Source organism: Pseudomonas caricapapayae, from assembly GCF_001400735.1.
Taxonomy (GTDB): Bacteria; Pseudomonadota; Gammaproteobacteria; order Pseudomonadales; family Pseudomonadaceae; genus Aquipseudomonas; species Aquipseudomonas caricapapayae.
The window spans coordinates 57,672-109,794 of the sequence record NZ_LJPW01000147.1; the positions used below are offsets into that span (position 1 = coordinate 57,672).

Here is a 52,123-nt window from a genome sequence, read left to right on the forward strand (position 1 = left end):
CCCAGCCACAGTGCAGCCACGCCACTGGAACAGGCCAGGGTCAACTGTTGTTCGCCGCTGTGGGTGATGACTTGCGCCGTGGCCTCGGCACACAGCGTCAGCACCCGCTGGATCTGCTCGGCGTAAATCTGCCCGGCGACGGTCAGGTGAATGCGCTTGTGCTCACGGCGAAACAGCGCCCGGCCGAGAAACTCCTCCAATTGCGCCACCTGACGACTGATCGCACTTTGTGTCAGGTTCAGTTCGATGGCGGCACGGGTAAAGCTGCCATGCCGTACGGCGGCTTCGAAGGCGATCAGGTTCTGCAAGGGCGGAAGGGGTTCGATGCGCACGGTCGCTCCTGTTGCGGGCAGGTTTTACAAGGGGTCGGGAAACGGCGTCGACAGCAGCCAGTCCCTGAATACGCACAGCGCTGGCAGGTTCTGAAAACGTGTCGCGTACGCCAGATAATAATTACGTCCGCTGTCCATAGGCTCGAACAGCGTGACCAGCTCGTCGCTGTTGAGTTCGTCCTGCACCAGAATCCGCGGCACCAGCGCGATACCGATGCCGGCCGCTACGGCCTGGATCAAATGCGAGGTCAACTCGAAGCTCGGCCCGAGGCGCATGATCTGATGGGCAAGACGGTTACTGTCAAACCAGTCCGACCAGGCATTGGGCCGCGATACCACACTCAGCAGCGAATGCTGGGCAACCTGCGCCGGGGTCATCGACCGGTATCCGGCAAGCGCAGCAGGACTGGCAATGACGACCAGTTTCTCGCTGACCAGCGGATGGGAAACATATCCGGGCCAGTTGCCATCGCCCGCACAGATAATCGCGTTCATCTCGCTGGCCGCCGGCGTCAGGTCGGCATGCACGATGCGTGAGTGGAGATGCACCACATAGCCCGGATGCCGGGTGTAAAAGTCATTCATCCGCGGCAGCAGCCATTTGGAGCCGAAAGTCGGCAGCACGGCCAGATGCAGCGTACCGCCCTCGGTCTTGTGCGCGATGGTTTGCAGGGTTGCACTGCGAATACGACCCAGTGCGGCGGCCAGCTCATGCTGGTACAGCGCCCCGGCAGGGGTCAATTCGATACGCCTGCCATCGCGCTTGAACAGCTCGACTTCCAGTTGCGCCTCCAGCGCCTGCACCTGACGGCTGATGGCGCTCTGGGTCAAGGCCAGTTCGTCTGCGGCCTTGGTAAAGCTGCCATGCCGGGCAGCGGCCTCGAAGGCAAGCAACAGTGACATGGAGGGCGTCAGTCTTCTGGTGTTCATTCATAAAACTCATGGAAAAACGACATCTTTTACGTTTGCACTGAAGTACGACACACCGGAGAATCGCGATAACCGTTGATAACGCCATGCATACGAGCGTTTCGAAGCATACGTGCTTTGCATATAAAACGCCTAGCCAGCCAGGAAGACCACCATGATTGCGCAGTTGAAACCGACCTCCGTGCAGGCCGGTCACTATGACCGTTTCCTCAATGCCCTGGTGGAGGGCGGCTTTCGCGGCGAAATAGCCAGGGACCACGGATCGCGTACGGTGCTGGCCACCGACAACTCGATCTACCAGCGCCTGCCACAGGCGGCGGTGTTCCCGATGGACAGCCATGATGTCGCAATCGTCGCCCGGCTGGCTGCGCGACCCGAGCATAGACAGGTAGTGCTTACCCCGCGTGGTGGCGGTACCGGGACCAACGGACAGTCATTGACCGACGGCGTGGTGGTCGATTTGTCGCGGCACATGAATCACATTCTTGAAATCAACGTCGAAGAACGCTGGGTACGGGTGCAGACCGGGGTGGTCAAAGACCAGCTTAACGCCGCGCTCAAGCCTCACGGGCTGTTTTTTGCGCCCGAACTGTCCACCTCCAACCGCGCCACCGTCGGTGGCATGATCAACACCGATGCCAGCGGGCAGGGCAGTTGCACCTACGGCAAGACCCGCGATCACGTGCTTGAACTGTCAACAGTGTTATTGGGCGGTTCGTACGTCAACACACAGGCATTGAGTGCAGAGCAACTAGCCAGCGAACAGACACGCGTCGACCGGGCTGGCGATGTGTATCGCTGCGCTCGACAGATTGCCGATACTCAGGCGCAATTGATCAAGGACGTTTTCCCGCCCCTCAACCGCTGCCTGACCGGTTACGATCTGGCGCACCTGCGCGAGGAGGACGGGCGCTTCAATCTCAACAGCGTGCTGTGCGGTTCTGAGGGGTCATTGGGTTTTATCGTCGAAGCCCGGCTCAACGTATTGCCGATCCCCAAGCACTCGATTCTGGTCAACGTTCGCTACGCTGGCTTCATGGACGCCCTGCGGGACGCCAAGGCATTGATGGCGCACAAGCCGCTGTCCATCGAGACTGTAGACTCCAAGGTGTTGATGCTGGCCATGCAGGATATCGTCTGGCACGGCGTAGCCGAGTATTTCCCGCAAGACCCCGCCACGCCCACCCTTGGCATCAACCTGATCGAATTCAGCGGCGATGAACCGGGCGAAGTGGAGCAGCGTGTCCATGCATTCGTCGCCCACTTGCAAAAAGATACGTCGGTGGTTCGTCTTGGCCATACGCTTGCAACCGGCAGCGCTGCAGTCAACCGCGTCTACGCCATGCGCAAGCGTTCGGTGGGGCTACTCGGCAACGTCAAGGGCGAAGCTAGACCGCAGCCATTTGTCGAAGACACAGCGGTGCCGCCGGAGAATCTCGCTGACTATATTCAGGAGTTTCGTGCGCTGCTGGACAGCTACGGTCTGCAATACGGCATGTTCGGCCATGTTGATGCAGGCGTGCTGCATGTGCGGCCGATACTGGACATGAAAGACCCCGCGCAGGCGGCTCTGATCCGCCCGATCTCCGACGCCGTTGCCGCGCTGACCAGACGCTATGGCGGTCTGCTGTGGGGTGAACATGGCAAGGGCCTGCGCTCGCAATACGTGCCTGAGTATTTCGGCGAGTTGTATCCTGCGTTGCAGGCGCTCAAGGCCGCGTGCGACCCGTTCAATCAGCTCAACCCCGGCAAGATCGCCACGCCTGCGACCTTGCCCGAAGCACGCCTGACGCTGGTGGACGAAGTGATGCTGCGCGGCGATCTGGACCGCAAGATCGACGAACGTGTCTGGCAAAGCTACGACAGCGCGCTGCATTGCAATGGCAATGGTGCCTGTTACAACTACGACACTGACGATGCCATGTGCCCGTCCTGGAAGGCCACGCGTGATCGTATTCATTCACCCAAGGGCCGCGCTTCGCTGGTCAGGGAGTGGCTGCGTCTGCAAGGCGAGCAGGACGTGAACGTCCTGACGGCCAGTGCCAGGGCACGTAATGCCAGTGTGCTGAAGAGCCTTGCCGAGCGGACCGTCAACAGCGTAGCCAGAGTGGCGGGGCAGCAGGACTTCTCCCACCAGGTCTACGATGCGATGGCTGGTTGCCTGGCGTGCAAGTCCTGCGCGGGGCAGTGCCCGGTCAAGGTCAACGTACCCGAGTTCAGATCGCGCTTTCTGGAGCTGTACCACAGCCGTTACCTGCGCCCGATCAAGGACTATCTGATTGGCTCGCTGGAGTTCAGCATTCCCTATCTAGCGCGCTTCCCCAAGCTGTATAACGCGGTCATGGGCGCAAAACCGGTGCGTTACCTCTTCGAACATGTTGCCGGTATGGTTGATAGCCCATTGCTCAGCCTGATGGACTTTCGCGCAGCCTGCGCGCGCTGGAATGTCGGCATTGCCACCCCGCAGCGTCTGGCCGCGTTGAGCGAGCAGGAGCGCAAGCGTACGGTAGTGCTGGTTCAGGATGCGTTCACCCGATACTTTGAAACCCCGCTGGCGGCAGACTGGCTGGAACTGATCTCGCGCATGGGTTATCAGGTTTATCTCGCACCGTTCGCTCCCAATGGCAAGCCGCTGCACGTGCAGGGTTTTCTGGCCGCGTTCGAAAAGGCTGCCAGTTTCAACAGCCGGTCGCTTGGCAAGCTGGCTGGGTACGGCATTCCGCTGATCGGTCTGGACCCGGCCATGACCCTGGTGTATCGCCAGGAGTACAGCAAGACGCTGGGCAGCGATAATGTGCCGTCGGTCATGCTCCCGCAGGAGTGGCTTGCGTCTGCGCTTGAGGAAAAACACGACGCTCCGTCAGGTGAGACTTACTACTTTCTGCCGCATTGCACCGAAAAGACCAACGAGCCTGCCAGTGTCGGCCTTTGGCAGCAAGCCTTCGCTCGCGCCGGGCTCAGGCTTGATGTGCTGGCCAGCGGTTGCTGTGGCATGTCCGGCACTTATGGGCATGAAACCCGAAACGCAAAAACCAGCGACACGATCTACAGCCAGTCCTGGCAGCCACTGGTTGCGCGCCATGGTGATGAAGGCCGACTGGTCGCCGATGGGTATTCATGTCGCAGCCAGGTCAAACGCCAGGATGGCAAGACGGTGCAGCATCCGCTGCAGATTCTGCTGGAGCGAGTGCGGGCGCTGTGACAGTTCAGGTTATCGTTGTGCACGCCCCAGCGTGGAGATGCGGTGGGGGAAGCTCCGCGTCTTAAAGAGGACGCGGAGCGTCCAGAACGGCATGACGACGCGGAGCGTCGCACGACAGTGTTATTTTCCAGCGCGGGAATGCCTTGCGTGATCCTCTGCGTCACAGATCTGTACCGCGCCGTTAAACCAGGTACTTGTTAAACCACCCCAGCGTTCGCTCCCACGCCAGTTTGGCCGCTGCTTCGTCATAACGCGGGGTCGAGTCATTGTGGAAACCGTGGTTGGCTCCCGGATAGATGAACGTTTCGTACGTCGTGCCCGCAGCTTTCAAGGCTTTTTCATAAACGGGCCAGCCTTCATTGATGCGGGTGTCCAGTTCGCCATAGTGAATCATGACGGGCGCCTTGATCTTCACCACGTCTTCGGCGCTGGGCTGGCGGCCATAAAACGATACGGCAGCGCCCAGTTCGGGGTAAGCCACGGCGGCGGCATTGGCCACGCCACCGCCATAACAGAAACCGGTGATGCCGACCTTGCCGGTAGTCGCGTCATGCTTCATCAGCCACTCGATAGCGGCGAAGAAATCGTTCATGAGCTTTTCCGGATCGACTGTCTGCTGAAGTTCTCGGCCCTTGTCGTCATTACCCGGATAACCGCCGACCGAGGACAGGCCGTCGGGTGCGAGCGCGATGAAACCGGCTTTCGCTACACGGCGGGCAACGTCTTCGATATAGGGATTCAAACCGCGATTCTCGTGCGCCACAACCACTGCCGCTACTTTGCCGGCAGCTTTTGCCGGACGTACCAGATAGCCGCGAACCTGACCATGGCCCTTGGGCGAAGGGTAGGACACATACTCGGCAACAATGTCCGGATCGGTAAACTCCACCTGTTCGGCCAGCGCGTAATTGGGGCTCAACGAGGCGAGCAGCGCACTGGCAGTCAGGCCACCCAATGTGAACAGCGCTGCTCGATCGAGAAACTCGCGTCGATTGATCCTGCCATGTGCGTAGAAGTCATAAAGCTCAAGCAGTTCAGGCGCAAAGTCTTTTGCGGTGAGACGTTCCATCGGTACGCTTCCTTCTGAATCATTCAGGGCTGCCTGCAGTTCGCCGGCTGTCGAGCACTGCGCGATCAACACAATGTACGGCCTCGATAGTATTTCCAGAAAATCGGGATCGCTACCGCAAAGTGACGAAAAACCCTCGTCGGCCCTCCATCAGCTTTACCGTGCGTCGTATCGCAGCGTCTGCCGACTGGCGGCGGACGGAAAAAATCAGGCCTCCGATCGCACTACTTATCATGACTGATGTCCATTTGACTCCTTCAGTCATGCCACACATCCGGGCCGGGCAGGCAAAAGATATTATCGGGTCGCTGTATCAAGCGGCGTCGGTTCAGGCCGACAACACATCATGATCTCAACCCTACGCTGATGGTCATATTCCACCTGCATTTCGAGATAACGTGATGATGACCCTTCCGACGGAAGACCGCACCCAGCTGTTCAAGGACACGGCTATCCAGTTCTGGAAACACATCACGCCGATCGTGTACGTCGCTCTGGGCATTCACTGTGTGTTGCTGGCAGTGTTTCTGGAGCTGGGGATGAAGGTCCTGTGGGTGGCGAACATTGTCAGCACACTGATCTATATCAACTGTCTCTACCTGATCCGCAGGCAGCGCTATCGGCAGGCCGGGCAACTGATGTGTCTGGAGATCATCGGCCATGCTTTGCTTGCCACATGGGAACTGGGCTGGGAAAGCAACTTCAGTTTTTACCTGTTCTGCGTGATTCCCATCATTGCCTTCACCTTTCAACTGATCGCCATCAGGCGCATTGCCTACAGCCTGGCAATCCTTCTGTCACTGGTAGGATGCTTCGCCTTTCGCCGGTACATGGGGCAGGGATCGGGCCTTAGCCAGAACGTGCTTGATGCATTCGGTATCGTCAATGCACTGACGGCGACCGTTCTGTCGATCTATGCCACTGCACTCTCGGTACGCTTCACGTCGTCGATGCAATTGAGCCTGTTTCATATTGCCAACCGCGACAGCCTGACCAATCTCTATACCCGCAGAAGAGTGCTGCATCGCATACGCGAGCTGGAGGCCCGAAGACAGGGGCTGTCAGCTTCGCTGATCCTGCTCGACATCGATCATTTCAAACAGATCAATGACCTCCACGGCCATGAAACCGGCGACGCCGTTCTGCAACGAGTGGCGGAAATCATCAGCTCAAGTGTGCGCAACAGCGATATGGCTGCTCGCTGGGGCGGCGAGGAGTTTCTGGTACTCATGTCGGACACCACGCCCGAGGATGCGCTGCGAGTCGCAGAGCGGATCTGGAAACGTATAGCCGAGGAGGCCGGCCAGATCGATGAGCGCATTATTTCGGTCACCGCGACTCTTGCCGTGGCGACCATCGTAGCGGGCGAGACTTTTCAGATAACCCTCAACCGTGCTGACACTTCGCTTTATCTGGGCAAACAGCAAGGCCGGAACCGGGTAATGATCGCCGGGTGAGCCAGACATTCACCCAATGCTCGGGCAACGTGTAGACTTTCGCGCTTTGAACGGAGGAGGCATTGCGTCGCGCTTTCTCATTGGCGGTGTATCGATCAAGGCATGCTTATGGATTTGCGTCAGCTCGAAGCCTTCGCGGCAGTCATGTCGGCAGGCAGTGTCACTGCAGCCGGGAAAATGCTCGGCCGTTCTCAGCCATCGGTCACACGGGCGATTCAGGAGCTTGAGCAGGAGCTGGGTTTTGCGTTGTTCGAGCGCAGCGGGCCGAAGGTCACGCCCACCCACAAGGCATTCATGATGTATGGCGAAGTGGAGAGCGCGCTGCTGGGCGTTCGTAACATCCGTCAGCGTGCGCAACATATTGCGCACGAAGAAAACCACCAGATCAAGCTGGTGGCGATCTCGGCCCTGGCGGCGGGCCTGCTGCCGACGGCCCTGTCACGCTTGCCCGAGCACCTGAGACCCCAGCAAATCCAGTTGCAGAGCATGTCTCCGGAGCATGTGGTTCAAGCCGTGCTGTCGAAAACCATGGATCTGGGTGCCGTAAGCCTGCCGCTGGAACATCGCGGCCTGGATATTCACTGGATCGGGGAGGCGGCTTGCGTGGCGGTCTTGCCCGCCGACTCGGAGCTGGCCACTCATGACGTGTTGTCAATGGAGCTGCTGCGTCAGCAGACCCTGATCACCATGGCCAATCCTTATCGCTTTCGTCGGCGCATAGACAAGGCTTTTCAGGATGCCGGGGGGCCGCCGCCGCGCATGCTCGATACCAATACGTCGCTGATTGCCATGCAGATGGCCAGGGTCGGGCTGGGCATTGCGCTGGTCGATCCTTTCACGGCCATCGGCGTATCGCTGCAGGGCGTGGTGGTCAGGCCGATTGCCTGCAACATTCCTTTTTTCTTCGGTCTGATTTCAGCCTTCGCCCACCCATTGTCCGATGTAGCAGCGGCGCTCGTCGATGAGATCGCTACCTGCGCGAAGGTCCTGCTGCCGGAGATGATCATGCACGAAGCCAGCGCTCACGATGCACTGTTGCAGAGCATTTACGCTGAGTAAGCGAGCAGCGGGCCTGGACTAGGCCCCTCCGTATGGCGCCAGCGCGCACGGCTGGAGCAGACACTGCCTTGCCTGCTGATGCTTATACGGCCCGGCTTGTGTGACGTTCCCCGTCAACGGGCTACGCCATCATGCGCACTCAGAATGCTTCCATAAATTTCTTTTGGAATATCAATATGCTTTTTTGCGCGTTGCGGGAATAAAGAACGCCTTTTACTATTCGTATTAAGCATTCAAGGCCTTTGAGAATTCATTTAATGCGACATTGGAATGATTCTTGAAGCAATTTGAATCAAGGCTTGGGCTTGAGGCCCGAACATTTTCCGAGTGACGCACAATGTCTCATGTAAATGCACCCGCGGGCCTGGCGGCCCTGGAAGCTCGTTTGCAGCAGGATCTGGCCTGGCTGGATCTGCCTGCCAAGCCCTGGGTCAAGGCCAGGACGAGTGCGGGACAGGCGGTGCTCGATGTGGCGATCATCGGCGGCGGGATGGCGGGTCTTGCTCTGGCTGCAGAACTGCGCAACCTGGGCGTCGCGGCGGTGATTTTCGATCGGTCACCGGCCGGTTTCGAAGGCCCTTGGGCAACCACGGCACGAATGGAAACCCTGCGTTCGCCAAAACAGTTGACCGGGCCGGCGCTGGGGCTGCCTGCGCTGACGTTTCGCGCCTGGTACGAAGCGCAATTTGGTGCCGATGGCTGGGCATTGCTGGACAAGATTCCGCGCCTGCAATGGGCCGACTACCTGCGCTGGTACCGCAAGGTGCTGGCGCTTGACGTGCGCAACGAACACCGGGTCAGCCGTGTCGCGCCCAGAGCGGACGGCCTGATTGAGCTGGATGTCGTGACACCTGTACAAACGCAGTTCCTGCTGGCCCGGCATGTGGTGCTCGCCACCGGCCGTGACGGTCTGGGCGGCCCTTGGGTACCGGACATTGCCCGGCAGCTACCGGAGCATCTCTGGGCGCACTCGGCGGCAGGTTTGCAGGATGGCTGGTTCAGCGGCAAACGTGTGGCTGTCATCGGCGGCGGCGCGTCGGCCATGGACAGTGCTGCCACTGCGTTAGAGGCTGGCGCAACACGGGTCGACCTGCTGATCAGACGTGCCGTACTGCCGCGCATCAACAAGGGCAAAGGCGTCGGCAATCCGGGTATGGTCCACGGATACTGGCGTTTGCCGGATATCTGGAAATGGCGCATTCGTCACTACCTGAACACCCAGCAAGTACCGCCGCCGCGCGGCAGCACGCTCAGAGTGTCCGGTTCGGGCAAGGCGCGGTTCATGCTCGACAGTCCGCTGCTTTCTGTCGAAGAAAACCCTGCCGGCGGCGTCTGGCTGAACACCCCGAAGGCGCGTTTCGAAGCGGACTTTGTGGTATTCGCCACGGGGTTTCGAACTGACTTCCGACAGCGGCCGGAATTTGCACCGTTTTCGTCGCAGATTCGCGTCTGGCAAGATCGCTTCGAAGCGCCAGAGGGCGAAACCGATAGCGAACTGGCCGTGCTGCCGGATCTGGGCAATTGCTTCGAGTTTCAGGAAAAGACCCCGGGTGCCTGTCCGGGACTGAATCATATTCACTGTTTCAGTTACCCGGCGGCGCTGAGTTACGGTGCCGTATCCGGAGACATACCCGCCATCAGCGAGGGCTCCAAGCGTTTGGCTCATGCCTTGGTCGGGCAGTTGTTCAATGAAGACATCGAGCTGCATTTCGACACCATGCTCGACTACGCCGAGCCAGAGCTGTTGGGCAATGAGTGGGTGGTCAGCCAGCCGACCACTGGGGAGCGGCGCCAATGATCGGCTGGGCGCTGCGCAGGCTCACCCAGTCACTGCTGGTCATTCTGTTGATGACGGTGGTGGTATTCGTCGGCCTCAACGCTATCGGCAATCCGATGGATATCCTCGTGGGTGAAGACCTCAATCAGGCCGAACGCCTGCAGGCCATCGCACACCTGGGGCTGGATCGGCCGCTGTGGCAGCAGTACCTGATTTTCCTCAAGGGAGCGGTTCACGGCAATCTGGGGCAAAGCTTCGTGTATCACGAAGACGCCATGCGCCTGATCCTGCAGCGCTTGCCTGCAACGTTCGAGCTGGCGTTCAGCGCCCTGTTTCTGGCCGTGGTCATCGGCGTGCCGCTGGGCATGTTCGCCGGTATGTACCCCGAGCATCCGCTCTCCCGGCTGATGATGGCCGCCAGCATTGTCGGTTTTTCGCTGCCGGCGTTCTGGGTGGCGCTGATGATGATTATGCTGTTTTCCATCACACTGGGCTGGCTTCCCGCCAGCGGCAGGGGCGAAACCCGAGAATGGCTGGGCGTGGAATGGTCATGGTTGACGCTGGACGGTTTGCAGCACCTGCTGCTGCCTGCTCTGAACCTGGCACTGTTCAAGATTTCGCTGGTGCTGCGCCTGACCCGAGCGGGCGTGCGCGAAGTGCTGCCTCAGGAATTCGTCAAGTTCGCCAGGGCCAAAGGCCTTTCGCCGATGCGTGTGATGTGCATGCATGTCATGCGCAACACCATGATCCCGGTGGTGACCGTGCTGGCGATGGAATTGGGCTCGACCATCGCCTACGCCGTGGTCACCGAAAGCATTTTCGCCTGGCCCGGTGCCGGCAAGTTGATCCTCGACAGCATCAACATGCTTGATCGCCCGGTGGTGGTCGCTTACTTGATGGTAGTGGTGGTGATTTTCGTGGTGCTCAACCTGATCGTGGACGGTTTGTATTACCTGCTCGACCCACGCGTACGCAGCGAGGCATCCCGATGAATGTCATTGCAAAAGCTCCGGCCAGCACGCTGTTGCAGGCCCAGTCGCCGTGGCGGCGAGTGCTGACCGAGTTCTTCAGTTCACCCACTGCAGTGACAGGCCTGGCGGTCTTGCTGATCATTGTCCTGGTTGCAGCTTTTGCCCCCTGGATCGTGGTGCAGAATCCCTACGATCTGATGCAGCTCAACGTCATGGACGCGCGTATGCCACCCGGCAGTCTGAACATGGACAGTGGCTACACCTATTGGCTGGGCACCGACGGACAGGGTCGCGATCTGGTCTCGGCGATCATCTACGGTCTGCGCATCAGCCTGTGGGTCGGCATTGGCTCGGCGCTGATTGCGGCAGTGATCGGCACGCTGCTGGGGCTTGTTTCTGCCTATGTCGGCGGCTGGGTCGACGCGTTGCTGATGCGTCTGGTCGACTTGTTGCTGTCATTTCCGGTGATTCTCATGGCGCTGATGATTCTCGCCTGGCTGGGCAAGGGGGTTGGCAATGTGATGCTCACCCTCATTTTGCTCGAATGGGCCTATTACGCCCGCACAGCGCGCGGTCAGGCGCTGACTGAAAGCCGCCGTGAGTATGTCGATGCGGCGCGCGGCCAGGGCGTTGGTCCGCTGCGCATTGTGATCGGCCATATTCTGCCCAATTGCCTGCCCCCTCTGATCGTGATCGGCGCATTGCAGATTGCCCGTGCCATCACCCTGGAGGCGACCCTTTCGTTCCTCGGTCTGGGCGTCCCGGTGACAGAGCCTTCGCTGGGGCTGCTGATTGCCAATGGCTTTCAGTACATGCTCAGCAATGAATACTGGATCAGCCTGTTTCCGGGACTGGCGCTGTTGATCACCATCGTAGCGATCAATCTGGTCGGCGACCGCTTGCGTGACGTTCTCAACCCGAGGTTGCAGCGATGAGCCTGTCTGAAGTGTCACGCGCGTCAACGTCGATGCAACAGCCAACCCTTGATGTACGAGGCCTGTGCACCTCGTTTCATACACGCGCAGGGGTGCTGCCCGCGGTGCGCGATGTGTCCCTTCAGGTGCAGCCAGGGCGCATTCTCGGTCTGGTCGGCGAGTCGGGATCGGGTAAATCAGTCACCGGGTTTTCTATTCTCGGCCTGGTCGACGAGCCAGGACGGATCAGTGGCGGTGAGGTGCTGTTCAAAGGGCGTGACCTGACCAAACTGTCTGCCTCGCAATTGCGCGACATTCAGGGTAACCGGGTAGCAATGATTTTTCAGGACCCGATGATGACCCTCAATCCGGTGTTGCGGGTCGACACGCAAATGATCGAGGCGGTGCGCGCGCACAGTCCGCTCGGCAGGCGCGAGGCCCGCGCGCATGCGAGCCGGACCCTGGCGCTGATGGGCATTGCCAGCCCTGAAGAACGCCTGCGTGTCTATCCGCATCAATTGTCTGGCGGCATGCGTCAACGCGTGGCGATCGCCATCGCGTTGCTGCATGCCCCTGACCTGATCATTGCCGATGAGCCGACCACCGCGCTGGACGTGACCATTCAGGCGCAGATTCTCAGTGAAGTGCAGAAGCTGGTGCGCGAACAGGGTACTTCGTTGATCTGGATCACCCATGACCTCTCCGTGATTGCAGGGCTGGCAGACGACGTGGCGGTGATGTACGCCGGCCGTATTGTCGAGCAGGGGCCGGTCGCCGGTGTGCTGGACCACCCGCAACATCCTTACACCCAAGGGCTGATCGACAGCCTGCCAAGTCGCAACAAGCGTGGTCAACGTCTGCGCCAGATACCCGGCATGGCCCCGGACCTGCTGTCGATGCCAGCGGGCTGTGCCTTCGCGGCACGCTGTTCCAGAGCCTCGCAGATGTGCACGCAGGACCCCCTGTCTCACGAGACGAGACCAGGCCAGACAGTTCGCTGTTTTCACCCGGGAGCCGCCGATGCACAGTAATCAGATTCCCCTTATCGAGCTGAGTCAGGTCAGCAAGACCTTCGGTAAACCGGTGGATGGGCACTCCCTTCAAGGGCTGTTGCAGCGATTGCATCTGACCCGTCCGAAACCCGTGACCCATGCAGTGGATCGCGTCGATCTGCGCATCATGCGCGGCGAAGTGGTCGGCCTGGTGGGTGAATCAGGCTGCGGTAAATCGACATTGGGACGCATGGTTGCCGGGCTGCTGCCAGTCTCGTCGGGCAACGCATGGGTGGACGGTAAACCGCTTGACAGCCTGACACCGCAGGAGCGCAAGGCGCTGCGCCTGAAGGTGCAGATGATTTTCCAGGACCCATCATCGAGTCTCAACCCGCGCCTGCGGGTCGACCGTATTGTTGGCGAAGGCGCGCTGCTGCACGGCCTGACCGACCGCAAAGGCGCGGACGACTACGTCAGTGCCCAGTTGCAACGGGCCGGGCTCAGCCCGCAGATGCGTCAGCGCTATCCCCATCAGTTCAGCGGCGGACAACGCCAGCGCATCGGTATTGCCCGTGCGCTGGCAGTGCAGCCGGAACTGCTGGTGTGCGATGAATCGGTGGCGGCGCTGGATGTGTCGATTCAGGCACAGATTCTCAACCTGTTCATGGACCTGCGTGACGAGCTGGGGCTGACCTACCTGTTTATCAGCCACGATCTGGGCGTGGTCGAGCACCTCTGCGACCGTGTCGTCGTGATGTACCTGGGTCGTGTGGTCGAGACAGCATCGGTGGATGACCTGTTTGCGCGTGCCAATCATCCCTATACCCAGGCTTTGCTGGCGCAGATCCCGCGCTTCGATATTCGCAGTACCCGCTATGACGCGATCAAAGGGGAAATCCCCAGCCCGCTGAACCCGCCTGCCGGGTGTCATTTCCACCCTCGCTGCCCGCACGCCATGGCGCGCTGCCGCGAGGAAGCTCCAGCGCTGAGGGAGGTTTCGCCGAACCACCGGAGCGCGTGTCATCTGAACGACCAAAACTGAACGAGCGCCTGAAGCTCGTCACCCTCTGCCATTGCGTACAAGGAATCACCCATGAAACCACTCGTTCGTTCGTTGCTGGCGTCGGCCCTCGTTCTGGCCGCCGGCAGTGTCTCGGCGCAAGACCTGCGTATCGGTTACGCCGATCCGGTCTCGTCGCTCGATCCTCAGCTCAACAACTACGCCGGCGACCGCTCGGTAGCGCTGCATGCCTTTGAGTCGCTGGTCAGCCGCCGCGATGACAAGACCCTGCCGGGTCTGGCAAAAAGCTGGAAAGTGATGGACGACACCACGTGGGAATTTGCCTTGCGCGATGATGTGAAATGGCAAGACGGCACGCCGCTGACGGCTGACGATCTGGTGTTCTCCTTCGAACGCGCCCGCAACGTGCCCGGCAGCGTCGCGTCTTACGCAGGCGCCATGCGCACCGTCGAATCGGTCAAGGCCAAGGATGATCACACTTTGATTATCAAGACCCGTCTGCCCAATGCCAACCTGCTGCCGGATGTCGACTCGATCTACATCGTCAGTCGCCATGCAGGGGCGACTGCCAGCAGCGCCGATTACAATTCGGGCAAGGCCATGATCGGCACCGGGCCTTATCGGTTCGTCTCGTTCGTACCGGGCGATCGCACGATCTTCGCCCGCAACGACAATTACTGGGGCGGCAAACCGACCTGGGACAAGGTTGATTTTCGCTTCATCGCCAACGCTGCCAACCGCACTGCAGCCTTGCTGGCGGGTGATGTGGACGTGATCGACAAGGTATCTCCTACCGATGTGGAGCGCTTGCGCAAGACGCCAGGCGTCAATGTTTTCGCCTATCAAGGCCTGCGGGCGCTGATCATTCAGCCAAGTTTCCGCGCCGGGCCGAACGAGTTCATTCGCGACAATTCGGGCAAGCCGCTGGCCGAAAATCCGCTGTTGGATGTGCGAGTGCGCAAGGCGTTATCCCTGGCGATAAATCGTCCGGCCATCAACGAACGCATCATGCAGGGCACCGTTACCGAAGCCAATCAATGGATGCCGACCAATACCTTCGGTTACAACTCGCAGATCAAGAACATCCCGTATGACGTCAAGCAAGCCAAGGACCTGTTGGCGCAGGCAGGCTTTCCCGAAGGATTTCAACTGACCGTGCACGTCCCGGGTGACCGTTATCCGCAAGCCCCGGAGGTGATGCAGGCCGTGGCGCAGTTCTGGACGCGTATTGGCGTCAAGGTTCAGCTGGAGGTACTGCCGTGGGCAGTGTACGCCGGCAAGGCCAACAAAAATGAGCTGGCGATCAGCGTGATTGCCTGGGGTAACGGGACCGGTGAAGCGGCGTATGCCCTGACCAACATTCTGACCACCGTCGACAGCAGCAAAGGGCAGGGCGCTTCCAACTGGGGGCATTACAGCAATCCGCTGGTAGACAAGGCCCTGGCCGATTCGACCGCAGAGTTCGATGAGGCAAAACGGCGCAAGATTCTTGAAGATTCGGTCAAGGTCGTCAGCGATGACGTCGGCATCATTCCGCTGTTCCACTACCAGAACATCTGGGCAGCCCGCAAAGGCCTCAAGGTCGAGCCCCTGGTCAGTGACCGTACTGCGGCAACCATGGTCACCGAGCAGCCTTGATTATTTTCATTCAGCAGCCGCCTGTGCAGGCAGCTGCGCAAATGCAACACAGCATTGCAGGACTTTTCATGACATTGACCACTGAATATGCAACGACACCGGATTTGCTCGATGACCTGACCGGCATCCAGGCGGGCAGCCCGCTGTATGCCGTTCGGCATGCACGGGACAAGGTGGCGTTGGCCACGCAGGGCAGCCAGGATTTGTTTTTCGATCCAGGTCTTGAGCACAACCTGTCGCTGAGCGAGCGTCTTTGGGTTGCCTATTACGCGACTCTGCTGAGTTTGCAGCCAACGCTGAGCGAGCATTACCTGTCGCAGTTGCAAGCGCTGGGGGCGCAGGCAAGCGTACTGGCAGACGTGAATGCCAGCCGGATCGATCTGCTGAAAGACCCGCGCCTGGCTGCGATCCTGCATTTTACGCGCACCCTGATCGAGTCGCCGGTGGACGGTGATCAAAGTGCACTGCAGGCGCTGCAACACCAGGGCTTGAACACTGCTGAAATCGTGGTGCTGGCGCAACTGATCGCATTTTTGTCCTATCAGGTGCGTCTGGCTGCAGGGCTGGGCGCGTTAAAGTCTGCCGGAGCAGTCTGATGAGCGAACTCATTGAAATTGACGGTTTCACCAATCAGGTACTGGGCTGGAAGGCCTGGCTGCCCACCGTGGATCTGAACAGTGCGACCGCCGAGCAGGTTGCGGTGCTTGAAGAAAGCCACCCGCAGGCCAAGACCTCGGATTACTACCTCACGCTGGCGCATCACCCTGACATCCTTCGTCAGCGCTCACAGGCGTTCAACGCGATCATGTACGCACCGGGCGGCTTGTCGCGTGCCGAGCGAGAACTGGCGAGCACCGTCGTATCGCGAATCAACCGTTGCGTGTATTGCGCGTCGGTGCATGCCCAGCGCTTCGAACAACTGGCCAAGCGCAACGACGTCATTGCCCAGGTATTTGCCGACCCCGCAACGGCAGGTACAACGGCACGTGAAAAAGCCATCGTGCAGTTCGCCATCGACCTGACGCTTGAACCTGCTTCGCTGAGCGCCGGGCACATTCAAGCGTTACACGAGCAGGGGCTGGACGATGCACAGGTGCTGGACCTGATTCACGCTATCTCGATATTCGCCTGGGCCAACCGGCTCATGCTCAATCTGGGAGAGCCGGTGTTTCCCGAGGCGTGATGGCTGCTGCGGCCGAAGGGTGTGCTTGAGGTGCAGTCTGGCCCGGTCGTTGCAGGTTCACTGCATGAGTGAACAAGCGACCTGGACACGATTGAGGTAATGGAATGCTGATAGCACACATTTCGGACACACATGTACGGCCCAGAGGGCAACTCTATCAAGGCGTGGTGGACTCCAATACCATGCTGGCCGCCGCCGTCGACACGATAAACGCCCTCGACCCACCCCCCGATCTGATTTTGTTCAGCGGCGATCTGGTGGACGAGGGGCTGTCCGAAGAATACGCAATGGCCCGGGAGTTGCTGCAGCCACTACGGCAAAAACTGCTGATGATACCGGGCAACCATGATCATCGGCAGAACCTGCGCGACGCCTTTCCCGAGCACGATTACTTCATCAATGACCAGGATTGCAGTTTCGTTTACTCGGGTTCTGCAGCGGTGCGCATCATCGGTCTGGATATCAGCGTCCCGCAGCAGCATCACGGCGATATGACCGACACTGCGACCCGGTGGCTGGATCGCACACTGGCGCTGGAGCCTGACAAGCCGACGCTGATCATGATGCATCAGCCGCCGTTTTCAAGCGGCATTCCCTACATCGATGCGTATCGCTGTGAAAGGGGCGAGCGGCTGGCGGAGGTTGTCTGCAGATACCCGGCCGTCGAGCGTATCGTCTGCGGGCATATTCATCGCTTCATGCAACTGCGCTTCGGCGGCACGCTGATGTGTACGGCGCCGAGCACAACGACGGCCATCGCCTTGCGACTGCGCTCCGGGGCTGCCGACGCGTCTTATGTCGAACCGCCTGCATTGCTGCTGCATCACTGGAAAGCCGACACAGGTCTGATCACCCATTGGGTGCCGATAGGCCGCTTTGAAGGACCCTTTGACTTTGCCTGAACCGGAGTGACGCTGACAGCGTCGGCTGTCAGGTCGCTTGCTCTTTGGCCAGGTTGACCAGAATGATGCCCGCGATGATCAGGCTGATACCGCCGACCGCCATCAACGTGGGCACCTGCTGGTAGCGAAACGCTGCAATGACGGTGATCAGGGTAATGCCCAGGCCTGACCACATCGAGGTGATCAGTGACATGGGCAAGTCCCTTTGTGCATACCCCAGACACACAATGCCAAGACCATAGCCTGCTATCGAGGCAACGACCGGAACCCAGCGGGTGAAACCGTTACTTTCTTTGAGTGCAATGGTCGCGACTGTTTCAGCGACGATACCTGCAAGCAGGAACAAGTAGGCTTTTATGAGCATGACGGCAGATCGCTTTTCAGGCATTCAGGAAGGGAGAGAGATGATGCGGTCGGCGTAAAACCCGTTGAACGGGGTGCGCAAGGACACCGAGTAAGCGCCGGTCGATTGAAACTCCAGCCAGTCGCCTTCACTGATATCGCTGGCGAGCGTATAGGGAAAGGCCAGGCGGTCCATGCTGTCGCACGTGGGGCCGAAGATAGTGAAGGTGTTTTGCGCCGAGCCGGTGTAAGGCGCAGCGCCCCGCCACACGCGTGCGGGAAATTGCAGCCACTGCTGGGCCGAGAGCAAGCCGCCGAAAATACCGGCGCCACAGAAAACGCTGTGTTCGCGCCTTGAAAGCACCCGTGCAAATAGCGACATGCCGCCGTAGACCAGGCCACGACCCGCTTCGCAGATCAGGTTCAGATCCTTCAGTGTCGGGCTGGTCTGAATGTGGTCGCAGACTCTGCCGACCAGGGCCGGCGTGTTTCCGATAGAGTTCAGGTAATTGCCCGGAAACCCGCCACCGATATCCAGATGCCTGACATGCTGGGCGGTGTCGCGAACAATAGCGTCGGCGTCATTGAGGGCAGCGAGCCACGGGCCGTCTTCAAGGGCTTGTGAACCGACATGGAATGACAGTCCGAGTGACCAGTCGGTGCTGGACGCCACTTGGTGCACCAGTTGCGTCGCCAACGCCGGACTTGCCCCGAATTTGCCTCTGAGATCATAGACCGCCGTAGATTCGGAAGGCGCGTAGCGCACGAACATGCTGATCGAGCTGTCGCGCTCGGGCAGCACGTCCCGCAACTTCAGGAGTTCCTCTTCACTGTCGAGCACAAATGAACGTACGCCATATCGATAGTAGGCCTCGTGCAGGCAGTGGCGGGATTTCACTGGATTCATCAAATATTGGACTGCATCGGGCAGCGTGCTGTGTACCGTCTGCACCTCTGCAAGCGACGCTACGTCAAAATGATTGATACCGCCCAGTCTCAAGGCTTCAAGCACCTGCGCAAGTGGATTGGCCTTCATTGCATACAGCACGGTGCCAGGAAAACAGCCACTGAATTGCTGCGCATTCTGGGTGATCCAGCGCGGGTCGACGGTATAGAAGGTGTCGTTGGTGTCATCGGCTAATTGTGCAAGAAGTGTGTCCACGCTGAACATCCCTGGCTTCGAAGTGTGAGCAGGGTTTCAGCAAACTTCATGCCACCGCTTTATCAGGCAGCGGAACAACTTAACGGAAGCGATTCAATAAACATGTGTACAAGACGGTCCGCCAAAACAGTGCGATTTTGAAGTGCTCGAATCGGCGTGGTGCAGTTTAATAAGCAGGTAAAAACAATCAATAAAGATAGCACTTTGCTATTTGTAGAAATGATTTATAAATAATTCGATACATGTATTAAAGTAATCATCCCTTGATAGTGATTGAAAAAATACCAGTCAATTTAATGGGTTGCCGATGTATCGATCTCGCGTCGGTACCGCCATGGCGATTATCTGACGCCTTGCCGTTACGCGATGATCAATGGCGATGGCACGCCACTTGCTAAGTATTACGCCGTGACGTAATAGAGCTTGTTGCATTGCGTCAGCGCTCGCGTTAACGACGACGACGTAATTCATGGTCATGGATCAGGCACGGGCTGTCCGGCAAGCCGACTGGCAGCCCCAATGAAGTCACCGTTATCGAGTGGAAGGTATACATGGACTTTCGTGCTTTTTATTCAGGCAACGCCCAGCAATTTCTGGCCATGCGCCAACTTGATTTTGCCGAACTGGAAGACGTTGTAAAACGCCAGTATTCACATGCGCAACTGGCTTTGATCAGCAGTTCTCCAGTTCATGGCATCGCTAACGCGGCCAGTGATATAGATCTGATAGCGGTGACCGATGACCGGCAGTCCGATCACTCGATGGCCTCGCAGATTTACCACAATGAACACCATATGGAAGTGGTGGCATTTGCCCGCGAAGAAGTTCACAGCGCGTTTTCTCAACTGGCAACGGACGCACTCAAAACCACCGCACAGAAACTTGTTGCATTCAAGCAATGGGACACGCAGCAAGCGGTATCGCGAAAGTATCTGGAGCGCCTGGTATGCGCGGTGTCTACCGATCAGTCGCTGCCTTATCTGGACGGTCAGAAGGACTTGAGTTCGATCTGGTCTGCTGCGGCGTTCGATGACTTTCGCCAAAGTGCCTGCTTCTCGGTGCTGGCCTGGCGCAGCGGCGAACACCGCGCGGCGGCCGCCTATGCCTGCAACGCCGCACTGTTTCTGATGAACGCGACGCTGGCCAGCCACGGCTGGGTCAACTCCAATCGCAAGTGGACGCTATTGCGCTGGGATCGGGCGCTCAACAGGCACGGCATGCTGACTGACGACGGCCTTGCCCGTGCCATCGGGCAGCTGTGGCAACGCGCCTATCCGGCGTGCCGCAATGGATTGCAGGGCGCGGACCTCATGCAGCTGTGCGAATTGACTCAACTCGCCGAGCAGACGTTCGCCTGCGAAGCCGCCTACGCCGAGCTGAACCCCGGTATCGAGCGCTCCACCGCCAGCAGATTTTTGCCGGGGGTCGACTTCGTGTTCACCGACAACCAGCAAGCGACCCTGTTGACGCATCTGGATGTGCCGGAATTGCGCAGCACTCGCCCGATCGACCTGGCCGAGCAGTCCCGGGAAGTGGCTGCGTGTTTTCTGCGCGCCGCCCGAGCAGGGGTGGTCAGTTTTTCACTCAAGGACCCACACCCGAAGCAGGGAGCGCACGCATGACTGCCAGTAACCAATCCCCCGTTCGCCAGTGGTTTCCCCGGCTCGGTGGCGGCTACGTATACCCGGCCGGTGCCTACGCGCAAAAGCTGATATCGGTGGCCTGGTTACTCATGACCGAGCTTGAGGCATATCTGGAAGATCTGGAAGGCGCGTCGGACGAGCCCCGTGTGGTGGATGCGCTGAGAATCAAACTGGCTGAATTGATGGTCGACATCGACTGCCGGCTGGCCGGTGCCGACACCCCGAACGAGCTGCACCAGTTCGCGCTGTTCAGCGAGTACGGCCTCACCGACGTCATTGCTCACACCGGACCCGTTGCCGCCGAATGGCTCGGCGTTCCCGCTGACAATGCTGCAGGTCAGGACAATGAAGCAGAGCGGCTGATCGAGCTGTTCAAAGAACTGCTGGAAGCCTTTCCCGGGAAATTGTTCAACCCGCTGCTGCCTGGCACTCAGGGTCAGGTCCTGCGAACCCTGCGCGACTGGGACCGGTCCTGCCGTCTGGCCGGCAGCGACGCTGCCTTTCTGGCACCTTTGATGAGGTCTCTATGAACAGTCATGTCATGGCCGTGCCTGCGAGCGTACCTGCGCGCAAATCCTCGTTTGTCGAACGCTACGGTGCGGTGTTTGGCCGTGAGCAAGGCCTTATGTTGCGCATGGCCGGGCTTACCGCCGCCGAGCACTCGGCAGAGGGGTCATGGATAACCGATGACACCGGCCGCCGCTGGCTGGACTTCGGTTCTTTCGGACTGCACCTGCTGGGCCATCGCCACCCTGAAGTAGTGGCTGCGCTGACGCGGCAGGTTACATCTCTTGGCCTTTCCAGCCGGATACTGGCCAACGAACCCAGTCTGAGCGCCGCCGAGCGTCTCGTGACGTGTGTTGGCCGTCCGGGCAACGGTGTGCTTTATGGCAACAGCGGTTCGGAGGTCATCGAAGCAGCCCTCAAACTGGTACGCATGCAGACCGGTCGGCGGCGAATCATCGCATTGACCCACGCCTACCATGGCCGGACCAGTGGCGCGCTTGCGATCAGTTATGGCTATCGCGGACACGCTGCGCTGATGCACGCCGAAGATGTCGTGTTCATTGCTGCCGGTGATCTTGCTGCTGCACGCCAGGCATTGGCAGCAGGCGATATTGCCGCAGTGATCGCCGAGCCCGTTCAGGGAGAGGGCGGAATCAGACCGGTCGACCTGGGGTTTCTGGGCGAGCTGGCAGGTCTGTGCCACGAACATGGCGCGTTCATGATTCACGACGAGATTCAATCCGGCCTGGGCCGCAGCGGATCGCTGATCTGCGGCGCGCCAGCCGACATCATCGTGTTTGGCAAAACCCTGGGCGGCGGCATGTTTCCGGTGGCCGCCGCCATTTACGACAGCAGCCGATTCGGTGCGCCCGCGCGTGATCCGGTCGTGCATGCCTCGTCCTATGCCGGCAGCGCTCTGGCCGGAGCAGTGGTCAACGCTGTGCTCGACGTGGTCAGCACTCCCGCGTTCTGCCAGCGCGTCAACGAGCTGGGCCAAGTGGCCATGAGCATCCTGCGTACGCGTCTACAGGACTGTCCCGCCGTGGCTGAGGTGCGAGGCAGCGGCCTGATGATCGGTGTGGAATTCACCTCCAGCAACTATGTGGCGCAGATCCTGATCGAGGCCGCCCAGCGCAATGTGCTACTGGCTTTCTGCCTGAGTGCAACCACGGTGCTGCGGGTTTATCCCGACGCAACCATCTCCCGAGACGACCTCGAACAAGGCATCAACAGTTTCTGTGATGCCGTCGATGCGGCTTACCGTTCCATTCAATGACGGAGAATTCCTATGCCTGATGTATCAACCAGTGTTCTGCTCGGTGACTTCGAGCCTGGCGAGGTCTGGCCGATTCTCTCGGACTTCGCCCGTTATCCCGACTTCATGAGCGATGTGCTGGAGGTGATCGTTCACCCTCGGCAAAGTGAATACGTTTCCAGTACGTGGCGCGTATTGATCAATGGCAGTGAGCTGACCTGGACCGAGCAGGATTGGCTGGTGACGGGCGAGCGTATCGAGTTCAAGCAGACTGATGGCGACCTTGAGGTCTGGTACGGCGAGTGGCTGCTGGTCCAGCGCGAAGACGGCTTGCACGTGGACCTGAATGTCACCTTCGACCTTGGCATCCCGTCGCTGGCCGAAGTCCTGCACCCGATCGGTGAGCGAGCGATTCGCGCCAATAACATCCAGATGCTGGACGGCATACGCAATCAGCTGCTCGCTCGCCGTCATCAGCGGGTTGCGGCAGGGGGCTGCTGATATGCGCTCGACACTGATCATCACCGGGGCCAGTGGTGCGCTGGGCTCCTGGTTCGTGCGCGACTGGCTCAGTCAGCATCCGGCGTCGCATGTGATTGCCTTGTTCCGTTCTGCGAAGGCGGCCAGTCGTTGCCTGCAGGATTTGGCTGCGCACAGCCGCTCGCGGCTCGAATGCCGGATCGCCGATCTTACAGACGCCGACTCCCTGAATGCGCTGGCTGCCACGCTGCCCGCCATCGAGTGCGCCACGGCAGTCCATCTGGCTGCCGATGTGGCCTGGGACAAGACCTTCGAAGAGATGCACGAGTTGAATGTCGAAGGTGCGCAGCTGTTCTGCGGCTTTGTCCAGAAGCTGGTGCGCAAGCCTCATTTCATTTACGTGTCCACAGCATTCACCCGTTGTGAAGGCTGGACCTATCGCAACGGTTACGAGGAAAGCAAGGCAGCAGCAGAGCGTGGCTTGCGCGAGACCTTTGGCACACAGATGCCAATTTCCGTGTTCAGTTGCAGCCTGGTGATCGGCGCTACCGGCGATGGTGCGATCAGTCGTTTTCACGGCCTGTACCCGTTAATTCGCTTCATCAATTCCTTTGCGCCGCCGTTTCTGGTCGGCAATCGCCAGGGGCTGTTCGATCTGGTGCCTATCGATTGGGTGGTGGACGAATTGATCCACCTTGTCAGTCATTGCGTGGCCGGTGGCGAAGCGCGCGAGGTCGTCGCATCGGCGGGAGATGCACGCCTGCCTTATGAGCAGGTGATCCGCGTCATCGAGTCGCGCGTCGATCATGCGCGGCAGCAAGCGGGTATTGCGCCCTTGACCCCGGCACCGATCCTGCGCAGCCGGCAATGGGCGTTCCTCAAGCGGTCGCTGGTCGCATGGCGACCTGAAGGTATTTCGACCCGGGATTTCCGCTATTTCGAGCGCCTGTTGCAAATCTATGGCGTGTACGCCGAAAGCGATCTGGTCAGGCCACCGTTGAATGTCCGGAACCCGGCGCCCAGCGCGGAAGTGTTTTTACCCAAAGCGGTGGATTACTGGCTGGCTCATGCGCCCGAAGCGCGGATCAGCCTGGACAAGCTTGTCGCGAAGTCGGCGGCAATGCACGGCTAGCAGGCCCTTTCAACGATTGAACGGGAGATGAAACATGGCAGACACAATCGAACTCGACACGACGGACAGTGGCGCTTACGACCGACGCTCAGAGCGCGCCATGCTGGCACGCGACAACCAGCTGTTGACCTCTGATCTCAAGCAACTCAGCCACTGGCGGCAGGCACTGCAGATAGGCGTGCAGTGGGCGGTGATCGTCGCCGCAGTCACGCTGGCTGAGGTCAACGACTCGATGCTGGTTTGCCTGGTCGCTGCAGCAGTCGTTGCGACGCGACAGCACGCGTTGCTGGTACTTATGCACGATGCGGCGCATATGCTGATCAGCCGGGACAGGCGGCGCAACGACCTGATCTCAAACGTGTTTCTGACGTTCCCCCTGACGCTGAGCACGTCACGCTACCGGGCCCACCACATTGCCCACCACAAGCATCTCAACACCCTGGACGATCCGGACTACGCCGATGCCTTTGCACCCGCCAGTTCAGGACTGTTCTGGCAAGCTCTGCTGCGCGACATCAGCGGGTTGTCGACCCTGCAATCGCTACGCACGATGGACAGCTTCAGCGTAATCGGACTGTTCACTCACCCGGTGCCGTCGAACCGCATCGAGCGCTATCAGGCAATGGCCTTCTATGCCTGCGCCGCGCTGCTCATCACGGCCTTGCATGCCTGGCCGGGCGTACTGCTGTACTGGCTGGTGCCACTGGTGTTCTTTCTGCCGCCGATTCTGCGCATTCGCAGCCTGTCGGAGCACGCAGGGCTTTCGACACAAAGTGTCAAGCGCGATGCACGCAGTGTCAGTCCGGGCTGGCTGGAGCGAGGGCTTTTCGCGCCTTGCAATATCAATCGGCACTGGGAACACCATCTTTTTCAACAGATACCCAGCTATTACCTGGGCATCTTGTCCCGGCGCCTGGCGCAACGCCTGCCTGGCTCGGCTGCCGCCTGCAGCACCCAGGGTTATCTCTGGGGGGCACGCAGCATGCGCGCCGAATTATATGGTGCCAACGGCCAGGCGCGTGCCGTGGCCTCTATGGACCAGGAGGCTTGAACCCATGATGCTGACAGGTTCTGAAATAGTGAAGATGCGCGAGGTCGGCAGTGTCGTCATCGAGCCCTTCGACCCCGTACACGTCGAGGTCAATTCGTACGGCTGTCACCTGGCGGATCTGCTTCTGGAATACGGCAGCGACCGCATCGATCCTCACGGTGCGCTGGAGGTGGTCGAACACCGTATTCCGCCCGAAGGCTTCGTGTTGTACCCCAACCGTTTTTACCTGGGTGCCACTGTCGAGCAGATCGGCGGTATCGATTTTGCCAGCGAGCTTTACGCCAATGTCTCCACGGCGTCCTGCGGCGTTTTCATCCAGACCAGTGCGCCGCTCGGCCATACCGGTGCGGCCATCAGCTGGACTCTGGAAATCGTTGTGACTCAACCGGTGCGTGTCTATGCCGGCACCAAAGTGGCGAAGGTCTGCTTCTGGGCGAACTTCGGCATGACCACCTGCTACGCGGGACGCTACTTGGGCTCCAAGAGCACCGTGCCCTCGAAAATCATCCTGGATTGACCATGATATTGACCGGTAGTGAAATCGAAAATCGCGTGCGTTCGGGTGAAATCGTCATCAGTCCGTTTTCCCATGAGAACGTCAATCCCAACAGCTACAACTTCCGCTTGCATGACCAGATGAAGGTCTACGAAGACGATGTGATCGATGTGCGCGCCGAGGCGTCGACGCGAACCATCGAAATCGGCCCGGAAGGCTATGAATTGCAGCCCATGAAGCTGTATCTGGCCTCAACCATAGAAACCATGGGCAGTACCCATTTCGTACCTACCTATGCGGCTCGTTCTTCGATCGCAAGACTGGGCATGTTCATCAATCTGTCGGCACCGCTGGGCGACATCGGCTTCGTCGGGCGCTGGACCTTGCAGCTGTATGCGCTCAACCGCATACGGGTTTACCCCGGCATGAACATCGGTCAGATGATGTTCTGGAACGTCAAGGGCGATATTGAGTTGTACGCCGGAAAGTATCAGGGGGCGACCGAGGCCTTTGCGTCACGGATCTTCATGGATTTCGACAAGACGCCGCGCCCGCAGCCGCTGGTGCCCAGCCTGGCACCATTCCCTGTGGTAGCCGCCCACGAAGAGCTCGATGCCGTGCCCGATGCGCTGACCGGCAGGCCCGGGCGTATGGCCACCGATATTTCACTGATAGCAGGAGGCCGTCGTGTCCAGTAAATACTCGACTTTGAAACACCTTGCCGGTGATCTGCCGGTGCCCGCCCTGAGCGCTCTGCAGGATGCAGATTACCGCGTGTTATGGCAGGACTTCGCAAGCCGCAAACAGGCCATTGAGGACACGTTGAAAACCGTGCGGATCACCGCCGGTGCCTTCCTTGACGAGCACATGGACAGAATCGCCCGGCTGGCCGAGTTCGAATGGAGTGACGCTGCCGACAGCCATCTTCAGATGTTGCTCGGGCAGGCCGGTTTTGACGCCGGCAACGAACTTGCCGTGCGGTCTTCGGCGAATATCGAGGATGGCAACCAGCACAGTTTCGCCGGAATTTTCAGCACTCATCTGTCGGTCAAGGGGTTGCCAGCGCTCAAGGAAGCGATTCTGGATGTCTGGCGCTCCGGAGTTTCGCGTCAGGCCATCCTGGAACGCTTGCGAGCGTCGATGCTGGAAACACCGGTCGAGATGACGGTGATCATGCAGCGCATGGTCAAGGCGCGCTTCGCAGGCGTTGCGTTCAGCCACGATCCACTGAGCGGTGAGGCGGTTACGCTGATTGAAACGGTCGCATCGCTGGGTGAAGCGATGGTGTCCGGAGTGGAGAAAGGCATGTCGGCGCGGATCGGTGCCCGACAACTGCTGGACTGTGACCCGGCGCTGGAACCACACACGACCTTGCTGCTGGAGGTGGCCGCGCTGGCCTCCAGAGCATCTGCGGCGCTGGGCATGCCTGCCGACATCGAATGGGCAGTGGATGAACGGCAACTCTGGCTGCTTCAGGCAAGACCCGTCACCAGTCTGCGGGAAGCGCGCAGCCTGGAACCGATGCTGGAGTGGACTGAACTGTACCTTGCCAGTGACGATGCACTCACGGACTTCCGCCCATTGCCTGCCTTTGCGCAGTATTTTCGAAGCAAGCGCCGTCCACTGGCTTTATTCGCGCAAAGCCATGACGTTTCGGCAGGCCAGGCATTGCTGATAAAGGCCAATCGCCAAGGCCTGCTCGAATCGGCCATGAGCCAGGCACTGTTGGACAGGCTCAAAACCGATCAAGTGGTACTGGACTTCTCCGACCAGGTTCGCCAGCAGATCCTCGAGCGGGGCGCAGTGCGTGAACGACTGCTTGAACTCAGTGACGAGCGCGTGGTGTGTTTCGTGCTGCGCGAGTTTCTGAAGGGTGAAACCGGGCTCATCACTCAGGCATGTGATGACGGCTCGACGACCTGCGAATGGTCATCGGAAGGCTTGCTGGCGATCAATCGCGGCATTGCCGGCACTCAACGCGCGCGCCTGGCCACCAACGACCCGAATGGCCCTGCCGATGCGCAACAACTGCACAGCATCACCCACGCGGCTGGCGAACTGCTGGGCTCGGTGCAACTGGAATGGGTAAGGGCAGGGCAGCAGTTGCATCTGATCGATTTTTCGCCGCTGTCGACGTTCGTTCAGGTGCAGGACGCCACGGAAATCCGTCTGATTTCTCCAGGTTATGCCGACGGACCGGTGGTGCTGGTCACGGCGGGGCGACAGTTGGAGGAACTGAGTATCTCGGCCACTGTGTCGATCAATTCGATCCCTTCATCCAGCTCGCTGGGCACTGAACTGGAAGAGCTTGAGCGGCAACTACGGATCCACGACGGACAGGCAATCGTGGTCTCGCCGCGCCCTTATGCGGCACTGGCGGCACTACTGCCGTTCGCGCGCGGATTTGTCTTCGAGCAGGCGTCCATGCTTTGCCACCTTTCGATTCTGTTGCGCGAACACGGCATTCCTGCGGTGGAGTCCGAAGCGCTGTATCGGCAGGGGCTTGCCGGACAACGGATCACCTTCAGCCAGAGCCCCAAGGCGCTGCCTCACACTGTCAACGAGATACGGGAACTGCAATGACTACGGATATTTCACTGTTGTTTTTCGATCCACACACCCTCAACGGCAGCCTCGACTCCGCGCTGGTTTCCATTGTCGACACAGAAGCTGCGCGAGCCCGCCACTCGGACAATGGTCTGTTTATCCCCAGCGGCACGCTGCATGCGCAGTGGCTTTCCAATGCCCATCACACCCATGTGCCGATGCCCATGAAGGACTTCGACTTTCAGGTCTTCAATGCCGGGCAACGCAAGCGCACTCAGGACAGCCGTTCGCGCATGCATATGCTGGATCCGACACTCAATCGTCGACCGTCCGATCAGGCGTTGATGGCAACCCTGGCGGTGGTGCATCACCTCGATAAATGCAGCGTCTATCACTACATCCACGAGGGCGAAGCCGGAGCCTTGTTTCTGCATCTGATGGATGTCGAACCGGTCGAACGTGCTTCCTGGAGGGCCTGGCAACGTCTGGCCAGGTCCGCTGCTGCGCGTGTGGCCGTTTCGCAACCGATGCTTAGCGACGACTGCTGGTACGTGCGCTGGCGTCCGGAAATGGAACTGGAACGTAAATTCACCTCGTTTCAGATACCTGACATGTGGCAGTTGTCCACCGCGATGCACAAGGCGTTCGGAGAGGGAGATTTCAAGGATCTGGTGTTGGAAATCGACCGTGATTTTCAAACCTACGATTATGAGTCGCATATCTTCGAGGTGACTGGCGACCCCCGCGAAACCGGGTACATCTCGTTCATTCTCCAGGCCGACGGGCTGATGGCGGTCAAGCGCAAATGGTTTCTCGAGAACGCGGAATTGCGCCGCGAGGACTTCAACACCGATCAACCGGTGGCGTTTGCCGATATCGAAACTCACGCCCGCTCGATGACTTCGGCAAACCTGCGTCGGCTCAAGCCGTTCCGACGCACCCGGATCGACATCAATTTCGAATCGCTGAGGACCGGTAATGGTTTCGGAGCGTATTTCGATGTTTGCCGCATGGTTGACGGGAGTGCGGAGTTCGCTCAGGTCGAAGTCGAATATTGCCGCAGCAGGACTTTGCACACACTGCGTGAGGTGGAGGAGGACTTTGAAGCCGTATCCAATGTGATGCGTGATTTTCTGGCGGAACGACGCCTGCCGTTTCAACAGGATCTCTATTCGAAACTCGACTTTGCCCGTCAGGCGAGTCGGCTCTGAACTCACATGCCGGGGAGATGACCATGCCGCAATCCACGATCACGCAGACGGCTATTGTGTTTGGTAGCTGGAAAATTCGCCATCAGGAGCCGTTCGGCAGCGATGACTACCGGTTGTATGCCGTTGCTACGGACATGGCTTTGCTAGGGGAGCTGACCGCCGTCGCTGACCTGCGAGGCCGCCACCGGGTACTGGCACGCTGGAATGCCGACGGGGCGATGCTTCTGGAGGCATCGCACGGCGCGCTGGGCGATGAACGCTGTGACAATCTGTCCGGTGCCGCCATCCCGCTGGCGATCATTCGCTTGCAGGCGGACCAAGTGCATATCAGCCACTTGCTCAATCGCATTGATGTGCATCGTTCGCTTTTTGTACAGCCGCCGCTTGAAATCGAGCAGCCTGCCGTCCCGCAAAACCTGTTGATCGCGCTGCGTAATGCCTTCGAGCGCAACCATTTGGCGATCAACAATTGGGAATGTCGCTACGCCACCAGTGGACAGACCTACGTCGAGTCCTTCGAGCTGACGCCTGATTGCCATGCCCGAATGCTCGGCGAGGCTTGGTTCGACGCAAGTTTCAGCCCGGAAATAGCGCCGTTCACCAGTCAGTGCGGTGACGAATTTCAGGTCTGGGACCATCAGGTAACCGCCGCCAGGGCAGAAGACGGTGGTTATGTATGGGTCGAGCACTGCAGCCGCAAACGCAAACTGGCGGTCAATGAACCCATCGTACAGCTGTTCCGCAGCGCGCCTGGCAACCTGTCCGGCACCGTAAAGCACTTGTCGCTGGGCTCACCGACGCTGGAGGCCATGGCCATGAACATTGATAGCTCGTTGCAGGCGCTTGGCGAGTACCGACGTTATGCGTTCAGTGCCCCGTGTGAATCCGTGGACAGCGGCAACCTCTTCGCGATCACCTTCGAGACCTGCACGCCGCTCGATTCGCAGGCGGGAAGTACGACGCGCGGTGAGGTACGTTTTCTCAAGTGCCGGGGCGCAATAGACCCTCAGTCGATCAATGCCGATCTGCGCAGGCTGATGGAGCACCTGCAGACATTTCTGAGCCTGCGTCGCCAGGAGTGCTGGCCCCTGACTGACCGTTTTGCCTTCCTGCATTCGCCATCGCCTTTCATCGCAACCCCGGAGAGCCTGCACTCATGAGCCGTTATCTTTGCAATGGACGCTATCGCTTCGAGCTGGACGATCAAACCTCCGGCTCGGCACTGGCCCAGCGGCTGCGGGTATTCCTCACGCCTTACTTTGCCGAGGTGGACGACGACGGCCAGACAGCCGTCGACCTTAGGGTGCGTCTACACGACAGCGCCGCGTTCAACCCGGAGTGGATGGACTTGTGCGTAACGCCTGACATCATCCGCGAAACATACGCCCCCGGTTTTACCCTGCGGGTCTTGCGCGGCCATGACCAGCAGACGGGGCTGGACTATGCCTGGGACGCCGATACACGGGTCGGTTACCGGATTGACCGGGCGCGTCACACGGTTGATTTTCATGGCGACGAAAATGCATTCATCCACTTGATCGAGCTGGTGCGTTATTACGGGCTGCTGGTCGAACAGGCCAAAGGCAGTGTGATCATGCATGCGTCGGCGGTGGTCGGGCCGGACGGCGGAATTGTTGCCATTGGCGGCGCGAAGGGGGCTGGCAAGACTACCACCATGCTCGACCTGGTACTGTCCGATGAGTACCTGTACTTTTCCGGGGACAAGCTGTTGCTGGACAACCTCGACGGTCGGATTCGCGCCCGCGGCTGGCCGGACTACCCGCATGTCGGTGTAGGTACATTACGCACACATCCGGAACTGGCAAAGCGACTCGATCTGGCCTCGGTGGCCGATGATCTGCCGATTGCGCATACCGAAAAACGCCTGTGCAAACCTGAAGCCATGCGTGCCGCACTCAAGGCCAGTCCGGAAGGCTGTGGCTGGCTGGAGACCGTCATACTGCCCAACGTGTCGGCGCGGGGCAAATTGCAGGTCCATGCAATGGACCGCGATGCGATTCTGGAACACATTCATTCCCCCACGCTCTTCGAGTGGCCGCATCGTTTCGTTACCTCGACCTGGCACGGCCTGCTGGATGCCGGTTCGCTGACCGACAGCATACCGCCGCAAATCGTCCGTGGGCTGCTCGGAGTACAGTGGCAAAGCCGTGTGGGCGTGGCGCGTGAGTTGATCAGCGCCTGATAAGGAGATCCTATGAACCACGCTATCCAATTGCGTCTGGCGCTGGTGGCCCCCAGCGGTTCCGGTAAGAGTACAACGGCCCGGTTACTGCGTGAGTATTTCGAAGCGGCCGGGTTGTCGGTAGAGCTCCTCAAGCTCGCCCAGCCCCTGTACGAGTTACAAGACATGTTCTACGAGCAGGCCGGGGTGGAAGTGGCGAGCGGCAGCCAGAATCAGCGTTTGCTGGAGTGCATCGCACGCGAGCTGAGGGATCTGGACAGCCAGTCGCTGGTCACAAACTTCGCCCGACGACTCAGCCGGTCCTGCGCTCAGGTTGTCATCAATGACGACCTGCGCGACGACACCGTTGACTGGCCGTACCTTCAGACGCAAGGCTTCCAGGTGATCAAGGTGCTTGCCGATTCATCCGTGAGACAAGCGCGTCTGGGGCAGCGAGGCGATATCAGTGTGGTGGAAAACAGCGCACTGGATCTGCAGATGCGCCGGATCGAAGCGGATTATGTACTGCCCAACAGCGGTTCGCTTGAGCAGTTGAGGCAGCGTGTTGCTGTGGTGGCCCGCTGGGCGCTGGACGACTCTCAACGCCGGATCGCTTCATGAAGGGCGCTGATCCATTGGTATGGCTGTTGATCGACGGCCTGTCGTGGGAGTTGGTCAAACGTTACCGGGCACGACAGCCTGGACTGCCCTCGGCGCAATGGCCGTGTTACCCCTTGCTGCCACTGTCGCCCAATTGCCAGACTCCGCCATCGCTGTTTTCGATCTTCAGCGGCGTGGCAGCCAGCGAGCACGGTCTGACGGGCTATCTCGTCCCTGCGCCAACGCCGCAGGACTGCCTGGCGGTGGCAGATGCCTTTCAGGTCTGGCCCCGTCACATCGATATGGTCTGGGATGAGTGGGCGCGCCAGGGCATAACCTTCCGCCTGTGTGCCGTGCCCTTTGTCCAGCCTGACAGGCTGGGGCACGCCTTGCTTGGGCAAAGCTCTGTGTATCAGGGGTTTTCGCTACGTCCCGAGGTCATCGAAAACGGTGGCTGCCTGCGTATCGAGGCGCTCGGTGTGATTGCCAGGGTCAGTGTTCAACAGGACGGTGCGGTGCTCGACTGGCCCGATGACCAGGGCCGTCCCGAGTACCGGTTGCCGCTGGGCAGCACGGTGCACGTGCCATTGTCGGGACAGGCCCCGGGTAATGTGTGCAGGGCGATTGCAATGCGCGCGGTGCATATCGAAGAGCGCGTCTGTGTGATCAGTTTCGGTTACCGGGAGGTCCAGGCGCTTGATCTGCAGTGCGACGCCGGCAAGGCTTACGTGGCCAATGACCTGACGGTGCTGTATCGCACCGGAGAGCTGGGCAAGCGGCTGGATGAGGGCGGGCAGGGTGCTGCGGAATGGTTGCTGCTGGAGCTGATGCGAGAGATGCATGAAAGCTTTTGCGAAGACATTGTCGGCGCAGTCAGAGCCGGTGACGCACAGCGGGTCATTGGTTATTACCCGGTGGTGGATCTGTTGTCACATCATTTGCTCAAATACCTCGCGCCAGGCTGGGCCAACGAATGGATGCAAGAGGTTGGGCAGCGCTTGTTCGACGAGATATCGGGGTGGGTCGATGAGCTGATCCTGCGCTGCGTCGATGCGGCGGGTCGCGAATTACGCTGCATTGCTCATTCGGATCACGGCATGGCTCCGGTCCATCACGACCTTTGCCCCAATACTTTTTTCGAGCAGCAGGGCTGGCTGGTCTACGACTCGTCAGGCGCGCCGGATATGCGAAAAAGCGCGGCAGTCTTTCATCCGGCCGACAACGGTCTGGTGCTGTTCAATACGGCGCGACTTGCGCTGTCCGGACACGACCCTGGCTCAGTGACCGACGCCTGGCGCAAAAGCCTGGCGCAGCCGTTTCAGGATCAGTGGACGATGTTCCAGTGCGCCGACGTGCAGGTCTTTCCCGACGGCTGGACGGGCGGTTGCTACTGGCAGTCCCCACGAGGCACCCGCCTGCTGGCCGCTCGCTCAGAACACGCCATTCGCCTCAGCCGAAAAGGGGGCGACCACACGGTATGTGCCACGGACCCTTGGTTGCGTGGCGTATTGCTGGACGCCAGCAGCACGCCGTTGCCACCTCCTGCCGACGCTGAGGTGCCACTGCCCGCGATTCGCCAATGGCTGACAGCCACATCCTGATACCTGACTCGATAATTTCAGCCACAGGGAGCTTATTCATGCCCATGCGCTTCGACAGCCTGCTTTTAGATATCGACGGCACACTCATGCTCAAGGGACAGCCTCTACCGGGCGCAGCCGATGCATTGAGCTTCGCGCGTTCCCAGGGTTTAAGGCTGCAATTGCTGACCAATACCACGGCGAAGATGCCGGAGGCTCTGGCAGAGGAGCTTTGCCACGCCGGAATAGAGGTCGTCCCGGACGAAATTCAGACCGCTACCACGGCGTGTCTGGGATATTTGCAGCAACACCCTAACCTCAAGTGCCATCTGCTGGTCCCCGATTCGATGCGGGCGGTGTTCAGTAGCATCGTTACAGACGACACAAACCCGGATGTAGTCGTCATCAGCGATATCGGCGAAGCCTTCGATTACGCCACGTTGAATCGCTGTTTCCGTATGTTGCGAGGCGGTGCCCGTCTCATTGCATTGCAAAAAAACCTGTTCTGGTTTGATCGTGACGGTGAGCGCCTCGATTGCGGTGCCTTCATCGTCGGGCTTGAAGCCGCGGCGCGGGTAAAGGCTCTGGTCATGGGCAAGCCGTCGTCGATGTTCTTCGAGGCTGCCTTGCGCAAAATCAATACCTGCGCCAGCCGCACTCTGGTAGTAGGCGATGACATTCTGACTGACTGCGCAGGGGCGAAAGCCGTCGGGGCCAGCAGCCTGCTGGTGCGTACCGGAAAATATGATCCGACGCTGTTTGAGGCCCATCGGCAAAACGTGGATGCGGTGATTGAAGGGATTGCAGATTTTCCACGCTGGTGGATGTCCGGCAGTGCCGCAGATCAGTTGCGCCAAGGTTAAGTAACCGGATTACAAGGACGAATCATCAATGCAGACAGCATGTGCGAAAAAGTCGAAAGAACGCCCGGAGAACATGTCCGAGCGGATTTATGCCCGAATCAAAGAAGACATTTCCGAGTTTCGCCTGTTACCAGGCGAGCGATTTACCGAGGGTGAGGTGGCCGAACGTGTTCAGGCCAGTCGTACTCCGGTCAGGCAGGCACTGTTCCGGCTGGAGCAGGAAGGGTATGTGGAGGTTTATTACCGTAGCGGCTGGCAGGTGCGGCCGTTCGACCCTCGTCACTTCGAAGAACTGTATGACGTTCGTGTGGTGCTCGAGCTGGCGGCGCTCGCCAGGCTGGGTTTGATGGACTTGAGCGTCGAGCCGTTGATCGACGAGCTAATAAGCACATGGCTGGTGCCGAAAAAAGACCGATTGAGGGACACCGATATCCTCGCCGGGCTGGGCGAACGGTTCCATTGCGCGTTGGTCGAGGCCGTGGGTAACCGGGAAATGGCCAGGCTGCATTACGAGATCACCGAGAAGACCAGGACCATCCGGCGTCTCGAATTCAGCACCTCCAGAATCGATGCAACGTACGAAGAGCATGGCAGCATTCTCAAGGCCCTCCTGCAACGTCGACCGCGACAGGCCCAGCAATTGCTGGAAGCGCATGTTGAACTCAATAAGGAGGAGGCGCGCAGAGCCACCCAGCATGTGTTGCGTCGCGCACGTCATTATGCCGAGAAGAACAGCGAGCCCGTCAGGACGCGTGCGCATGCGCAGTGATTGATCGTTGCCGAGCCACACGTTTCGATCGTTTTATCAATCACCTGTAACGCAACGCTTCCAGTAACAGGGCAAACGCAGGCGATGCCTGGCGTCTGCTCGGGTAATAGAGATGGAAGCCGGCAAAGGTCGGTGACCAGTCTTCCAGCACCTGAATCAGACGTCCGGCTTCGATAGGTTCGGCAACCAGATCGTGCGGGATGTAACTCAACCCGAAACCGTCGAGCGCCGCGTCCAGAAGCGGATAGACACCATTGAACGTGACCTGGCCTGTAACTCGCACATTGAGGGTTTCGCCGTCTTTGGCGAACTCCCAGGCATACAGGCCGCCATTGGTAGGCAGGCGCAGATTGTTGCAGCGGTGCGCAGTAAGGTCTCTGGGTGTCTCGGGTTTCGTGCGGTTTTCGAAGTAGGCTGGAGAGCCGACCACTGACAGGCGCATGTCCGGGCCTATGCGGGTCGCTATCATTCCGTCCGCGACAGCTTCACCCAGTCGCACGCCCGCATCGAACCCTTCAGCGGCGATGTCGACGAAGCTGTAGTCGCAACACACCTCAACACTGATGTCCGGGTATTTGTGCAAAAAGGTCTTGAGTACTGGGTGAATGATGAGGTCCAGCGAGTGATCCATCGCGTTGATGCGAATCTTTCCGGCAGGGGTGTCGCGCAGGTCGCTCAGTCCTGCCAGCTCGATTTCGATTTCATCGAAATGCTGGCCTACTTTCTGGATCAGGCGTTCGCCAGCCTCCGTGGGCGATACGCTGCGCGTGGTACGTGTCAGCAGGCGCAGCCCAAGGCGCGCTTCAAGGCCGCGAACGGTGTGACTCAGTGCGGATTGTGAAACACCCAGCCTGGCAGCTGCCTTGGTAAAGCTTCGCTCTTTGGCGACTGCAAGAAAGGCAAGCAGGTCGGCAGCGTTTTCCCGAAGCATTGATGAGTCCTGTCGATAAGTATTTTCGGATTCTAGCGGATAGTCGCAGTATTTCTCGGCCGGTAGATTGACGTGCCTTCTAACAACGCTCAAGGATCCCCATGATCGTCATCAACTCCAGCGGTTCACAGCCTTCAGCCAGCGGCCCGATCGATTACTTCAGCGGCGTCGTGCGTATCGACGCGCCATTCAAGGGCTCGCAAGACGCGAGAATAAGCGGAGCTACGGTAACGTTCGAACCGGGAGCCCGTACTGCCTGGCACACCCATCCCTTGGGGCAGACGCTGATCGTCACGGCAGGTGCCGGGCTGGTGCAGGAACAAGGCCAGCCGGTTCGCATGATCAAGCCCGGCGATACTGTGTGGATTGCGCCCGACGTCAAGCATTGGCATGGCGCAACCGCTACAACGGCCATGACCCACATCGCCATTGCCGAAGCGCTGGAAGGCGAGGTGGTTGACTGGATGGAAAAGGTCTCGGATGGCGACTACCACGCGGCCAATAACGGCGAGTAACTATTCCGGTGCCAGATCGCCGTACCGGTACGGGCCGTTACGCCGCCGTCCATCAAGAAGTCGCTGCCGGTGATGAACGAGCCTTCCGGGCCCAGCAACAGGGCAGCCAGAGCCCCCGTTTGGTCACGTGTCTGCCCGCGCTGACAGGGCGGGCGATGGCTTGCTTTATGGAGCCTGAGCCGATGACTACGGTGATTTTTTTCGGATTTTACATGAACAGTTTCCAGGTGAAACTCGAGCGAATCCGCGTGAACAGATCCGCTGTGATGTCCGGATCCCCTTATAGGTCTGTCATTCAGCCAACAATGGGGCGTTGTCGGGATAGTCTCATGAATGATTTTCATGAATCATGGCCTTCGCTGACGTCAGCCGCGCCTGCACCGAATCCGCCAGTTGCGTCAATATCAGGCAGCACGATACCGCGCCTGCATCCAGTACGCCGAGTGACCGTTCGCCCAAACGACTGGCTCGGCCAATCTTCGCCACCAGATCACGGGTGGAATCGCGCCCTTGTGATGCAGCGATTTTCATCGCATCGAGGGCTGCGCCGAATGATTCACCTCGGGCGTGGGCCTGCTCAAAGGCTTCGACGGCCGGAATCAGGGTGTCCATCAGACACTTGTCGCCGACACCGGCTTCGGTGATGTCCTGCAATGAAGCAAGCCCGCCGCGCAGCAGGTTGGCGAAGGTAGCGGCATTGATCTGCTCACTGCTACGCACCCGATCGGCCATGCCGATAAACAGGCTTCCGTACAGCGGCCCCATCGAGCCACCGATGCCTTCCATGAGGCTGAGGGTCAGTTCATCCAGAGCTTCTGCAAGGCTCAATTGGCGGCCTTCGATGGTCCGGCCGCAATGCGCGAAACCCTTGGCCATGTTGATACCGTGGTCGCCGTCACCAATCGCGCCATCAACCTCGCTGAGGTATTCGCGGTTGGCGACAATCACGCTCACCAGATCGGCAACGATGGCCGTGCCATGTCGGGTAGAGAATTGCTCAGAGAAAGGCTGGTTCATGGTTCACTCCGCCTGTGTCAGGCCGATGGAACGGCAAGGGTGGTCGATCAGGGTTTTCAGTTCGGCATCCAGGCCCAGCACGGTCAGGGTTACGCCCATCATTTCCAGCGACGTGAAGTAATTGCCGACGTAGCAGCGATGGACCTTCAAATCCCGCGCCTCGAGCAGGCGCTCCACTTCGGCGTAGAAAATGTACAGCTCCATGACCGGTGTCGCTCCAAGGCCGGAAACCAGCACGACAACGCTGTCGTCGGCGCTGAAATCCCTGTCGGCGAGAATCGGCGTCAACATGCGTTCTGCCATCGCCGCTGCGGACTCGATCGCAACGACCTCGATCCCCGGTTCGCCGTGGTGGCCAATGCCCAGCTCCATTTTGCCGTCCGGGATCTGAAAGTTTGGCTTGCCGACTGCAGCAATGGTACAGGGCGTCAGACCAACTCCGATGGAGCGGCACTGGTCCACGGCTTTTTGCGCAACACGTATTACGCCATCCAGATCGTAACCTTGTGCGGCCGCCGCGCCACCGACCTTCCACATGAAAATTTCCCCGGCCACACCACGCCGCTTGGCAATGTCGGATCTGGGCGCGGAGGCCACATCGTCATTGGCAACCACGGTCCGGACTTGCAGGTCTTTGCTGGCAGCCATTTTCATTGCCAGCTTCACATTCATGTTGTCGCCCGCATAATTGCCGTACAGGCAGGCGATTCCAGCCCCATGATCCGCCGCACGGAAGGCGTCGAAGAAACTTTTCGCGGTGGGCGAGGAGAAAATCTCGCCAACCGCCACGGCGTCCACCAGACCGGGGCCGACGTAGCCAAGAAAGGCTGGCTCATGGCCCGATCCTCCCCCTGTGACGATACCGACGGAACCCTGCACCGACGGCCGGGTTTTACTGATGACCCGCGGGTTGCCGGCACTCTGCGAGAGTTCGGGATGCGCAACCAGAATGCCGCGCAGCATGTCCTCGACCACGTGGTCCGGATCGTTTATCACTCGATTCATAACGCGATTTCCTGTGTTCTTTTTATAAGGATCGGGTGGATCAAGGCTCCAGAACGACCTTCAGTGATTTGTCGCCGCGCTCCATGACGGCAAACGCCTGCTTGAAGTCCGCCAGGGGGAACTTGTGCGTGACCACATCGCGCATGTCGATCTTGCGATTACCGATAAAGTCGATGGCGCGCGGGTACATATAGGGCCCGAGATGCGAACCGAGCACGTCCAGCTCCTTGCGGTCACCAATGATCGACCAGTCCACCGTGGCCTCGTCATTGAACACGCTGAACTCCACGAAACGACCGAGTTTGCGCAGCATCGCCAGGCCCTGATTGACCGCCTTGTGGTGCCCTGTGGCTTCTATATAGATGTCGCAACCGTAGCCGCCGGTTATCTCCCGGATCTTTGCCAGCACATCGACTTCGGCGGGGTTCCATACCTCATCGGCGCCCATGCGCAGGGCGAGGGCGGCGCGCTCGGGTTTCATGTCGAGCACAATGAGCTTTTTCGGGTTACGCATACGTACTGCGCCGATGATTCCGAGGCCCAGCGTACCCGCGCCGGCAACGACCACGATGTCGTCGAAATCGACGTTGGCCCGCTCTGCAGCGTGCAACGAGCAGGCCAGCGGTTCGATCAGGATCGCTTCGTCCGGGGCGATCGAATCCGGCACTTTATGGATGATGCCTTCCTTGGTGAAAATCATGTACTGGGCCATCGCGCCCTGCACGTTGTTCTGGAAGCCATACAGGTCGTGTTTCTGACACATCCAGTATTGCCCGTGGTTGCAGAAACGGCAGCCCCAGCACGGCACGATCTGCTCGGAGATCACCCGGTCGCCGATCTGTACACCGCGCTTTTCCGCTCCGGGGCCGAGCGCGACCACTCGGCAGACAAATTCATGGCCGGGAATCATCGGTGGTTTGACGTAGCGGGGCTGCTCGGCATCGCCCCAGAACGAGGGAGCGCCTCGATAGGTCTTGATGTCGCCCATGCAGATCCCGCACAGCTCGACCTTGGTAAGAATCTCGTCAGGGCCGGGCGTCGGCACATCGACGGTCTCCAGCCGGTAATCTTCCGGGCCATAGCAAACCACCGCCTGCATGGTGGCCGGAATCACAGGAGAGAGTTGTTCGGCAGTGCGTTCGGTGACGGTGGACATGACGATAAACCTCACGACAGGAAAATGAATTACTGGATGCTGTAGCCGCCGTCGATCACTACGTTTTCGCCGGTGATCATGCTGGCGGCATCACTCAGCAGATACAGCGCCAGCCCGGCTATTTCCTCCGGCTGGGCGAAGCGGCCTGCCGGAATCTGCGATTTGGCCCGTTCTCCGACTTCGCCCGCCCAGGCTTTTTTGCCCAGCGCGGTCTCGACGATGGTGGGCGAGATGGCATTGACGTTGATGTGCGGTGCCCACTCCATTGCCAACACTTTGGTCATGCCGACCACTGCGGCCTTGCTTGCGCAGTAGGCGACGTGCCGGTCCAGGCCAATGACTGCGGCCTGCGAGGCAAGGTTGACAATGCGTCCGCTGCCTTGGCCGAGCATGTGTCGCGCGCAGGCCGTGGCGACGAAGAAACTGGCCTTGAGGTTGATATCCAGTGTCGTGTCCCAAGCGTCTTCGCTGACATCGACAGCCTTGTCCAGCAGGGCCACACCGGCGCTGTTGACCAGGTAGTCAATGCGCTTGAAGTGCTCGAAAGCCGTGTCGATGGCGCTGTTGGCCTGATCGACCCGGCGCAGATCGACCGCAATACCGACATGCGCGCTGCCAAGGCTGGCAGCCACATCGACTACCGCCGGATCACGGTCCAGCAGTGCGACCCGCGCACCGCGCTCTGCCAGCAAGCGGGCACAGGCAAGACCTATCCCGGCAGCTCCGCCGGTGATGACCGCGCAACGGCCATCGAGATCGAAGGCCTTGTTCCAGAATTCAGACATGAAAATGACTCCTGTAGCGCTGTTTTTTTGAAGACTCAAACACGTCAGCTTTTGATTCTGGCCGAAGGCCGTGGGAGCGAACCGGGCGACGCTTCGCTCCCACGCCCTCCGGGCAGAAGCGGGAATCTCAGACCGCTTACTTGCCGCCGCTGACCTGCTGATACAGCGCGTCGGCATTAGCGTCGGTGACAGGCACCCAGGGCAGGATGTAGTTCTTGTCAGTGCCGTCGCCCCACTTCACGTCCTTGGCGTAGCGCTCCCAGATCACCGACTGCGGCTTGTAATCTTTCCCGGCCAGGGTGCGAAGGGCGACATCGAGGGCACCCTGAGACTGGGCTTGAGCGTCTTGCAGGAAGGTGGTGATTTCATTTTTCTTGGCGGCCTGAATGGCATCAGGCATGCCGTCGATGGACGTGATCGGTACGTCAGCAGGCTTCAGATTGCGGGATTTCAACGCCTGCAAGGCACCGAGCGCCATGTCGTCGTTCTGCGAAATGATTCCGGAGATACCACCGTTCTGATGGGCATTGAGCCAGTCCTCGGTCAGTGTCTGGGCTTCGGCACGCGACCAGTTGGCGGTCTTCTTCTCGATGATCTTGATGTCCGGGTGTTTGCCCAGAACTTCCAGCTCGCCCTTTTCCCGATCAATCTGCGCCGATTGGCCAATCGGCCCCTGAATGATCACCACATTGCCTTTGCCCTTGAGCTTGTCGACCATCGCCTGTGCCTGCAGGCGGCCACCTTCGACATCGTCGTTGCCGACATAAGGCACCTTGTTGCCGGCAACCCGAGTGTTGGAGGCGATCACCGGAATGTCGTTCTCCATTGCCCTTGCCACGGTGCCGACGCCTGCCTTGGTGTCGATAGGCACAAAAATGATCGCATCGTAATGCTGGGTGATCATGGTTTCGATCTGGTTGTTCTGGGTCAGCGCGTCATAGTTGCCGTCGAATACAGTGATCTTCACGGTGCCGTCCTTGACCGCCGGATGCTCCTTGAGCTCACGCACCCAGTTCTGCATGAACTGCCCCTTGAGGCCATACACTGCAGCGCCAATCTTGTAGGTCTTGCCATCGGCGGCCAGGGCTATGCTGCTGGCGAGCAGGGAGAGCGCCGCGACCGCGGCCAGGGATGTACCGAATTTCATGATGAGAACCTCGTTATTGTTGTAGTCAGTCGTTCATACAGAGGAAAAGCAACTAGCGTTTTTTCTTGCGCCACACGTCAATCAGCACTGCAAACACGATGATCAGGCCCTTGGCGACCTGTTGGTAATAGGAAGACACACCCAGCAGGTTGAGGCCGTTGTTGATCACACCGATCAGCAGTGCACCGAACAATGTGCCGACGATACTGCCGGTGCCTCCGGACAGGCTCGTGCCACCAATGACCACAGCTGCGATGGCATCCAGCTCATAGGACATGCCGGCCTGGGGCAGGGCGGAAGTGGTTCTGGCAGACAACACCACCCCGGCCAGGCCCGCGAGCAACCCGGAAACCACGTACACCGAAAACATGATCTTGCGCACGCCGATCCCGGAGGTACGTGCGCTTTTTTCATTGCCGCCGACGGCGTACACATAACGCCCGTAAGTGGTGTAGCGCAGCACCATCCAGAAAATCAGTGCGACCACGGCGAAGATGATGATGGGCACACCAATCGGGCCGACCCGGCCGATGCCCAGCGCCAGATACTCTTCGGGCAGGTCCGTTACCGGACTGCCATCATTGAGAATGAAGGTCATGCCACGGGCGATACTGAGCATGCCCAGAGTGGCCACAAATGGCGGAATTGAGAGGTTGGCAACCATGAAGCCATTGACGACACCGAGCATCGCTCCGGCAAACATCCCTGCACTGACCGCAGCCAGCAGGCCGTAACCCTGCGTCGCCACCAGAGCGCTGCACAATCCGGCAAACGCCAGAATAGAGCCAACGGACAGGTCGATACCTTTGGTCAGGATCACGTAGGTCATGCCGACCGCGAGAATGCCGTTGATCGAGGTCTGGCGAAGGATGTCCATCCAGTTGCGCCAGGTCATGAAGTATTCGCTGGCAAAAGCCATTACCAGACACAGCAGAATGAACACCAGCGGCAGGCCGAAGCGATCGAGGGACAGGCGCAGACGGCTGCGTGGTGCTGCGGTGGTGGCGGGAGCAATAGCGGTTTTGGCATTCATGAGGCAAGACTCAGCAGGACTTCCTGGGAAAGATCGGCATCGCTGCTGATGGTCACCAGCCTGCCACCCTTGAACACGGCAATTCTGTCACTGAGGCGCAACAGTTCCGGCGCCTCCGACGAGACCACGATGGCGGCACCGCCAGCGCGCACGAACTGATCCAGCAGGTGATAGATTTCCTGCTTGGCCCCCTCGTCAATGCCTCGAGTCGGCTCATCGCAGAGCAGGCAGACCGGGTCGGTTGACAGGCATTTGGCGAGCACCACTTTCTGCTGGTTGCCGCCGCTCATCGACGAGACAGGCAGATCCAGCGACGCCGTCTTGATCTGCAGGCGCCTGACCATCTCTTCGGCCAGGCTGTGCTCCCTGCGGGCATCGATCAGCGACCAGCTCGACAACTGCCGGTAAGCCGACAGGGCGATGTTGGAAAGGATGCTGCCAGTGAGCACCAGGCCGCTGTCCTTGCGGTCTTCGGTGACCAGTGAAACGCCGGCGCGAATGGTCGCCTTGGGCAGGCCGACCGGCATGGGCCTGCCTTGCAGGGTGACGCTGCCGGAGTCAGGCGTGGTCAGGCCATACAGGCAGTTGAGGAACTCACTGCGGCCTGATCCCATCAGGCCATAAATGCCGAGAATTTCGCCATGACGCACCTGCAGGCTGATGTCTTCGAACTCGCCGTTACGGCTCAGGTTGTCGACCGCCAGGCAACACTCGGCAGCGCATTCACGACCGACCTTGTGATCGATGCGCTGCAACTCCTGACCGACGATTCCGCGCACCAGATGTGCCCGGTCGATATCAGCCATGCGTCCGCTTTCGACAAAGGCACCGTCACGAAAGATGCTGTAGTCGTCGGCAATCTGCGCCAGCTCGCTGAGGCGGTGGGATACATAGATAATGCCGGCACCTCGGGCAGCCAGTCGGCGAATGGCCTTGAACAGGGTTTGCGCCTCACGCTCACCAATGGCCGAGGTGGGCTCATCCATGATCATCACTTCGCAGTCATGACTGAACGCCTTGGCAATTTCCACCAGTTGTATCTGCGCAACACTCAGCAAGTGCATGGGGCTGGTGGCGTCGACATCGAACTCGAGTTCTTCCAGCAGTTCGCGGGTACGTCGATTCAGCTCTTTGCTGTCGACGATGCAGCCGGCACGGCGCGGTTCGCGGCCCAGCCAGATGTTCTCGGCAACAGTCATGAAGGGGATGGGCTCCAGCTCCTGGGTAATCATTGCGATTCCAGCTGCAAGGGCGTCGCCAGGACGGCTGAACTGCACAGGCTGGTCATTGAGGAGGATGGTGCCGCCATCACGCTGGGTGATGCCCATCAAAATACTCAGGAACGTGGACTTGCCTGCGCCATTGCCACCACACAGGGCATGCACGCTCCCTGCTCGCAATGAGAGGCGCCCGTCACGCAAGGCGGGGATACCGGCATAGGCCTTGGTAACGTTTTCAGCCTGGAGCAGTAATGGCGTAGCCATTGGCGTGTCCTCGTGCTGTGAATTCTTATTAGGTGCACTGATGAGTCGATCAGTGAGCATATGTGTATCAAATGAAATTCTGATCAGTCAATCTCTTTCCTGTAAAAGTTTTAAGACGCTTGATTCTGGCCACTCTTGCCTCGTTAAAGCGTATTCGCTGAGCAATCATTCAAAAACAAGCTTGACACTGCGCCGCTAATGCCCGAGAAATGATTGGTCGGAATTTCAATGAATGAACATTTGATCAGACAATAAGACCTCGGCAGCGGAGCCTGATGCCATGAACACACCTTTCGCGGTGGCTATCGGATGTGATGAAGCGGGTTATGAACTCAAGGAATTGTTGAAACGCCATATCGAGACGCTGGGCTACCCGGTGACCGATTTCGGCACGCACTCCACTGCGCCGGTGCTTTATCCGGACATTGCTCTGGCAGTCGCTACGGCGATCAACGCCGGCGAGCAGCGGCTTGGTGTGCTTGTCTGTGGCACTGGAATAGGCATGGCAATCTCGGCCAACAAGGTCCTGGGTATCCGTGCTGCGCAAGCCCATGACACCTATTCGGCAGAGCGGGCGCGCAAAAGCAACGATGCGCAAATTCTTTCCATCGGTGCACGGGTGATCGGCACCGAACTCGCGAAAAGCATCGTCAAATCCTTTCTGGAGTCGGAGTTCGAGGCTGCCCGCTCCGGGGCCAAGGTCGAGCGCATAAACGCGATAGAGCGCGACGGGCATCAATAGTGAGTGGACGGCACCGGGCGGGAGTAGGGAGAATGCGCCTTTGACGCCGAAACGGAAGCCCGTCCACATGAGTGACAGTACCCAGCGCATGGCCAGCGACATCGACCTGATGACTGAAGTCGCAATGCTGTATTACCTCGAGAACGTCACTCAGGAAGCCATTGCCAAACGTTTTGACCTGTCGCGCGCAAAAGTCAGCCGACTGCTCAAACGCGCACGCGATGAGGGCATTGTCGAAGTACGGGTGTTACAGCACCCGGCGATGAACAACGAGCTGGAACTGGCGCTGGTAGAGCGCTTCCAGCTGGACCGAGCGTTGATTGCAGTCGACCACAGCGATCCCGATACCCAGCGCTCGGCAGTCGCCAGCCTGGTCGCCAATTATCTGAACAAAACCCTGGGCGACGGCATGATCGTCGCGGTCGGCATGGGCAGAAACGTTGGCGCAGTGGCAGATAACGTGTTCCTGCCGGTGACGCGCAACTGCACATTTGTCTGCGCCATCGGCGGTTCGCTCAAGGCCGGCGAATACATGAACCCCGATCACATTTGCCGTCGTCTGGCGCTGCGCTTCGGCGGCGAAAGCGAAAGCCTTTACGCGCCGGCTCTGGTAGCCAACCCCGAGCTGCGCAGTATCCTGATCAGCAACGACACCGTGCGCTCGACGCTGGACCGCGCCCGCCGCGCCGACATGGCACTGATCGGCATTGGTGACATGAGCGAAAACAGCAACATGGTGCGTATGGGCTGGTTTTCCCCGCAGGAAATTGCCCAGGCCAGGCTGTCCGGCACGGTGGGGGACATGATGGGCTATGATTTCATCGATATTCACGGCCAGCCCGCAGTCAATGCCATTCAGGGCAGGGTCATCGGTCTGACCGTGCATGAGCTGTTTCGCATCCCGGATGTAGTGGCCATCGCCAGCGAAAACACCAAGGCAGCCGCGACACTGGGGGCCTTGCGCTCCGGGGTGATCAACACGCTGGCGACCACCGTCACCAACGCCCACACCATCCTTGCGCTGGATGATGCGACACGCAAAAACTGATAGCGGTTTTTTGAAACATTTGCGGCGCAAGATCGAATAACAAGAAAGGACAAGGACGATGATGCTGAAAGCGACAGGTATCGTGATCGCGATACTGAGTTTTATTCTGCTGTTCATGGGGGCGCAACTGGTCGCCGCCGGGGGGTCTCCAGCCTACTCGGTGATTGCCCTGGGCTTGCTGGCCACGGCCACTCTGGTATTCCTGAAGAAGAAGTCGGCGCTGACCCTGTATGCATTGATCATGTGGGGGATTCTGATCTGGATCGTCTACGAAGTCGGCTTTGACAAATGGCAGTGGATACCCCGCGGCGATCTTTTTGCACTGATCGGTCTTTGGCTGGCGCTGCCCTGGGTGGTGCGGCCGCTCTATCAGGCTCGTTCGACTAGCGATAACCGTCGTTTTCACCCCTTTCTCGGCAGTACGCTGGGTGTGATGCTGTTGATTGTGGTCGCACTGATGTTCCATGACCCGTACCCGCTTCAAGGGCAGATCAGCAACGCAGTGACCACCCGCAGCGCCGACTCGGCAGGCAATGACTGGGCGGCATATGGCGGGACCCAGGCAGGTCAGCGCTTTTCCCGTCTCGATCAGATCACCCCGAAAAACGTCGGCACGCTGTCGGTTGCCTGGGAATACCATACCGGCGACCTGCGGGATGCAGGCAAGGATGCCGGCGAGTACACCTTTGAAGCCACGCCTCTGAAGATCAACGATCGGGTGTATGTGTGTACACCTCATAACGAAGTGCATGCGCTGAATCCGCAGAGCGGAGAACTGGCCTGGAAATACACGCCCGAGAAAAAACGTTCTTACCTTCAGCAGCATCAGACCTGCCGGGGTGTCAGCTATTATTCCGCCATATCCGGTGCGACGGGCAAGACGCAGCAGCCCGTCCAATGCGCAAAACGCATCATCACCGCCACGGCAGATGCCAGGCTGGTCGCGCTTGATGCAGACACTGGCAACCTGTGCAGTGATTTTGGCACTGGCGGTGTGATCGACTTGAGCATCAACATGGGCAAGATTCGCCCTCATGCGCTGATGCAGACCTCTGCGCCGCTCATTGCGGGCGACTTGATCGTTATTGGCAGTTCTGTAATGGATAACGGTTATAGCGCTGGCAATCCGTCCGGCGTCATTCGCGCCTTCAACGTCATGACCGGCGAGCTGGTATGGAACTTCGACCCGCAAAACCCGGACAGCACCCAGCCAGTAGCGGCTGACCGGAACTATCCGCAGGACACACCGGTTGCCTGGGCAACCCTCAGCGCCGATGTTGAAAACGGTTTGGTGTACGTTCCTTTCGGCAACGCATCGCCTGACGAAACCGGCACCCGGCGAGACCCTGGCAGCAACACCGAGAAATTTCGTGATGCACTGGTGGCGCTGGACTTGAAGACCGGTGCGCTGCGCTGGAAATTCCAGTCGTCGAACAACGACTTGTGGGATCGCGACAACCCCTCACAGCCTTCGCTGCTGACCTTGGGAAAAGAGGGCAGCAAGCAGCCTGCGCTGCTGCTGCCGACCAAAGTAGGCAACATCTTTGTGCTCAACCGCCTGACGGGCGAGCCGATAGTGCCTGTCGATCAGGTCAGTGTGCACACCGAAGGCGGCATTGCGGGCGAGCGCTTTGCTGCGACCCAGCCGGTCTCAAGGGTTAACTTCATCCCGCCGGCGCTGACGGAGAAATCCATGTGGGGCGTCACGCCCTTTGACCAGATGGCCTGCCGGATCACCTACAACAGACTTCGTTATGACGGCAACCCCTGGACACCGGCCACAGAGACCGGCTCGCTGATCTACCCCGGCAACATCGGTGTATTCAACTGGGGCTCGGTGGCCGTTGATCCTGACCGTCAACTACTCATTGCGGCACCCGTGCGCCTTGCCTACATCTACAACCTGATCAAGCGGCCCGAGCAGGCAGAAGAAAAACGCCTGTTCACCGAGGAAGGCAAACCGTACTGGAACGAGAATTTCGCCGGTGACTACGCCATCCGTATTTCAAGATTCGCCTCCAGCCTTGGCATTCCCTGTACTGCACCACCGTGGGGGACCCTGGCCGGGGTCGATCTGGCCACCGGTAAAACCGTTTGGACTCGACGAGTGGGCACGACCAAAAACCTCAAGACCAACTTCATGCAGGCACGTTTCCCGGTCGGTTTTCCGATGGGCATGGTAGCCCACGGTGGCCCGCTGGTCACAGCAGGCGGGCTGGCATTTCAGGGGGCGACGGCGGATAACTTCTTTCGCGCTTACGACGTCAACAGCGGGGAAGTGCTCTGGGAGCATGAATTGCCGGCAGGTGGGCAGGCGACGCCTTCGACCTATACCGGCAACGACGGCAAACAGTACGTGATCATTGCGGCCGGCGGTCACGGATCACTCGGGACCACGCTGGGCGACAGCGTAATTGCGTTCCGGCTTGACTGAGAGCGGGCAAGGGAAGGGCCGGTAACGGCCCTTTTTTCTGCGCGCATGGAACATGCCTTTACCGGGTGCTCAACCGCCAGCCATCCAGCGAGCCAGACCGTGTCGACCGCTGACACCCAGTTTGGCAGTGGCACGCTTGAGGTAGGTCTCCACCGAACTGTTCTTTACCTTCAAGCGCTGCGCCATTTCGGCCACGGTTCCGCCGGTCAGCAAACCCAGACAAACCTCCTGCTCGCGTGCGGACAGCGTGACCGAATCCTGCGCCAGCCTGCCGCTGAATGCCTGATCCAGTGAACCGGGTTCTGGCTCGACACGGGCATTGCGATCACCTGCCTGGGCGAGGATTTGCGCGTGATGTTCCACCAGCGGCAGCAGCGTGTCGGAAAGACTCTTGAGCAATGACAGTTCGCTCAGCGAGAACGCCCGCAAGGTGGCCGACCGATAGAAGCAGATGATCCGTCGACGGTCACCGCTGCTGGAAACAAGATTGCACTGGTGAGTGTTGTGCTGCGGGTGTTGCGCACCAAGCGGATTCTTCAACTGGACCAGCAATGGGTCCTGCATATGCAGAATGCTTGACAGCAGAGGATGGCCGGTTGCCTCGATGTTCGGAGTGTCCTGCTGCAGACCGGCACTGCCGAGCAGATGGATGCGGCTGATGCTGCTCTCACGTACGTCCAGCGTCCATTCACTGAGGTCAACCCCGTGAATAGGCACCAGCGAATCGACCAGTTGCAGCATCTGCCCGGCAAACGTTGTGTCGCCGGTACTGGAAACCAACTGAGCCAGTTGCAGATAGAAGCGTGGATCGTCGCTGTATTCGAAATGTTGCGCCGTGTTCATCTTGAGCTTTCCTGATTCCGACCGCGCAGTAACAGGCCATGGCCAATTGCTGCGCGGCAACTTCTGATTGCAATAACGTATAAGCCTGATGATGGCACTGGGTCTTTTGGTATTCAGCCTAAGCTTTTGCTTCGCGTCTGTAGCGGAAAACAGGGACAGATTTTCAACCCGCCGCACATGCGTTTGCCATGAGGTGTGGCTATAAGCCAGCCGCCGGGTCCTGTCCGGGTTTAAGGGGCCATACATCGTCCGGTCGGCAGTGCTTAATCCGCGGCCTACCTGCCAAGAAGGATCTTGAGCCATGCGTGCCCCTGCCGCCGAAACTTTTTCTCTGACCGCTGCTCAGCGTGATATCTGGCTTGACCAGATCAGCCGTGGCGACTCTCCGCTTTATAACATCGGCGGCTACCTGCAACTGACCGGACCGGTCGATCCGACCATGCTGCATCAAGCGCTTGATCATCTGGTTGCCGCTCACGAAAGCCTGCGCACATTGCTTGTGCCTGGGGCCGGGCCGGATGGCTTGCCGCTCCAATCCTATGCGGCTGCCATGCCGCAGCCCATGCCGCTGCACGACTTCAGGGATCATCCAGAACCGGAGCATGCAGCGCGAGCGCTGGTCAATGACCAGATGCGGCGTCCCTACACACTTGATGGCAGCCCGCTGGTTGACTTCTGCCTCATTCGTGTCGCCCATGATCGTTACTGGCTGGCAGGGCAGGCCCACCACCTGATTCTGGATGGTTGGGGCTTCGGGCAACTGTTCAAGTCTCTGGGCGAGATTTACAGCGCATTGAGGGCAGGCGAGCGCCTCGACATCAATGCGCCAGGCTACAGCGCATTCATTGCAGACGATGCGCTGTACCAGGCGTCGAAGCGATATTCGCTGGACGAAGCCTACTGGCTGGAAAAATACCGTGATCTGCCGGAGCCGTTGCTGGTATCGCGCTATCACAACCGCAGAGCGACAGACCCTGCACCCTCCCATGCATGGGTGCAGGCACTTCCTCAGGCATTGCATGTACGTATGAAGCAATTTGCCGAGCGCCACAACGCTTCGGCGTTTCATGTATTGCTGGCGGTTCTGCACGTCTATTTCACCCGCACGGCGCAACGCAACGAATGGGTTGCAGGGTTGCCACTGCTAAACCGCAGCGGGGCACGCTTCAAGGCAACCCTGGGCCATTTCGCTCAGGTCAGCGCAGTGCGCATGGCCTTCGCCGAGACACTGGACTTCGGCGCTCTGGTGGTCGAGGTGCGTGACGCGCTGAAACGCGATTTTCGTCACCAACGCTACCCGCTGAGCGAGCTCAATCGGAGCCTCGAACTATCCCGTGAAGAGCGGGCGCAGTTGTTCGAAGTCTCGGTATCCTACGAGCTTGAAGACCATGATTACTGCTACGGCGAGGCCCAGGCTCAGACGGTAAAAGTATCCAATGGTTACGAGGCCACACCACTTGCCATTCATTTGCGCAGCAACAGCCACAACGATGAGGCCTCGCTGCATCTGGTCCACCACCGTGCCTGGGTAGAGGATGCCGAGGCCCAGGCCATCGCCGGGCGTCTGCTGCACATACTGGAGCAGGGGCTGGAAAGCCCGCAGCTCAAGCTGCAGGACTTCCGCCTGTCAACACCTGCCGAGCACTCGCAAATACAGGCCTGGAACCAGACGCATAGGGCCGCTGCGGATGAACAGCTGATTCATCGACGCATCGAACAGCAGGCCCGTACCCGTCCGTATGCAGTGGCAGCGGTCTATCAGGAGCAATACCTGACCTACACGCAACTCAACCGGCAGGCCAATGCACTGGCCCAGCGCCTGATCTACCAAGGGGTGCGGCCTGACGATCGGGTGGCTGTCGTTTCCCGCCGTGGCCTGGAGACACTGGTAGGGCTTCTGGCGGTTCTCAAGGCGGGCGCTGCCTATGTGCCAATCGATCCGTCACACCCGCGCGAACGTCTGCATTACCTGCTCAGCGACAGTGCGCCGGTGGTGGTGTTGACGCTGTCGACGCTGATCGAACGCCTGCCGCCGATGGCAATGCCGCTGATCGAGCTGGATCATTGCACTGAGTCCCCATCGACTGACAGCAATCCGCTGGTGCCGGGGCTGAGCAGCGACAATCTGGTGTACGTCATTTACACATCGGGTTCCACCGGCCAGCCAAAAGGCGTAATGGTGGAGCACCGTAGGCTGGCCAATCTGGTTGACTGGCATTGCAACGCGTTCGATGTCAAGGCAGGCAGCCATACGTCATGCCTGGCAGGGTTTGGCTTCGATGCAATGGCCTGGGAACTCTGGCCGACCCTGTGCGCGGGGGCAACCCTGCACCTGGCTCCGGTTCAGGACAGCGGAGAGGATATTGAAGCGATGCTGAACTGGTGGCGTGCCCAGCCGCTGGACGTCAGCTTTCTTCCCACTCCGGTGGCCGAATATGCTTTCAGCCAGGCAGAAGACCATCCGACCCTGCGAACTCTGCTGATCGGCGGCGATCGCCTTCGTCAATTCGTGCACAACCGCCGCTATGCCGTGGTCAACAATTACGGCCCGACTGAAACGACGGTCGTCGCCACCTCCGGGCAAGTAATGGCCAATGGCTCGCTACACATCGGCGGGCCTGTCGCCAACACTCGGGTTTACGTCCTCGACGAGCGCCTGCAGCCTATGCCCGTGGGCGTTCCCGGTGAGCTTTACAGATGCCGTTGTACTGGTTCG

At 59.4% G+C, this 52,123-nt stretch carries 47 protein-coding genes (1 of these 47 running past the window's edge); 33 read left to right on the plus strand and 14 right to left on the minus strand.

Annotated features, from left to right (window positions below; translation table 11 throughout):
• Together ALO80_RS21930 and ALO80_RS21935 are read right to left on the minus strand one after the other, a co-directional pair.
• On the minus strand, nucleotides 1-332 hold the beginning of the coding sequence (locus tag ALO80_RS21930) for a LysR substrate-binding domain-containing protein (protein WP_055010511.1). Its footprint begins 580 nt before the window's first position; 332 of the gene's 912 nt are visible here — the first part of the coding sequence; its start codon is at nucleotides 330-332; its stop codon lies off the left edge, out of view.
• Between the two features lie 24 nt (nucleotides 333-356).
• Entirely contained in the window at nucleotides 357-1,262 is a 906-nt protein-coding gene (locus tag ALO80_RS21935) for a LysR substrate-binding domain-containing protein (RefSeq protein WP_083493370.1), read from the minus strand.
• Nucleotides 1,263-1,416: 154 nt separating this feature from the next.
• Between ALO80_RS21935 and ydiJ the strand changes: the two genes are divergently transcribed.
• On the plus strand, nucleotides 1,417-4,464 hold the full coding sequence (gene ydiJ / locus ALO80_RS21940; RefSeq protein WP_055010512.1) for a D-2-hydroxyglutarate dehydrogenase YdiJ: 3,048 nt from the start codon (nucleotides 1,417-1,419) through the stop codon (nucleotides 4,462-4,464).
• 181 nt (nucleotides 4,465-4,645) lie between these two features.
• On the opposite strand, the gene yghX is transcribed toward ydiJ, so the two are convergent.
• Nucleotides 4,646-5,533, minus strand: coding sequence for a YghX family hydrolase (gene yghX, locus ALO80_RS21945; RefSeq protein ID WP_055010552.1), 888 nt, complete (start codon nucleotides 5,531-5,533; stop codon nucleotides 4,646-4,648).
• Nucleotides 5,534-5,934: 401 nt separating this feature from the next.
• On the opposite strand from yghX, the gene ALO80_RS21950 reads away from it, so the two are divergent.
• The 11 genes from ALO80_RS21950 to ALO80_RS22000 all read left to right on the plus strand — a co-directional run bounded on the left by ALO80_RS21950 (nucleotide 5,935) and on the right by ALO80_RS22000 (nucleotide 17,447).
• A complete protein-coding gene (locus ALO80_RS21950; RefSeq protein WP_055010513.1) occupies nucleotides 5,935-6,990 on the plus strand; it encodes a GGDEF domain-containing protein in 1,056 nt (351 codons plus the stop codon).
• Between the two features lie 108 nt (nucleotides 6,991-7,098).
• Nucleotides 7,099-8,049: a LysR family transcriptional regulator gene (locus ALO80_RS21955; protein WP_055010514.1), complete on the plus strand. Its 951-nt coding sequence runs from the start codon at nucleotides 7,099-7,101 to the stop codon at nucleotides 8,047-8,049.
• 337 nt (nucleotides 8,050-8,386) lie between these two features.
• Nucleotides 8,387-9,847 carry an NAD(P)-binding domain-containing protein gene (locus tag ALO80_RS21960; protein ID WP_055010515.1) on the plus strand — a complete coding sequence of 487 codons (1,461 nt, stop codon included), beginning with the start codon at nucleotides 8,387-8,389 and terminating at the stop codon, nucleotides 9,845-9,847.
• The gene (locus tag ALO80_RS21965; protein WP_055010516.1) at nucleotides 9,844-10,818 is read left to right on the plus strand and encodes an ABC transporter permease; all 975 of its coding nucleotides are present in this window, start codon (nucleotides 9,844-9,846) and stop codon (nucleotides 10,816-10,818) included. The genes ALO80_RS21960 and ALO80_RS21965 overlap by 4 nt, the downstream gene beginning before the upstream one ends.
• On the plus strand, nucleotides 10,815-11,732 hold the full coding sequence (locus ALO80_RS21970) for an ABC transporter permease (protein WP_055010517.1): 918 nt from the start codon (nucleotides 10,815-10,817) through the stop codon (nucleotides 11,730-11,732). The genes ALO80_RS21965 and ALO80_RS21970 overlap by 4 nt, the downstream gene beginning before the upstream one ends.
• Nucleotides 11,729-12,742: an ABC transporter ATP-binding protein gene (locus tag ALO80_RS21975; RefSeq protein WP_055010518.1), complete on the plus strand. Its 1,014-nt coding sequence runs from the start codon at nucleotides 11,729-11,731 to the stop codon at nucleotides 12,740-12,742. Before ALO80_RS21970 ends, ALO80_RS21975 begins: the two co-directional genes overlap by 4 nt.
• Entirely contained in the window at nucleotides 12,732-13,745 is a 1,014-nt protein-coding gene (locus ALO80_RS21980; protein ID WP_055010519.1) for an ABC transporter ATP-binding protein, read from the plus strand. The genes ALO80_RS21975 and ALO80_RS21980 overlap by 11 nt, the downstream gene beginning before the upstream one ends.
• A gap of 51 nt (nucleotides 13,746-13,796) precedes the next feature.
• Nucleotides 13,797-15,362: an ABC transporter substrate-binding protein gene (locus tag ALO80_RS21985; protein ID WP_055010520.1), complete on the plus strand. Its 1,566-nt coding sequence runs from the start codon at nucleotides 13,797-13,799 to the stop codon at nucleotides 15,360-15,362.
• Between the two features lie 74 nt (nucleotides 15,363-15,436).
• The gene (locus ALO80_RS21990) at nucleotides 15,437-15,958 is read left to right on the plus strand and encodes a CMD domain-containing protein (RefSeq protein ID WP_174518969.1); all 522 of its coding nucleotides are present in this window, start codon (nucleotides 15,437-15,439) and stop codon (nucleotides 15,956-15,958) included.
• Nucleotides 15,958-16,545, plus strand: coding sequence for a peroxidase-related enzyme (locus ALO80_RS21995; RefSeq protein ID WP_055010521.1), 588 nt, complete (start codon nucleotides 15,958-15,960; stop codon nucleotides 16,543-16,545). The genes ALO80_RS21990 and ALO80_RS21995 overlap by 1 nt, the downstream gene beginning before the upstream one ends.
• Nucleotides 16,546-16,649: 104 nt before the next feature.
• Nucleotides 16,650-17,447, plus strand: coding sequence for a phosphodiesterase (locus ALO80_RS22000; RefSeq protein ID WP_055010522.1), 798 nt, complete (start codon nucleotides 16,650-16,652; stop codon nucleotides 17,445-17,447).
• Between the two features lie 28 nt (nucleotides 17,448-17,475).
• On the opposite strand, the gene ALO80_RS22005 is transcribed toward ALO80_RS22000, so the two are convergent.
• Both ALO80_RS22005 and ALO80_RS22010 read right to left on the minus strand, forming a co-directional pair.
• Nucleotides 17,476-17,811, minus strand: a complete 336-nt coding sequence (locus ALO80_RS22005; protein ID WP_055010523.1) for a DMT family transporter — start codon at nucleotides 17,809-17,811, stop codon at nucleotides 17,476-17,478.
• A 24-nt stretch (nucleotides 17,812-17,835) separates the two neighbouring features.
• Complete coding sequence (locus ALO80_RS22010) at nucleotides 17,836-18,951, minus strand: type III PLP-dependent enzyme domain-containing protein (RefSeq protein WP_055010554.1); 1,116 nt, start codon at nucleotides 18,949-18,951, stop codon at nucleotides 17,836-17,838.
• 551 nt (nucleotides 18,952-19,502) lie between these two features.
• On the opposite strand from ALO80_RS22010, the gene ALO80_RS22015 reads away from it, so the two are divergent.
• From ALO80_RS22015 to ALO80_RS22090, 16 genes are read left to right on the plus strand one after another with little or no spacing between them, the layout of a single operon-like run.
• Nucleotides 19,503-20,573, plus strand: coding sequence for a DUF6001 family protein (locus tag ALO80_RS22015; protein ID WP_055010524.1), 1,071 nt, complete (start codon nucleotides 19,503-19,505; stop codon nucleotides 20,571-20,573).
• Nucleotides 20,570-21,124, plus strand: a complete 555-nt coding sequence (locus ALO80_RS22020; RefSeq protein WP_055010525.1) for a DUF6031 family protein — start codon at nucleotides 20,570-20,572, stop codon at nucleotides 21,122-21,124. Before ALO80_RS22015 ends, ALO80_RS22020 begins: the two co-directional genes overlap by 4 nt.
• A complete protein-coding gene (locus ALO80_RS22025; protein WP_055010526.1) occupies nucleotides 21,121-22,377 on the plus strand; it encodes an aspartate aminotransferase family protein in 1,257 nt (418 codons plus the stop codon). The genes ALO80_RS22020 and ALO80_RS22025 overlap by 4 nt, the downstream gene beginning before the upstream one ends.
• Before the next feature lie 12 nt (nucleotides 22,378-22,389).
• Complete coding sequence (locus tag ALO80_RS22030) at nucleotides 22,390-22,857, plus strand: type II toxin-antitoxin system RatA family toxin (RefSeq protein WP_055010527.1); 468 nt, start codon at nucleotides 22,390-22,392, stop codon at nucleotides 22,855-22,857.
• Between the two features lies 1 nt (nucleotide 22,858).
• Nucleotides 22,859-23,968 (plus strand): SDR family oxidoreductase, encoded by a 1,110-nt coding sequence (locus tag ALO80_RS22035; protein ID WP_055010528.1) that lies wholly within the window; start codon nucleotides 22,859-22,861, stop codon nucleotides 23,966-23,968.
• Between the two features lie 34 nt (nucleotides 23,969-24,002).
• Nucleotides 24,003-25,019: a fatty acid desaturase family protein gene (locus ALO80_RS22040; RefSeq protein WP_055010529.1), complete on the plus strand. Its 1,017-nt coding sequence runs from the start codon at nucleotides 24,003-24,005 to the stop codon at nucleotides 25,017-25,019.
• 4 nt (nucleotides 25,020-25,023) lie between these two features.
• A complete protein-coding gene (locus tag ALO80_RS22045) occupies nucleotides 25,024-25,536 on the plus strand; it encodes a dCTP deaminase (protein WP_055010530.1) in 513 nt (170 codons plus the stop codon).
• 2 nt (nucleotides 25,537-25,538) lie between these two features.
• The gene (gene dcd / locus ALO80_RS22050) at nucleotides 25,539-26,213 is read left to right on the plus strand and encodes a dCTP deaminase (RefSeq protein WP_055010531.1); all 675 of its coding nucleotides are present in this window, start codon (nucleotides 25,539-25,541) and stop codon (nucleotides 26,211-26,213) included.
• Nucleotides 26,203-28,098, plus strand: a complete 1,896-nt coding sequence (locus tag ALO80_RS22055; RefSeq protein ID WP_055010532.1) for a PEP/pyruvate-binding domain-containing protein — start codon at nucleotides 26,203-26,205, stop codon at nucleotides 28,096-28,098. Before dcd ends, ALO80_RS22055 begins: the two co-directional genes overlap by 11 nt.
• A complete protein-coding gene (locus ALO80_RS22060; protein WP_055010533.1) occupies nucleotides 28,095-29,273 on the plus strand; it encodes a hypothetical protein in 1,179 nt (392 codons plus the stop codon). Before ALO80_RS22055 ends, ALO80_RS22060 begins: the two co-directional genes overlap by 4 nt.
• Nucleotides 29,274-29,296: 23 nt before the next feature.
• Entirely contained in the window at nucleotides 29,297-30,433 is a 1,137-nt protein-coding gene (locus tag ALO80_RS22065) for a hypothetical protein (protein WP_055010555.1), read from the plus strand.
• The gene (locus tag ALO80_RS22070; RefSeq protein WP_055010534.1) at nucleotides 30,430-31,476 is read left to right on the plus strand and encodes a hypothetical protein; all 1,047 of its coding nucleotides are present in this window, start codon (nucleotides 30,430-30,432) and stop codon (nucleotides 31,474-31,476) included. Before ALO80_RS22065 ends, ALO80_RS22070 begins: the two co-directional genes overlap by 4 nt.
• A 12-nt stretch (nucleotides 31,477-31,488) precedes the next feature.
• Entirely contained in the window at nucleotides 31,489-32,076 is a 588-nt protein-coding gene (locus ALO80_RS22075) for a hypothetical protein (RefSeq protein WP_055010535.1), read from the plus strand.
• Entirely contained in the window at nucleotides 32,073-33,656 is a 1,584-nt protein-coding gene (locus ALO80_RS22080) for an alkaline phosphatase family protein (RefSeq protein ID WP_055010536.1), read from the plus strand. Before ALO80_RS22075 ends, ALO80_RS22080 begins: the two co-directional genes overlap by 4 nt.
• A gap of 44 nt (nucleotides 33,657-33,700) precedes the next feature.
• Nucleotides 33,701-34,498 carry an HAD-IIA family hydrolase gene (locus tag ALO80_RS22085; protein WP_055010556.1) on the plus strand — a complete coding sequence of 266 codons (798 nt, stop codon included), beginning with the start codon at nucleotides 33,701-33,703 and terminating at the stop codon, nucleotides 34,496-34,498.
• A 28-nt stretch (nucleotides 34,499-34,526) separates the two neighbouring features.
• Complete coding sequence (locus ALO80_RS22090) at nucleotides 34,527-35,267, plus strand: GntR family transcriptional regulator (RefSeq protein ID WP_055010537.1); 741 nt, start codon at nucleotides 34,527-34,529, stop codon at nucleotides 35,265-35,267.
• A 40-nt stretch (nucleotides 35,268-35,307) separates the two neighbouring features.
• Here the strand turns inward: ALO80_RS22090 and ALO80_RS22095 are convergent, their stop codons facing one another.
• The gene (locus ALO80_RS22095; RefSeq protein WP_055010538.1) at nucleotides 35,308-36,198 is read right to left on the minus strand and encodes a LysR family transcriptional regulator; all 891 of its coding nucleotides are present in this window, start codon (nucleotides 36,196-36,198) and stop codon (nucleotides 35,308-35,310) included.
• 101 nt (nucleotides 36,199-36,299) lie between these two features.
• Between ALO80_RS22095 and ALO80_RS22100 the strand changes: the two genes are divergently transcribed.
• Nucleotides 36,300-36,713 carry a (R)-mandelonitrile lyase gene (locus ALO80_RS22100; protein ID WP_055010539.1) on the plus strand — a complete coding sequence of 138 codons (414 nt, stop codon included), beginning with the start codon at nucleotides 36,300-36,302 and terminating at the stop codon, nucleotides 36,711-36,713.
• Between the two features lie 327 nt (nucleotides 36,714-37,040).
• Here the strand turns inward: ALO80_RS22100 and dhaL are convergent, their stop codons facing one another.
• The 7 genes from dhaL to ALO80_RS22135 form a co-directional block, all read right to left on the minus strand.
• The gene (dhaL, locus tag ALO80_RS22105; protein WP_055010540.1) at nucleotides 37,041-37,730 is read right to left on the minus strand and encodes a dihydroxyacetone kinase subunit DhaL; all 690 of its coding nucleotides are present in this window, start codon (nucleotides 37,728-37,730) and stop codon (nucleotides 37,041-37,043) included.
• A 3-nt stretch (nucleotides 37,731-37,733) separates the two neighbouring features.
• A complete protein-coding gene (locus ALO80_RS22110) occupies nucleotides 37,734-38,735 on the minus strand; it encodes a dihydroxyacetone kinase subunit DhaK (RefSeq protein ID WP_055010541.1) in 1,002 nt (333 codons plus the stop codon).
• 40 nt (nucleotides 38,736-38,775) lie between these two features.
• Entirely contained in the window at nucleotides 38,776-39,891 is a 1,116-nt protein-coding gene (locus tag ALO80_RS22115) for an MDR/zinc-dependent alcohol dehydrogenase-like family protein (RefSeq protein ID WP_054984170.1), read from the minus strand.
• Between the two features lie 29 nt (nucleotides 39,892-39,920).
• A complete protein-coding gene (locus tag ALO80_RS22120; RefSeq protein ID WP_055010542.1) occupies nucleotides 39,921-40,676 on the minus strand; it encodes an SDR family oxidoreductase in 756 nt (251 codons plus the stop codon).
• Between the two features lie 136 nt (nucleotides 40,677-40,812).
• Complete coding sequence (locus ALO80_RS22125; protein ID WP_055010543.1) at nucleotides 40,813-41,823, minus strand: substrate-binding domain-containing protein; 1,011 nt, start codon at nucleotides 41,821-41,823, stop codon at nucleotides 40,813-40,815.
• A gap of 52 nt (nucleotides 41,824-41,875) precedes the next feature.
• On the minus strand, nucleotides 41,876-42,856 hold the full coding sequence (locus ALO80_RS22130) for an ABC transporter permease (RefSeq protein ID WP_055010544.1): 981 nt from the start codon (nucleotides 42,854-42,856) through the stop codon (nucleotides 41,876-41,878).
• A complete protein-coding gene (locus tag ALO80_RS22135) occupies nucleotides 42,853-44,340 on the minus strand; it encodes a sugar ABC transporter ATP-binding protein (protein WP_055010545.1) in 1,488 nt (495 codons plus the stop codon). The genes ALO80_RS22130 and ALO80_RS22135 overlap by 4 nt, the downstream gene beginning before the upstream one ends.
• Nucleotides 44,341-44,620: 280 nt before the next feature.
• Between ALO80_RS22135 and rpiB the strand changes: the two genes are divergently transcribed.
• The 3 genes from rpiB (at nucleotide 44,621) to ALO80_RS22150 (ending at nucleotide 48,564) form a co-directional block, all read left to right on the plus strand.
• Nucleotides 44,621-45,082 (plus strand): ribose 5-phosphate isomerase B, encoded by a 462-nt coding sequence (gene rpiB / locus ALO80_RS22140; RefSeq protein ID WP_055005746.1) that lies wholly within the window; start codon nucleotides 44,621-44,623, stop codon nucleotides 45,080-45,082.
• Between the two features lie 67 nt (nucleotides 45,083-45,149).
• On the plus strand, nucleotides 45,150-46,130 hold the full coding sequence (locus ALO80_RS22145) for a sugar-binding transcriptional regulator (protein WP_054988658.1): 981 nt from the start codon (nucleotides 45,150-45,152) through the stop codon (nucleotides 46,128-46,130).
• 58 nt (nucleotides 46,131-46,188) lie between these two features.
• Nucleotides 46,189-48,564 carry a glucose/quinate/shikimate family membrane-bound PQQ-dependent dehydrogenase gene (locus tag ALO80_RS22150; RefSeq protein WP_055010546.1) on the plus strand — a complete coding sequence of 792 codons (2,376 nt, stop codon included), beginning with the start codon at nucleotides 46,189-46,191 and terminating at the stop codon, nucleotides 48,562-48,564.
• 69 nt (nucleotides 48,565-48,633) lie between these two features.
• On the opposite strand, the gene ALO80_RS22155 is transcribed toward ALO80_RS22150, so the two are convergent.
• Nucleotides 48,634-49,407 (minus strand): helix-turn-helix transcriptional regulator, encoded by a 774-nt coding sequence (locus ALO80_RS22155; RefSeq protein WP_055010547.1) that lies wholly within the window; start codon nucleotides 49,405-49,407, stop codon nucleotides 48,634-48,636.
• Nucleotides 49,408-49,708: 301 nt separating this feature from the next.
• Here ALO80_RS22155 and ALO80_RS22160 point away from each other — a divergent pair.
• Nucleotides 49,709-52,123: non-ribosomal peptide synthetase (locus tag ALO80_RS22160; RefSeq protein ID WP_144434244.1), on the plus strand; the 2,415-nt coding region annotated here is incomplete at its 3' end.

Excerpts from the sequence above, each read along its gene's own strand:
- ALO80_RS21935 (WP_083493370.1), bottom strand. The coding sequence starts at position 1,262 with ATGAACACCAGAAGACTGACGCCCTCCATGTCACTGTTGCTTGCCTTC.
- ydiJ (WP_055010512.1), top strand. The coding sequence starts at position 1,417 with ATGATTGCGCAGTTGAAACCGACCTCCGTGCAGGCCGGTCACTATGAC.
- yghX (WP_055010552.1), bottom strand. The coding sequence starts at position 5,533 with ATGGAACGTCTCACCGCAAAAGACTTTGCGCCTGAACTGCTTGAGCTT.
- ALO80_RS21950 (WP_055010513.1), top strand. The coding sequence starts at position 5,935 with ATGATGACCCTTCCGACGGAAGACCGCACCCAGCTGTTCAAGGACACG.
- ALO80_RS21955 (WP_055010514.1), top strand. The coding sequence starts at position 7,099 with ATGGATTTGCGTCAGCTCGAAGCCTTCGCGGCAGTCATGTCGGCAGGC.
- ALO80_RS21960 (WP_055010515.1), top strand. The coding sequence starts at position 8,387 with ATGTCTCATGTAAATGCACCCGCGGGCCTGGCGGCCCTGGAAGCTCGT.
- ALO80_RS21965 (WP_055010516.1), top strand. The coding sequence starts at position 9,844 with ATGATCGGCTGGGCGCTGCGCAGGCTCACCCAGTCACTGCTGGTCATT.
- ALO80_RS21970 (WP_055010517.1), top strand. The coding sequence starts at position 10,815 with ATGAATGTCATTGCAAAAGCTCCGGCCAGCACGCTGTTGCAGGCCCAG.
- ALO80_RS21975 (WP_055010518.1), top strand. The coding sequence starts at position 11,729 with ATGAGCCTGTCTGAAGTGTCACGCGCGTCAACGTCGATGCAACAGCCA.
- ALO80_RS21980 (WP_055010519.1), top strand. The coding sequence starts at position 12,732 with ATGCACAGTAATCAGATTCCCCTTATCGAGCTGAGTCAGGTCAGCAAG.
- ALO80_RS21985 (WP_055010520.1), top strand. The coding sequence starts at position 13,797 with ATGAAACCACTCGTTCGTTCGTTGCTGGCGTCGGCCCTCGTTCTGGCC.
- ALO80_RS21995 (WP_055010521.1), top strand. The coding sequence starts at position 15,958 with ATGAGCGAACTCATTGAAATTGACGGTTTCACCAATCAGGTACTGGGC.
- ALO80_RS22000 (WP_055010522.1), top strand. The coding sequence starts at position 16,650 with ATGCTGATAGCACACATTTCGGACACACATGTACGGCCCAGAGGGCAA.
- ALO80_RS22005 (WP_055010523.1), bottom strand. The coding sequence starts at position 17,811 with ATGCTCATAAAAGCCTACTTGTTCCTGCTTGCAGGTATCGTCGCTGAA.
- ALO80_RS22015 (WP_055010524.1), top strand. The coding sequence starts at position 19,503 with ATGGACTTTCGTGCTTTTTATTCAGGCAACGCCCAGCAATTTCTGGCC.
- ALO80_RS22020 (WP_055010525.1), top strand. The coding sequence starts at position 20,570 with ATGACTGCCAGTAACCAATCCCCCGTTCGCCAGTGGTTTCCCCGGCTC.
- ALO80_RS22025 (WP_055010526.1), top strand. The coding sequence starts at position 21,121 with ATGAACAGTCATGTCATGGCCGTGCCTGCGAGCGTACCTGCGCGCAAA.
- ALO80_RS22030 (WP_055010527.1), top strand. The coding sequence starts at position 22,390 with ATGCCTGATGTATCAACCAGTGTTCTGCTCGGTGACTTCGAGCCTGGC.
- ALO80_RS22035 (WP_055010528.1), top strand. The coding sequence starts at position 22,859 with ATGCGCTCGACACTGATCATCACCGGGGCCAGTGGTGCGCTGGGCTCC.
- ALO80_RS22040 (WP_055010529.1), top strand. The coding sequence starts at position 24,003 with ATGGCAGACACAATCGAACTCGACACGACGGACAGTGGCGCTTACGAC.
- ALO80_RS22045 (WP_055010530.1), top strand. The coding sequence starts at position 25,024 with ATGATGCTGACAGGTTCTGAAATAGTGAAGATGCGCGAGGTCGGCAGT.
- dcd (WP_055010531.1), top strand. The coding sequence starts at position 25,539 with ATGATATTGACCGGTAGTGAAATCGAAAATCGCGTGCGTTCGGGTGAA.
- ALO80_RS22060 (WP_055010533.1), top strand. The coding sequence starts at position 28,095 with ATGACTACGGATATTTCACTGTTGTTTTTCGATCCACACACCCTCAAC.
- ALO80_RS22065 (WP_055010555.1), top strand. The coding sequence starts at position 29,297 with ATGCCGCAATCCACGATCACGCAGACGGCTATTGTGTTTGGTAGCTGG.
- ALO80_RS22070 (WP_055010534.1), top strand. The coding sequence starts at position 30,430 with ATGAGCCGTTATCTTTGCAATGGACGCTATCGCTTCGAGCTGGACGAT.
- ALO80_RS22075 (WP_055010535.1), top strand. The coding sequence starts at position 31,489 with ATGAACCACGCTATCCAATTGCGTCTGGCGCTGGTGGCCCCCAGCGGT.
- ALO80_RS22080 (WP_055010536.1), top strand. The coding sequence starts at position 32,073 with ATGAAGGGCGCTGATCCATTGGTATGGCTGTTGATCGACGGCCTGTCG.
- ALO80_RS22085 (WP_055010556.1), top strand. The coding sequence starts at position 33,701 with ATGCGCTTCGACAGCCTGCTTTTAGATATCGACGGCACACTCATGCTC.
- ALO80_RS22090 (WP_055010537.1), top strand. The coding sequence starts at position 34,527 with ATGCAGACAGCATGTGCGAAAAAGTCGAAAGAACGCCCGGAGAACATG.
- ALO80_RS22095 (WP_055010538.1), bottom strand. The coding sequence starts at position 36,198 with ATGCTTCGGGAAAACGCTGCCGACCTGCTTGCCTTTCTTGCAGTCGCC.
- ALO80_RS22100 (WP_055010539.1), top strand. The coding sequence starts at position 36,300 with ATGATCGTCATCAACTCCAGCGGTTCACAGCCTTCAGCCAGCGGCCCG.
- dhaL (WP_055010540.1), bottom strand. The coding sequence starts at position 37,730 with ATGAACCAGCCTTTCTCTGAGCAATTCTCTACCCGACATGGCACGGCC.
- ALO80_RS22110 (WP_055010541.1), bottom strand. The coding sequence starts at position 38,735 with ATGAATCGAGTGATAAACGATCCGGACCACGTGGTCGAGGACATGCTG.
- ALO80_RS22115 (WP_054984170.1), bottom strand. The coding sequence starts at position 39,891 with ATGTCCACCGTCACCGAACGCACTGCCGAACAACTCTCTCCTGTGATT.
- ALO80_RS22120 (WP_055010542.1), bottom strand. The coding sequence starts at position 40,676 with ATGTCTGAATTCTGGAACAAGGCCTTCGATCTCGATGGCCGTTGCGCG.
- ALO80_RS22125 (WP_055010543.1), bottom strand. The coding sequence starts at position 41,823 with ATGAAATTCGGTACATCCCTGGCCGCGGTCGCGGCGCTCTCCCTGCTC.
- ALO80_RS22130 (WP_055010544.1), bottom strand. The coding sequence starts at position 42,856 with ATGAATGCCAAAACCGCTATTGCTCCCGCCACCACCGCAGCACCACGC.
- ALO80_RS22135 (WP_055010545.1), bottom strand. The coding sequence starts at position 44,340 with ATGGCTACGCCATTACTGCTCCAGGCTGAAAACGTTACCAAGGCCTAT.
- rpiB (WP_055005746.1), top strand. The coding sequence starts at position 44,621 with ATGAACACACCTTTCGCGGTGGCTATCGGATGTGATGAAGCGGGTTAT.
- ALO80_RS22145 (WP_054988658.1), top strand. The coding sequence starts at position 45,150 with ATGAGTGACAGTACCCAGCGCATGGCCAGCGACATCGACCTGATGACT.
- ALO80_RS22150 (WP_055010546.1), top strand. The coding sequence starts at position 46,189 with ATGATGCTGAAAGCGACAGGTATCGTGATCGCGATACTGAGTTTTATT.
- ALO80_RS22155 (WP_055010547.1), bottom strand. The coding sequence starts at position 49,407 with ATGAACACGGCGCAACATTTCGAATACAGCGACGATCCACGCTTCTAT.